The 57,671-nt window shown below is 62.0% G+C and carries 46 protein-coding genes and 1 other RNA gene (2 of these 47 only partly in view); 25 read left to right on the top strand and 22 right to left on the bottom strand.

Annotation, left to right across the window (positions count from 1 at the left end):
- A protein-coding gene (locus tag KW842_RS14985; protein WP_218304903.1) for an alpha-D-glucose phosphate-specific phosphoglucomutase crosses the window boundary here: on the top strand, positions 1 to 492 show its 3' portion. It extends 1,140 nt beyond the left edge of the window; only the last 492 of its 1,632 coding nucleotides appear in the window; its start codon lies off the left edge, out of view; the stop codon is at positions 490 to 492.
- Positions 493 to 506: 14 nt separating this feature from the next.
- Complete coding sequence (locus KW842_RS14980; protein ID WP_218304902.1) at positions 507 to 2,171, top strand: alpha-amylase family glycosyl hydrolase; 1,665 nt, start codon at positions 507 to 509, stop codon at positions 2,169 to 2,171.
- Here KW842_RS14980 and KW842_RS14975 read toward each other — a convergent pair.
- On the bottom strand, positions 2,087 to 3,910 hold the full coding sequence (locus KW842_RS14975; RefSeq protein WP_218304901.1) for an EAL domain-containing protein: 1,824 nt from the start codon (positions 3,908 to 3,910) through the stop codon (positions 2,087 to 2,089). The genes KW842_RS14980 and KW842_RS14975 overlap by 85 nt on opposite strands.
- 245 nt (positions 3,911 to 4,155) lie before the next feature.
- Between KW842_RS14975 and KW842_RS14970 the strand changes: the two genes are divergently transcribed.
- The gene (locus tag KW842_RS14970) at positions 4,156 to 6,243 is read left to right on the top strand and encodes a TonB-dependent siderophore receptor (protein WP_218304900.1); all 2,088 of its coding nucleotides are present in this window, start codon (positions 4,156 to 4,158) and stop codon (positions 6,241 to 6,243) included.
- Here the strand turns inward: KW842_RS14970 and KW842_RS14965 are convergent.
- The 3 genes from KW842_RS14965 to KW842_RS14955 form a co-directional block, all read right to left on the bottom strand.
- The gene (locus KW842_RS14965) at positions 6,227 to 8,512 is read right to left on the bottom strand and encodes a GH92 family glycosyl hydrolase (protein WP_218304899.1); all 2,286 of its coding nucleotides are present in this window, start codon (positions 8,510 to 8,512) and stop codon (positions 6,227 to 6,229) included. The two genes, KW842_RS14970 and KW842_RS14965, sit on opposite strands and share 17 nt — an antisense overlap.
- Before the next feature lie 96 nt (positions 8,513 to 8,608).
- Positions 8,609 to 11,317 carry an alpha-1,6-glucosidase domain-containing protein gene (locus KW842_RS14960; RefSeq protein ID WP_218304898.1) on the bottom strand — a complete coding sequence of 903 codons (2,709 nt, stop codon included), beginning with the start codon at positions 11,315 to 11,317 and terminating at the stop codon, positions 8,609 to 8,611.
- Positions 11,318 to 11,485: 168 nt separating this feature from the next.
- Entirely contained in the window at positions 11,486 to 13,033 is a 1,548-nt protein-coding gene (locus KW842_RS14955; protein WP_218304897.1) for an oligopeptide:H+ symporter, read from the bottom strand.
- A gap of 227 nt (positions 13,034 to 13,260) precedes the next feature.
- Between KW842_RS14955 and KW842_RS14950 the strand changes: the two genes are divergently transcribed.
- From KW842_RS14950 to KW842_RS14935, 4 genes are all read left to right on the top strand, one after another.
- A complete protein-coding gene (locus KW842_RS14950) occupies positions 13,261 to 14,898 on the top strand; it encodes an alpha-glucosidase (RefSeq protein ID WP_218304896.1) in 1,638 nt (545 codons plus the stop codon).
- 95 nt (positions 14,899 to 14,993) lie between these two features.
- Positions 14,994 to 16,868, top strand: coding sequence for a glucokinase (locus KW842_RS14945; protein WP_218305029.1), 1,875 nt, complete (start codon positions 14,994 to 14,996; stop codon positions 16,866 to 16,868).
- 131 nt (positions 16,869 to 16,999) lie between these two features.
- Positions 17,000 to 17,536 (top strand): PadR family transcriptional regulator, encoded by a 537-nt coding sequence (locus KW842_RS14940; protein WP_229223703.1) that lies wholly within the window; start codon positions 17,000 to 17,002, stop codon positions 17,534 to 17,536.
- Positions 17,533 to 18,774 (top strand): MFS transporter, encoded by a 1,242-nt coding sequence (locus KW842_RS14935; RefSeq protein WP_218304895.1) that lies wholly within the window; start codon positions 17,533 to 17,535, stop codon positions 18,772 to 18,774. The genes KW842_RS14940 and KW842_RS14935 overlap by 4 nt, the downstream gene beginning before the upstream one ends.
- Here KW842_RS14935 and KW842_RS27505 read toward each other — a convergent pair.
- Positions 18,771 to 19,349 (bottom strand): hypothetical protein, encoded by a 579-nt coding sequence (locus KW842_RS27505; RefSeq protein ID WP_229223702.1) that lies wholly within the window; start codon positions 19,347 to 19,349, stop codon positions 18,771 to 18,773. The two genes, KW842_RS14935 and KW842_RS27505, sit on opposite strands and share 4 nt — an antisense overlap.
- A gap of 215 nt (positions 19,350 to 19,564) precedes the next feature.
- Between KW842_RS27505 and KW842_RS14925 the strand changes: the two genes are divergently transcribed.
- From KW842_RS14925 to KW842_RS14910, 4 genes are read left to right on the top strand one after another with little or no spacing between them, the layout of a single operon-like run.
- Entirely contained in the window at positions 19,565 to 20,458 is an 894-nt protein-coding gene (locus KW842_RS14925) for a 2-dehydro-3-deoxygalactonokinase (RefSeq protein WP_218304894.1), read from the top strand.
- 2 nt (positions 20,459 to 20,460) lie between these two features.
- Complete coding sequence (locus KW842_RS14920) at positions 20,461 to 21,084, top strand: 2-dehydro-3-deoxy-6-phosphogalactonate aldolase (RefSeq protein WP_218304893.1); 624 nt, start codon at positions 20,461 to 20,463, stop codon at positions 21,082 to 21,084.
- 30 nt (positions 21,085 to 21,114) lie between these two features.
- Positions 21,115 to 21,996, top strand: a complete 882-nt coding sequence (locus KW842_RS14915; RefSeq protein ID WP_218304892.1) for an SMP-30/gluconolactonase/LRE family protein — start codon at positions 21,115 to 21,117, stop codon at positions 21,994 to 21,996.
- 29 nt (positions 21,997 to 22,025) lie between these two features.
- Positions 22,026 to 22,448, top strand: coding sequence for a hypothetical protein (locus tag KW842_RS14910; RefSeq protein WP_218304891.1), 423 nt, complete (start codon positions 22,026 to 22,028; stop codon positions 22,446 to 22,448).
- Here the strand turns inward: KW842_RS14910 and KW842_RS14905 are convergent.
- The 4 genes from KW842_RS14905 to groES form a co-directional block, all read right to left on the bottom strand.
- Entirely contained in the window at positions 22,445 to 23,647 is a 1,203-nt protein-coding gene (locus tag KW842_RS14905) for an MFS transporter (protein ID WP_218304890.1), read from the bottom strand. The genes KW842_RS14910 and KW842_RS14905 overlap by 4 nt on opposite strands.
- Positions 23,647 to 24,054, bottom strand: a complete 408-nt coding sequence (locus KW842_RS14900) for a cupin domain-containing protein (protein WP_218304889.1) — start codon at positions 24,052 to 24,054, stop codon at positions 23,647 to 23,649. The genes KW842_RS14905 and KW842_RS14900 overlap by 1 nt, the downstream gene beginning before the upstream one ends.
- Positions 24,055 to 24,191: 137 nt before the next feature.
- On the bottom strand, positions 24,192 to 25,841 hold the full coding sequence (groL, locus tag KW842_RS14895; RefSeq protein ID WP_218304888.1) for a chaperonin GroEL: 1,650 nt from the start codon (positions 25,839 to 25,841) through the stop codon (positions 24,192 to 24,194).
- Between the two features lie 45 nt (positions 25,842 to 25,886).
- Positions 25,887 to 26,177, bottom strand: a complete 291-nt coding sequence (gene groES, locus KW842_RS14890) for a co-chaperone GroES (RefSeq protein ID WP_026637491.1) — start codon at positions 26,175 to 26,177, stop codon at positions 25,887 to 25,889.
- A 187-nt stretch (positions 26,178 to 26,364) separates the two neighbouring features.
- Here groES and KW842_RS14885 point away from each other — a divergent pair, with 187 nt between their 5' ends.
- Together KW842_RS14885 and KW842_RS14880 are read left to right on the top strand one after the other, a co-directional pair.
- On the top strand, positions 26,365 to 27,132 hold the full coding sequence (locus tag KW842_RS14885; protein ID WP_218304887.1) for a helix-turn-helix domain-containing protein: 768 nt from the start codon (positions 26,365 to 26,367) through the stop codon (positions 27,130 to 27,132).
- A 52-nt stretch (positions 27,133 to 27,184) separates the two neighbouring features.
- On the top strand, positions 27,185 to 28,402 hold the full coding sequence (locus KW842_RS14880) for an FAD-dependent monooxygenase (protein WP_218304886.1): 1,218 nt from the start codon (positions 27,185 to 27,187) through the stop codon (positions 28,400 to 28,402).
- On the opposite strand, the gene araH is transcribed toward KW842_RS14880, so the two are convergent.
- Genes araH through dgoD form a run of 5 tightly spaced genes read right to left on the bottom strand, consistent with a single transcriptional unit; the run spans position 28,377 to position 35,623 of the window.
- Positions 28,377 to 29,357, bottom strand: a complete 981-nt coding sequence (gene araH, locus KW842_RS14875; RefSeq protein WP_218304885.1) for an L-arabinose ABC transporter permease AraH — start codon at positions 29,355 to 29,357, stop codon at positions 28,377 to 28,379. The two genes, KW842_RS14880 and araH, sit on opposite strands and share 26 nt — an antisense overlap.
- Positions 29,354 to 30,883: an L-arabinose ABC transporter ATP-binding protein AraG gene (gene araG, locus KW842_RS14870; RefSeq protein WP_218304884.1), complete on the bottom strand. Its 1,530-nt coding sequence runs from the start codon at positions 30,881 to 30,883 to the stop codon at positions 29,354 to 29,356. Before araG ends, araH begins: the two co-directional genes overlap by 4 nt.
- Positions 30,884 to 30,885: 2 nt before the next feature.
- Positions 30,886 to 31,857 carry an arabinose ABC transporter substrate-binding protein gene (locus KW842_RS14865; RefSeq protein WP_218304883.1) on the bottom strand — a complete coding sequence of 324 codons (972 nt, stop codon included), beginning with the start codon at positions 31,855 to 31,857 and terminating at the stop codon, positions 30,886 to 30,888.
- A gap of 29 nt (positions 31,858 to 31,886) precedes the next feature.
- On the bottom strand, positions 31,887 to 34,481 hold the full coding sequence (locus KW842_RS14860) for a beta-galactosidase (protein ID WP_218304882.1): 2,595 nt from the start codon (positions 34,479 to 34,481) through the stop codon (positions 31,887 to 31,889).
- On the bottom strand, positions 34,475 to 35,623 hold the full coding sequence (gene dgoD, locus KW842_RS14855) for a galactonate dehydratase (protein WP_218304881.1): 1,149 nt from the start codon (positions 35,621 to 35,623) through the stop codon (positions 34,475 to 34,477). Before dgoD ends, KW842_RS14860 begins: the two co-directional genes overlap by 7 nt.
- Positions 35,624 to 35,838: 215 nt before the next feature.
- Here dgoD and KW842_RS14850 point away from each other — a divergent pair, with 215 nt between their 5' ends.
- The 8 genes from KW842_RS14850 (at position 35,839) to KW842_RS14815 (ending at position 44,849) form a co-directional block, all read left to right on the top strand.
- Positions 35,839 to 36,759, top strand: coding sequence for an SMP-30/gluconolactonase/LRE family protein (locus KW842_RS14850; RefSeq protein ID WP_229223701.1), 921 nt, complete (start codon positions 35,839 to 35,841; stop codon positions 36,757 to 36,759).
- Positions 36,760 to 36,811: 52 nt separating this feature from the next.
- Positions 36,812 to 37,780, top strand: coding sequence for a LysR substrate-binding domain-containing protein (locus KW842_RS14845; protein WP_218304880.1), 969 nt, complete (start codon positions 36,812 to 36,814; stop codon positions 37,778 to 37,780).
- A gap of 139 nt (positions 37,781 to 37,919) precedes the next feature.
- A complete protein-coding gene (locus tag KW842_RS14840) occupies positions 37,920 to 40,544 on the top strand; it encodes a TonB-dependent receptor (protein WP_218304879.1) in 2,625 nt (874 codons plus the stop codon).
- Positions 40,545 to 40,624: 80 nt separating this feature from the next.
- Entirely contained in the window at positions 40,625 to 43,429 is a 2,805-nt protein-coding gene (gene galA / locus KW842_RS14835) for a beta-galactosidase GalA (protein WP_229223700.1), read from the top strand.
- A gap of 88 nt (positions 43,430 to 43,517) precedes the next feature.
- A complete protein-coding gene (locus KW842_RS14830; RefSeq protein ID WP_218304878.1) occupies positions 43,518 to 43,769 on the top strand; it encodes a hypothetical protein in 252 nt (83 codons plus the stop codon).
- Positions 43,766 to 44,077, top strand: a complete 312-nt coding sequence (locus tag KW842_RS14825; RefSeq protein WP_218304877.1) for a cell division protein ZapA — start codon at positions 43,766 to 43,768, stop codon at positions 44,075 to 44,077. Before KW842_RS14830 ends, KW842_RS14825 begins: the two co-directional genes overlap by 4 nt.
- A 55-nt stretch (positions 44,078 to 44,132) precedes the next feature.
- Positions 44,133 to 44,312: non-coding RNA, 6S RNA (ssrS, locus tag KW842_RS14820), on the top strand.
- A gap of 75 nt (positions 44,313 to 44,387) precedes the next feature.
- Complete coding sequence (locus KW842_RS14815; RefSeq protein WP_218304876.1) at positions 44,388 to 44,849, top strand: EVE domain-containing protein; 462 nt, start codon at positions 44,388 to 44,390, stop codon at positions 44,847 to 44,849.
- Here the strand turns inward: KW842_RS14815 and lgt are convergent.
- Both lgt and KW842_RS14805 read right to left on the bottom strand, forming a co-directional pair.
- On the bottom strand, positions 44,830 to 45,690 hold the full coding sequence (lgt, locus tag KW842_RS14810; RefSeq protein ID WP_218304875.1) for a prolipoprotein diacylglyceryl transferase: 861 nt from the start codon (positions 45,688 to 45,690) through the stop codon (positions 44,830 to 44,832). The two genes, KW842_RS14815 and lgt, sit on opposite strands and share 20 nt — an antisense overlap.
- Positions 45,684 to 46,580, bottom strand: coding sequence for a LysR family transcriptional regulator (locus KW842_RS14805; protein ID WP_218304874.1), 897 nt, complete (start codon positions 46,578 to 46,580; stop codon positions 45,684 to 45,686). Before KW842_RS14805 ends, lgt begins: the two co-directional genes overlap by 7 nt.
- Positions 46,581 to 46,727: 147 nt before the next feature.
- Here KW842_RS14805 and ilvD point away from each other — a divergent pair, with 147 nt between their 5' ends.
- Entirely contained in the window at positions 46,728 to 48,590 is a 1,863-nt protein-coding gene (gene ilvD, locus KW842_RS14800; RefSeq protein WP_218304873.1) for a dihydroxy-acid dehydratase, read from the top strand.
- Here ilvD and KW842_RS14795 read toward each other — a convergent pair whose 3' ends face one another.
- Positions 48,591 to 48,812 carry a TIGR04438 family Trp-rich protein gene (locus KW842_RS14795; RefSeq protein ID WP_218304872.1) on the bottom strand — a complete coding sequence of 74 codons (222 nt, stop codon included), beginning with the start codon at positions 48,810 to 48,812 and terminating at the stop codon, positions 48,591 to 48,593.
- A gap of 133 nt (positions 48,813 to 48,945) precedes the next feature.
- Between KW842_RS14795 and KW842_RS14790 the strand changes: the two genes are divergently transcribed.
- On the top strand, positions 48,946 to 49,266 hold the full coding sequence (locus KW842_RS14790) for a c-type cytochrome (RefSeq protein ID WP_218304871.1): 321 nt from the start codon (positions 48,946 to 48,948) through the stop codon (positions 49,264 to 49,266).
- A gap of 58 nt (positions 49,267 to 49,324) precedes the next feature.
- Here KW842_RS14790 and KW842_RS14785 read toward each other — a convergent pair whose 3' ends face one another.
- The 5 genes from KW842_RS14785 to folD all read right to left on the bottom strand — a co-directional run bounded on the left by KW842_RS14785 (position 49,325) and on the right by folD (position 54,483).
- Positions 49,325 to 50,461: a branched-chain amino acid ABC transporter substrate-binding protein gene (locus KW842_RS14785; protein WP_218304870.1), complete on the bottom strand. Its 1,137-nt coding sequence runs from the start codon at positions 50,459 to 50,461 to the stop codon at positions 49,325 to 49,327.
- 181 nt (positions 50,462 to 50,642) lie between these two features.
- A complete protein-coding gene (locus KW842_RS14780; protein WP_218304869.1) occupies positions 50,643 to 51,026 on the bottom strand; it encodes a hypothetical protein in 384 nt (127 codons plus the stop codon).
- Positions 51,023 to 51,454, bottom strand: a complete 432-nt coding sequence (locus tag KW842_RS14775; RefSeq protein WP_218304868.1) for a DNA polymerase III subunit chi — start codon at positions 51,452 to 51,454, stop codon at positions 51,023 to 51,025. Before KW842_RS14775 ends, KW842_RS14780 begins: the two co-directional genes overlap by 4 nt.
- Before the next feature lie 89 nt (positions 51,455 to 51,543).
- Positions 51,544 to 53,616 carry a M3 family metallopeptidase gene (locus tag KW842_RS14770; protein ID WP_218304867.1) on the bottom strand — a complete coding sequence of 691 codons (2,073 nt, stop codon included), beginning with the start codon at positions 53,614 to 53,616 and terminating at the stop codon, positions 51,544 to 51,546.
- Between the two features lie 18 nt (positions 53,617 to 53,634).
- Positions 53,635 to 54,483, bottom strand: a complete 849-nt coding sequence (gene folD / locus KW842_RS14765; protein ID WP_218304866.1) for a bifunctional methylenetetrahydrofolate dehydrogenase/methenyltetrahydrofolate cyclohydrolase FolD — start codon at positions 54,481 to 54,483, stop codon at positions 53,635 to 53,637.
- A gap of 266 nt (positions 54,484 to 54,749) precedes the next feature.
- On the opposite strand from folD, the gene aceE reads away from it, so the two are divergent.
- Together aceE and aceF are read left to right on the top strand one after the other, a co-directional pair.
- Positions 54,750 to 57,440 carry a pyruvate dehydrogenase (acetyl-transferring), homodimeric type gene (gene aceE, locus KW842_RS14760; RefSeq protein WP_218304865.1) on the top strand — a complete coding sequence of 897 codons (2,691 nt, stop codon included), beginning with the start codon at positions 54,750 to 54,752 and terminating at the stop codon, positions 57,438 to 57,440.
- Between the two features lie 31 nt (positions 57,441 to 57,471).
- Positions 57,472 to 57,671: the 5' end (the start) of a dihydrolipoyllysine-residue acetyltransferase gene (aceF, locus tag KW842_RS14755; protein WP_218304864.1), read on the top strand. The gene runs 1,462 nt beyond the window's last position; 200 of the gene's 1,662 nt are visible here — the first part of the coding sequence; the start codon lies at positions 57,472 to 57,474; its stop codon lies beyond the right edge, outside the window.

Raw genomic sequence — 57,671 nt, 5'->3', positions numbered from 1 at the left:
GCGGTGCTGTTCTGGCTTAACCTGCTGGCGGCCAGCGGCAAGTCGGTCGAGCAACTGGTCAGCGAGCACTGGGCGCGCTACGGCCGCAATTACTATTCGCGGCATGATTACGAAGCGGTGGAAACCCACGCCGCCAATGAGCTGATGGCGTCGCTGCGCATCAAGCTGGCCACGCTGGTGGGACAGGACCTGGGCCACTACGTGGTCGAACTGGCCGATGATTTTGAATACACCGATCCAGTCGATGGCTTGGTAGCGAAACAGCAGGGCGTGCGCATCGTGATGACCAACGGTTCGCGCGTTGTATTCCGCCTGTCCGGCACGGGCACGGAGGGGGCGACGCTGCGCGTCTACCTGGAACGCTATGAAGCCGATCCGGCTTTCCACCATCTGCCGACGCAGCAGGCGCTGTATCCGCTGACACTGATCGCCGAGCAGGTGGCAGGCATCACTGACTGGACCGGCCGCGCCCATCCAACCGTAACAACATAAATAAGGACGACAGCATGAAATTGACGACACTCGCATTCTCCCTGACCCTGGCTACAGCATCGGCAGCGGCATTAGCCGCCGAAAAGCCGAAGCCATTCCTGTGGGAGAATGCGACCGTCTATTTCCTGCTGACCGACCGCTTCAGCAACGCTTTCACCGGCAATGATCTGGCTTATGATCGCCAGAAGGACGCTGCACCGCTGCGTGGCTACATGGGCGGCGACCTGGCTGGTGTGATCAACAAGATCAACGACGGCTATTTCGACAGCCTGGGCGTGAACGCCATCTGGATCACGCCGCCGGTGGAGCAGATCCATGGCGGCACCGATGAAGGAACCGGAAAGTCCTACGGCTTCCACGGCTACTGGGCTTCCGACTTCACCGCAGTCGATGCCAATCTCGGCACCGAAAACGACTTCCGCAATCTGGTCGATGCGGCGCACGCGCGCGGCATCCGCGTGCTGCTGGACGTGGTGATGAACCACACCGGCCCGGTCACCGAGATCGATCCGGTATGGCCCAAGGACTGGGTGCGTACCGCGCCGCAGTGCACCTACAAGGATGCCAGGACTACCATCGAATGCACACTGGTGAAGAACCTGCCGGACTTCCTGACTGAGAGCGACGAGCCGGTGGAGTTGCCGGAGCGTCTGATGGCCAAGTGGCAGCAGGAGGGCCGCTTCGAGCAGGAGGTCAAGAGCCTGAACGAGTTCTTTGCCCGCACCGGCTATCCGCGCGCGCCACGCTACTACCTGATCAAGTGGCACACCGACTGGATACGCAAGTACGGCGTGGACGGCTTCCGCGCTGATACGGTCAAGCATGTGGAAGCGAAAGTGTGGAAGGAATTGCAGAAGGAAGCCGCCATCGCTTTCGAGGACTGGAAGAAAGCCAATCCGGAGAAGAAGCTGGGCGATGACAAGTTCTACACCACGGCGGAAGTTTACAATTACAAGATCAGTGATGGCCTGTATCACGACCTGGGCGGCGGCCAAAGCGTCAACTACTATCAGGCCAATTTCAACAGCATGATTAACTTCGCGCTGGTGAAGGATGCTGAGCAGGACTACGAAAAAATCTTCAGCAGCTATTCCAATGCGCTGCACGGCGGCCGACTGAATGGCTATTCGGTATTGAACTACCTGGACTCGCACGATGACGGCGCGCCGTTCGACCCGTCGCGCAAGAAGCCATTTGAGAGCGCCACCAAGCTGCTGCTGACGCCCGGCGCAGTGCAGATCTACTACGGCGATGAAACCGCGCGCAAGCTGGATATCGCGCAAGCCACCGGTGACGCCAAGCTGCGCTCATTCATGAACTGGAATGAGCTGGAGCAAAATGTCGCTCGCGATGGCTACAAGATTGCCGAGGTGCGCGCGCACTGGGCCAAGCTGGGCTTGTTCCGCAAGGCGCACGTTGCGGTGGGCGCCGGCGTGCACCAGCAATTGCAGGCCAAGCCTTACGTCTTCAAACGCACGTACGACAAGGACGGTGTGCGCGACAAGGTGGTGGTGGCGCTGGACCTGCCGACCGATAAGGCCAGCAGCATCAAGCTGCACGGGGTATTCGCCAATGGCCAGCGTGTGAAGGACTACTACTCCGGGAAGACCGCCGTGGTACGCGGCGACAGCGTCAACTTCGGCACGCGCAACGCGCTGGTGCTGATCGGGCAGGAGTAAGCGGCAAAGGCATCCGCTTCCAGCGGGGCGGCGAATAAATAGCCCTGCACCTCTTCACAGCCGGCGCGGCGCAGGAAGTCCAGCACCGCTTCGGTTTCCACGCCTTCCGCCACCACCCGGTGGCCGAGGTCCTGCGACAGTGTGATCATCGCCGTCACCAGCGCCTGCTGGCGCGTATCGTGTTCCAGGTCGCGCACGAAGGACTGGTCGATCTTGACCACGTCGGCCGGCATCTTCTGCAGGTAGGACAGGCTGCTGTAGCCGGTGCCGAAATCGTCGATCGCCAGGCCGACGCCCAATGCGGCGATTTCCGCCAGCGTGGCGTGCGCCTTGGCCGGCTGCGCCATGATGGCGCTTTCGGTGATCTCCAGTTCCAGGCAGTCCGCCGGCAGCTGATGGCGCGCCAGGCTGTCCGCCACGCTGGCGGCGAAATCGCATTCCGACAGATTGGCCGCCGAGACGTTCACCGACACCTGCAAGGCCAGACCGGCACGTAGCCATGCCTGCTGGTGGCGCAGCGCTTCTTCCAGCACCCAGGCGGTGGTGGCTTGCGCCAGTCCGGAGCGCTCGACTATCGGAATGAATTCGGCCGGGCCGATGGCGCCCAGCGACGGGTGGTTCCAGCGCAGCAGCGCTTCCGCGCCGACGCACTCGCCGCTGGCGACGTCGATGCGCGGCTGGAACACCAGCCGTAGCTGGTCCTTGCTTTCCAGCGCCATGCCGAAATCCTTGAGCAGGCTGAATCGGCGCTGGTACAGCGCATCCTCGGCCTGCGAGTAGACGGCGATGTGGTTCTGGTTACCGATGGCGTCAAACGCCGCGCTGCGGGCCTTGCGCAGCACCGACAGCGCTTCGTCATGGTTGACATCAAACGGCACCACGCCGGCCGACGGCGTGGCGACGTAGCGCGAGCGGGCGATGGCCTGCGCCTTCTGCATGCGCAATTCCACCCGTGGCAGCCAGCTGTCCAGCGTTTCGCCAGCCGGCGACAACAGCATGAACTGCGCGGTGGCGACGTGGTACATGCGTCGGCCAGGGCCGATTTCGGCGCGTAGCCAGCGCGCGCCTTCGGTCACAAGGTCATCCACATAGGACGACTTCATGGCGCGTGCGGCGTGCGTCAGCTGGTCCGGCGTGGCCAGGTTGATCAGTACCGCCAGCCGCTGCTCGCCCTGGCCGGCGTCCAGCTGCAAGTCGTGGAAGTCATCGATGAACTGCTGTCGGTTGGGCAGGCCGCTGACCGCGTCGACGCGGCCCAGTGCATGCTGCAATTCGATCTGCGCCATCGCCATGCCGGCCAGGTCGCACAGCGCCGTCAGTTCTTCCGGCGTGGTGTCGCGCGGCTCGGTGCCCAGCACGCACATGGCGCCGAGGCAGTGGCCATCGGTGGTGGTCAGCGGTGCGCCCGCGTAGTAGCGGATGCCGCTCTCCGCCAGCAAGCTGTTGCGGTAGAACTCGTCCAGATGCAAATCGGGTATCACCAGCACGTCGGCGTTGTCGGCCACCTGGCCGCACGGCGCGCGCATGCGCGGGATAGAGTCGTGCTCAACGCCGACGCGGGACTTGAACCATTGGCGATCGGCGTCCGTCAGCGACACCGCCGCGATCGGCAGCTTGAACAAGCTGGCCGCCATGCGGGTGATGCGGTCGAACGCTTCGCTGGGCGGCGTGTCGAGCAGGTTGAGTTTGTACAGCGCGTCGAGGCGGCTGGCCTCGGCTGTCTGGCAGGGTATCGTCATGTGCGTTTCCGTAAGGCGGATCAGGTGCAATGCGGGGCGACGGCACTGGCGGGTATCGGGAGCGGAGATGGGGCTCGGGATGATGGCGAAAAATACAAATTTATTTCCGTATGGTAATTTCATCATACCATGCGACGGCTTTCTTTGCTGACTTTAAAACCCCTACAGAACGTGGGATTTAACTTGCAATTGAAAATGCTTCTCATTTATATTGTGAAACTTTTTTAATTTCACACGGATTTTTCATGTCGTTTCAGATTCGAAGCCGCGCCCCGGCGCATTGGCTGGCGCTAGGCCTGGCCGCCGCCTCGCCGCTGGCCGCCGCGCAAGAGAGTGAGCAGGCCCTGCCGCAGGTGACGGTGGCGGGCGACCGCAGCACCGATTTCTACAATCCTTCGCATTCCAGCGGCGCCACCCGCACCGACACGCCGCTGCGCGAAGTGCCGCAAGCGGTGCGCGTGATGACGGCGCAACAGATCGAGGACCTGGGCGCGCTGCGCCTGGCCGACACGGTGGATTATGTTAGCGGTATCTCCCGCCTGAACGACTTTGGCGGCACCTGGGACAACTTCGGCATCCGTGGTTTCAGCAGTACCGACATGGGGTTTCTGGTTAACGGCTTTCCCGGCTCGCGCGGCTACAATCCGCCGCGCGATACCGCCACCGTGGAGCGCTTCGAATTTCTGAAAGGCCCGGCGTCGTCGGTGTACGGCAGCAGTGAACCTGGCGGCACCATCAACATCGTCACCAAGAAGCCGAAGTTCTCGACACATAACGTGGCCGAGATCAGCGTCGGCAGCCGTGGCCTGCGCCGCGCGACGCTGGACAGCACTGGCGCCTTGGGCAGCAATGTCGCGTACCGCCTCAATCTGATGGCGGAAGAGGGCATGAGCCGCTCGTCGCTGCTGGATAACCAGCGTCACCTGATCGCGCCGGCGCTGACCTGGGTGATCGACAATGCGACCACGCTGAATTACGAAGGGGAATTCATGCGCGTGAATACGCCGCTGGACCGTGGCGTGATCAATGTACGCGGCGTGCTGGGCACGCTGCCGCGCGACCGCGTGCTGAATGAACCATCGGACCGCAATATGCGCCTGAACAGCGACACCCATCAGCTGACGCTGGACCGCGTGCTGGCGGACGGCTGGCGCGCGAGGCTGGGCGCCAGCTACAAGGAGAGCACCTTTGATGGCGACTACACCGAAGCCAATGCGCTGGCCGCTGATAACCGCACGCTGAACCGCCAGGCGACCTGGCGCCAGCTGCCGTCGCGCGATGTGTCGATGCAGGCGGAGTTCGAAGGCAAGTTCAATACCGGTGGCGTCGCGCATACGGTGCTGTTCGGCGCCGAGGCGTCGAGCCTGTTCATGAATATGGAAATTCTGCGCTCTACCAATTACCCGATCGATATCTATGCACCGGTGTACGGCAAGCCTGCGCCGGCGTTGACGCTGCTGACCACCAGTTCGGACGAGCAGCAGCGCGTGAAGGCGCTGTTCGCGCAAGACCAGATCAGCCTTACGCCGCAATGGAAACTGCTGGCCGGGCTGCGCTGGGATCAGTATAAGCAGCACGTGGTCAACCGCGTGGCGAAGACCGACACGCGCCAGCAGCAAAGCGAAGTGTCGCCGCGCGCCGGCGTCACTTATCTGCCGGCCAGCTGGAGTTCGGTGTATGTCTCGGCTGGCAAGTCCTTCCGTGGCAACAGCGGCACCGACATCAGCGGCCGCGCCTTCGATCCGCAGCATTCCACCGCGTATGAAGCGGGCGTGAAATTGCAGACCGCCGACGAACGCCTGGGCGCCAGCTTCGCCGTGTTCGATATCAGCAAGACCAATGTGCTGACGGCCAGCGATGTTCCCGGCTATTCGGTGGCGGCAGGTGAGGTGAAGAGCAGCGGCTTTGAGGCGGACGCCTTCGGCCAGATCAACGACAACTGGCGCGTGACCGCCAACTTCTCGTGGATCGATGCGCGCGTGTCCAAGGATAAGACGCTGCGCAGCGGTGCGCGCCTGATGAATGTGCCGAAGACCAGCGCCGGCCTGCTGCTGATCCGCGAAGCGGCGCTGGAAGGCGGCGGACGCTGGGGCGCCGGCGGTGGCGCGAACTATGTCGGCGACCGCGCCGGCAATACCGCCGATACCTACTCGCTGCCGTCGTATGCTACGGCCAAGCTGCTGGGCTACTGGCAAATCAACAAAACCACGCGCCTGTCACTGGACGTGAACAATTTGTTGAACCGCGGGTACTACAGCAACTCGTGGGGCAATCTGTACGTGGTGCCAGGCGTCGAGCGCAGCTTGGTTACCCGCCTCAAGGTCGATCTGTAGACATCGAATAGGGGGCGTCCTCATCCTTGGTGCCGCGCTGCGTATTGGGCTGGCTGGACATGTCGAAGTCCAGCGTGGCGCCTTGCATCAGCGCGGCGTGATTCAGCCAGTTGTGCGCATGGGCTTTACCGTTCACCTTCAGCGACTTGACGTAGCGCTGGCTGTTGCTGTTGGACGGCGCGTTGATGGTGATGGTCTTGCCATTCTCCAGGTGCAGCGTAGCTTTCTTGAACAGCGGCGCACCCAGCACGTACTGCGGCGCCGCCGGTGTCACCGGATAGAAGCCCAGCGCGGAGAACACATACCAGGCCGAAGTCTGGCCGTTGTCCTCGTCACCGCAATAGCCGTCCGGCGTGGGCTTGTACATGCGGTTCATGGTTTCACGCGCCCAGTACTGGGTCTTCCATGGCGCACCGGCGTAGCCGTACAGGTAGATCATGTGCTGGATAGGCTGGTTGCCGTGCGCGTACTGGCCCATGTTCGCAATCTGCATTTCGCGGATTTCGTGGATGACCTGACCGTAGTAGCTCTCGTCGTAAATCGGCGGCAGCGTGAATACCTCATCCAGCTTGGCGACGAATTTTTCGCGGCCACCCATCAGCTGCACCAGACCGTTCACGTCCTGGAATACCGACCAGGTGTAGTGCCAGCTATTCCCCTCGGTGAAAGCGTCGCCCCACTTGAAGGGATTGAACGGCGACTGGAAGCTGCCATCCTGGTTCTTGCCGCGCATCAGGCCAGACTCCGGATCGAACAGCTTCTTGTAGTTCATCGCGCGCTGCTTGTAGATGCCGATTTCCGATTCCGGCTTGCCCAGCGCTTTGCCCAGTTGCCAGATGGTGAAATCGTCGTAGGCGTATTCCAGCGTGCGCGCGGCGTTCTCGTTGATCTTCACGTCGTAGGGCACATAGCCCAATTCGTTGTAGTACTTGACGCCCTTGCGGCCGACAGCGCTCATCGGTCCTTCGTTGTTGGCGCCGTGCTTGAGCGCCTGCCACAGCGTTTCGATGTCGTAGCCGCGCAAGCCCTTGATGTAAGCGTCCGCCACCACCGACGCAGAGTTGTTGCCGATCATGACGTCGGCCAGGCCGGGGCTGGACCACTCCGGCAGCCAGCCGCCTTCCTTGTAGTCGTTGACCAGGCCTTGCTGCATCTCCTTGTTGATCGACGGGTACATCAGATTCAGGAAAGGATAGAGCGCGCGGAAGGTGTCCCAAAAGCCGGTGCCGGCAAACATATAGCCGGGCAGGATCTCGCCGTTGTAAGGGCTCCAGTGAACGACCTGGTTGTTGGCGTCGATCTCGTACAGTTTGTTCGGGAAGAACAGCATGCGGTACAAGCTGGAATAGAAGGTGCGGGTCTGGTCGACGCTGCCGCCTTCAACGCTAATGCGGCTCAGCGTCTTGTTCCAGATATCTTTGCCTTTTTGCGCGGTGGTGTCGAAGTTGTCGCTGGCCAGCTCGCGCTTGAGGTTCAGCTCCGCCTGTTCTTCGCTGATGAAGGACGAGGCCACGCGCATGCCGACCTTCTCGCCTTTTTCAGTCTTGAAGCCGACTACTGCACCACTATGCTCGCTGGCCAGTTCGGTCACGCCTTCGACCAGCTTGTTGCCGCTCCAGATGTGGGTGGAGGTGAACGGCTTGTCGAAGTAGATGACGAAGTAGTTCTTGAAATTCTTCGGCAGCGGGCCGCGTGCGTAGCGGGTGCTGTAGCCGACGATCTTGCGCTGCTCCGGCAGCACCTTGATGTAAGAGCCTTTGTCGTAAGCGTCCACCACCACGTAAGCCTGGTCGGTCTTCGGCCAGGTGAAGCGGAATTGTGCGGCGCGTTCAGTTGGCGTGATTTCGGTGGTGACATCCGAGTCGGCCAGATAAACGCTGTAATAGTAAGGCTTGGCGACTTCCGCCTTGTGCGAGAACCAGCTGGCGCGGTCGTCCTGGTTGAAGCGCAGCTTGCCCGTCACCGGCATGATGGCGAACTGGCCGTAGTCGTTCATCCACGGCGAAGGCTGGTGCGTCTGCTTGAAGCCGCGGATCTTGTCGGCGTCGTAGGTATAGGCCCAACCGTTGCCCATCTTGCCGGTTTGCGGCGTCCAGAAATTCATCCCCCAGGGCAGGGCGATGGTGGGATAGGTATTGCCGTTGGAGAGTTCCGGCTTGCTTGCTGTGCCCATCAGGGGATTAACCCATTCGACAGGATCTTTGACAGGTTGAGCGAAGGCGGTGAGTGATACCAGCAAGGCTGGCAAGACAAGCGTATGCAGTTTCATATGCGGGATAAGAGGCAGCTGACGACGAGCCAGTGTAGCATTGTCGCGCCGCCGCTTACATGGGGAGGCCGCAGTTTAGCGGCTCCCAACTAAACATCACTGCTCGACGAAAACCACCGCACTGCGAGCCGGAATGCTGTAGGCGCCGGTGGCCTGGTTGTAGCTGGCTTCAGCGGCGATGCGCTGGTCCGCCGCGTTCTTGCTGGTGTGGACCGGGTGCAGTTTGTAGCGGCGATTCTTTTCTTCCGCCACGGTGATCGTTTGCGCGGCTTTGTCGACGTTGATCAGGTAGGTGATGGACTTGAAGCGTGCGCCCGGATAGTCCTTGCCGTCGATGTGGGCGGCGATCACGGTTGCTGTCTGCTGCGGGCCGGTGTTGAAGAAACGCAGGCGTTGCCTGATGTCTGCCGCAGCGCGCAGGCGGAACAGTGTGCTGCTGGCGCGGATGGACAGCAGGTCGCGGAAGGCATCGCGCGCGTAAGCGATGTCGGCTGGCGCTGGCTTGATCGCGGCGTTGCGCAGAATGGGCTTGATCAGCGCGTAGTCCTTGCCGTTGTCGGCGGCGGGCGGCAAGCCGGTGCCGTAGTAGTTGTCCTGGTAGCTCCAGTCGAGACGGTTGAACCAGTCGCCGGACTCGAAGCTGTTACGGTCCAGCGATTTGGAGCGCAGGATATCGAAGCCGGCGTGGAAGTAGGCTACGCCCTGGCTGAAGGCGTTGATGGCAGCGCCCAGCATCTGCACTTGTGCGCGCTCGCGCGCGGTGGTGGTTTGCGGCAGCTTGAAGGCGTTGATGTCGTACAGCGTCTGGTTATCGTGATTCTCGACGTAGTTGACGGTTTCGCCTGGCTCGCTGGCGTAGCCGGCCGGCTGGTTGCCGCCGTAGACAATGTCCTGCAGCGCCATGGTGCGGCCGTCGGCGGTTGTCAGCGGGTAGCTGCGGATGGTGCCGGCCAGGCCGGCCTTGACCATGTCCGATGCCTGCAGCAGATCTGCCAGCGGGCGCTTGGCCGCTTGTTCATTCGCGTCGTAGACGAGGCCATTGATGTAGCCTTGCTGCGTGATCAGCTGCACGCCGCTGTCGCCGGCGCCGCCGCCACGTACCGCATCGCGTGCGCGGTCGCTGAAGGTGCCGATGCCGCTGCCGTTCAGCGACAGCTGCGAGGCTTGCACGAAGCGTGCGCCGTCAGCCACTTCGCCGAAGTTCCAGCCTTCGCCGATCAGGTTGATCCGCTTGCCGACGCGGGCTTGCAGCTGCTCCATCGTGGCGCGTGGCTGGTGGCCCATCAGGTCGAAGCGGAAGGAGTCGATCTTGTAATGCTTGACCCACAGCGCCGCCGAATCGATCATCAGCTTGCCCATCATGAGGTTTTCGGTAGCGGTGTTGTCGCAGCAGGTGGAACGTTCGATATCGCCTTTGGCGTTGAGGCGGTGGTAGTAGCCGGGGACTACGCGGTCCAGCACCGACTTCTCGTTCTGCCCGGCGATGTAGGTGTGGTTGTAGACCACGTCCATGCCGACGCGCAGGCCGGCCTTGTGCAGCGCTTGCACCATCTGGCGGAATTCGAGGATGCGTTTGGCGCCGTCGGCGGGATCGGTGCTGTAGCTGCCTTCGGGCGCGTTGTAATGGTATGGGTCGTAGCCCCAGTTGTAGCAGTCCTGGAATTTGACTTTCTCCACGGCGGCTTGCTGCGCCTCGCTGTCTGGCGCGGCCGCCGCGATCTGCGGCGCGACGCAGCCTTGTTCCGGCACACTGCCGATGTCGTACACCGGCAGCAGGTGGATGTCGGTCATGCCGGCTTTGCTGAGCGCGGCCAGGTGTTTCATGCCGTTCGATGTCGTTTCGGTGAAGGCGGTGTACTTGCCGCGATTGGCGGCGCTGACGGTGTTGTCGTTGATTGAGAAGTCGCGAACGTGCAGTTCGTAGACCGTCATGTCGGTTTGCGCGGCGACCTTGTTTGGCGCGCGCGACTTGTCCCAGCCGGCAGGCTTGAGCTGTGCCGCGCCCAGGTCGGCGATGTAGCTGCGCTTTGAATCGGCCGTCAGGCTGACGGAATAGGGATCTGTGACCAGATTGCGTACCAGCCCTGCGGAGGGGGCCACCACGTCCGCCAGGTATTGGTAATACTGGCCAGCTTGACCGGCGCGCGCGGACCAGATGCCGGTGGCGTCATCGCGCGTCATCGGCGTGATGGCGTTGGCTTTGCTGCTGCCGCTGTCGTAAGTGCACAGCGCGACGTTTTGTGCGGTCGGCGCCCACAGCTTGAAGCCCGCGTCGCGTGAGCCGACGGTGACGCCGAGATCGCCGGCCTTGGCCGCGCCAGCGTAAAGATCATCGAGCGCGCCAGCGATTTGCAGCGTGGTCGCATCGCGCACCGTGCCATCGGCGGCTTCGCGCACCAGCAGCACCTGCCGCGTCAGCAAGCGCGCCGTGTCGCCTGATGTGACTGCCAGCACCGGCCCGGCGCCGACGAACTTGAAGCGCTGCGCGACGTCGGCTGGCAACGCGCCCTCAAAACGCGACAAAGCGACCGCACCATCTGCGCCGATGAGGCGCGTGCCAGCCGCCGCGCGCAACTGCGCAGTAGCGGAGTAATACAGCTTGAACACGCCATCAGCGTCAGCAGCCGGCCACTTGATCAACTGCCGGTTCAACCAATAAGCCCGCGCATCGACAGCCGGGGCGGCGTTCAGCGTCGTGGTAAACGCCCCGTCGCAATCCGCCAGCGACGGCGCAGCCGCCGCCGTCAAACAAGACAGCGCCAGCGCGCCCCCCAAACCTGCCGCTACCACGTGCTTACCCGCCATACCGTCTCCCAAAACCGTCAATATTAGGTAGTGCAGTTACAAAATCTGCAAATTACCCTTGAATTTGGCGGTTATGGTACTCCAGAATCTGTAGTTTTGATACTTCCTGGCGATCGATGGTGATGATTGCAGCGGGTCAGAGTTGCCTTGCCCGCCGCGAACGCTTTGCTAGGCCGACTTGCGATAGTTGTCCACCATCTTGTAGCGCGTGGCATACAGCGCGAAGATGGCGGTGACGACGGCGGCGAAGGCGGCGAAGAAGAACATCTGGAAGGCGATCGGACTCAGGCCGCTGTTGGCAATCCAGCCGCTGACCACATCGTTCTTTACCGCCGAGTTGACGATCAGTACCCACAGGTTGCCGACCGTGACGGCCAGATACCAGAAGCTCAAAATGATGCCTTTCATCGACGCCGGCGCCTGGCTGTAGGCGAACTCCAGGCCGGTGGCGGACACCAGCACTTCACCCAGCGTCAGCAGCGCATACGGCAGCAACTGCCACATGATGGAGACGTGGTCGCCGCCATCCATCCACAGCTGGATCATGCCGATCACCACCCATGACGACGCCGACAGCGCAATGCCCAGGCCCATGCGGCGCAGCGGCGTTGGCGTGATGCCAATCGCGCGCATCAGCGGGAACAGCAGGATGTTGTTCAGCGGGATCAGCAGCATCACCAGGATTGGATTGACCGCCTGCATCTGCGCCGGCAGCAGTTTGAATTCCCAGCCGAAGATCGACAGCAGCGGGCTGTCCATCGAGTTGGCCTGCACGATCCAGGTCGATGCTTTCTGGTCGAACAGCGACCAGAACGGCGTGATCATCGCGAACACGATCAGAATGCGCAGCACGGCGCGCACACCTTCCACTGCCGCATCGGTATGCTTGCCGCGTGCGCGCTCCAGTTGCATCGAGACGCCGATGCCGCCAAACGCCAGCACCAGCACCAGCGCCGTGCAGGCGGCAATGACGAAGCCGATGAACGGTGTCAGGCACAGCGAGATCACCGCGGCCACGGCGCCAACGCCGGCCACGAACAAGCCAGGGCGCCATTGACCAGGCGCGCGCGCCAGCAGGGCAGTGCGGGCAACGCTGCTGAACGAATCCGGATTCGGCGCCGCAGGCGGTACGTGCACGTATTTCTTGCGGCCCATCCAGAACACCACAGTGGCCAGCGCCATCAGCAGGCCGGGAATGCCAAACGCCACGCTCGGACCGTAGTCGCGCAGCAGCACCGGCATCAGCAGCGAGGCAAAGAAGGAGCCGAAATTGATGATCCAGTAGAACGCGTCGAACACCAGCTTGGCGCGGTTCTTGTTGGTCTGGTCGAACTGGTCGCCGACAAAGGCCACCACCAGCGGCTTGATGCCGCCCGAGCCGAATGCGATCAGCGCCAGGCCGAGATAGAAGCCTTCCAGATTGTGTTCAAAGATGGCCAGGCAGGCGTGGCCCGCCACGTAAATCAGGCTGAACCAGAATACCGTCTTGTACTTGCCCCAGAAGCGGTCGGCAATCCAGCCGCCCAGCAGCGGGAAGAAATACACGCCGATCACAAAGGTGTGGAAGATGTGCTTGGCTTCGCCGGTGCGGTCGCCGATCGGGATAAACAAAAGCAGCGTGCTGAGCAAGAAAGGCGTCAGGATGTTGCGCATGCCATAAAAGCTGAAACGTTCGCAGCCTTCGTTGGCAATGATGTAGGGGATTTGACGGGGCATGGGCCCGTTGCCGTTATTGCTCACTGTGCTCACTGTGTTTACTCCTGTGTTTGTGTAGTTTGACTACTATTTTTATCTTGGGAATTTCGATGAAAATTCCTAAGCATTTGTTTTATAACGATTATTCGTGGTAATCGTCTAGCCGGGTGCTGATTGAAAAATCTGTTTTCGTCATGTATATTCTCTACAAAATCAAATACATCAGACAGCCAACCCCGGATTCTCTTATGACTCAGCAACTTACTCAAGTCTCCCCGCATTCCCCAGACTGGTATCGCGACGCGATCATCTACCAGGTTTACCCGCGTAGTTATATGGATAGCAATGGCGATGGCGTGGGGGACTTGCCGGGGATTACGGCAAAGCTGGACTATATCGCATCGCTGGGCGTGGACATCGTCTGGATTTCGCCTTTCTTCAAATCGCCGATGAAAGACTTCGGCTACGACATCGCCGATTACTGCGATGTCGATCCGCTCTTTGGCACGCTGGCCGACTTCGATACGCTGATCGCCAAGGCGCACGGCCTGGGCCTGAAAATCATGATCGACCAGGTGATGGCGCACACGGCCGAAGATCACGCCTGGTTCAAGGAAAGCCGTGCCAGCCGCGATAATCCGAAGGCAGACTGGTACGTCTGGGCCGATCCGAAAGCGGACGGCAATCCGCCGAACAACTGGCTGTCGGTATTCGGCGGCTCGGCGTGGCAGTGGGATACCCGCCGCCGCCAGTACTATATGCACAATTTCCTGACCAGCCAGCCGCAGCTGAACTTCCACAACCCGGACGTGCAGCAGGCGCACCTGGACGCGCTGCGTTTCTGGCTGGAGCGCGGCGTGGACGGCATCCGCCTGGACGCGTGCAACTACCACTTCCACGACCGTCAGCTGCGCGACAATCCGCCGGCCACCAACCGCGATTCGATCACGGTCACCGACGTCAACCCGTATGGCATGCAGGCGCATGATTTCGACAAGACCCAGCCGGAGAACGTGCCATTCCTGAAAAAGCTGCGCGCGCTGCTGGATGAATACAAGGCGGTGTCGATCGGCGAAGTGGGTTCGGATGATTCGCTGGCCACCATGGCCGAGTACACCGAGGGCGGCGACAAGCTGCACATGGCGTATAGCTTCAACCTGCTGGTCAACCTGCTGTCGTCGCATTACATCCGCGAGCAGGTGGAGCAGTTCGAGCAGCGCGTGAAGGGCGGCTGGGCCTCGTGGTCGGTCGGCAATCACGACGTGCCGCGTGTGGCGTCGCGCTGGGGCGGTCCATCGGCGCCGCAGGCGTTTGCCAAGCTGGCGCTGGCGATGCAGCTGTCGCTGAAAGGCACGCCGTGCCTGTATCAAGGCGATGAGCTGGCGTTTGCCGAAGCGGACGTGCCGTTTGAGCTGCTGCAAGACCCATATGGCATCACCTTCTGGCCGGAGTTCAAGGGCCGCGACGGCTGCCGTACGCCGATCGCGTGGAGCAATGAGGTCAACGGCGGCTTCACCACTGGCACACCATGGCTGCCGGTGTCGCCGGATCACCTGGCGAAAGCGGCTTCGGTGCAGGAGGCCGATGCTGAGTCGTCGCTGGCGTTCACGCGTGCCTTCACCGCATGGCGCCGCAAGCATCCGCAGCTGCTGCGTGGCGAGATTGCCTTCTTCGATACGCAAGACCAGGTGCTGGCATTGCGCCGCGATCTGGCAGGCGAGCGCAGCATCCTCGCTGTGTTCAACCTGAGCGGCGAAGCGCAGACGGTGGACTTGCCGGCCAGCGCCGGCGCCGAAGCGCTGCAAGGCCACGGCCTGCCGGGCACGGCGGCTGACGGCAAAGTACAATTGCCGGCGTATGGCGCCTGGTTCGGCTACGCGGCGTAAAAACGCCGTAGGAAAAGGAAACGATATGCATCGTTTCCTTCTTTGCATTAAGTATTTCGGGTATGCTTCCGCCAACTGTTTTGACTGAATCTATGATGAAACAAGCTGAAGTGGATCAAAAACTGAACCGTACCGCCTTTGCCGACGGCCCGCGCCTGCTGGCGGACATCGGCGCCACCCACGCCCGCTTTGCCCTGCAGACCGCCCCCGGCGAATTCCGCGCCGTGCGCGTGCTCAAGTGCGACGACTATCCCGACATCGTCGCCATGCTGCGCTCCTATTTATCGGACCATGCCGGCGTCAACCTGAACCACGCGGCGCTGGCCGTGGCCAACCCGGTCAGCGGCGACTACATCCGCATGACCAACCGCGACTGGGAATTCTCCACCGACGAAGTACGCCGCGCGCTCGGCTTGCACACGCTGCTGGTGGTGAACGACTTCACCGCGCTGGCGATGTCGCTGCCGGGTTTGAAACCGGCCGATCTGATGCAAGTGGGCGGCGGCAAGCCCGCCTCGAACTCAGTGATCGGCGTGCTGGGCCCGGGCACCGGCCTGGGCGTATCGGGCGTGATCCCGACCGTTGACGGCTTCGTCACGCTGGGTTCGGAAGGCGGCCACACCAACTTCGCGCCAGCCGACGAGCGCGAGTATGCGATCCTGCAATATGCATGGCAGACCTGGTCGCACGTCTCGACCGAGCGCCTGATCTCCGGTCCCGGCATGGAAATCATCTACCGCGCCATCGCCAAGCGCAACGGCCGCCAGGTGCGCGACCTGACCTCGCAGGAAATCATCTCCGGCGCGCTGACCGACAAAGACCCGCTGTGCCTGGAAGTGCTGGAATGCTTCTGCGCCATGCTGGGCGGCGCCACCGCCAACCTGGCCGTGACACTGGGTGCGTTCGGCGGCATGTTCATCGGCGGCGGCATCGTGCCGCGCCTGGGTGAGTGGTTCGCCAGCTCGCCGTTCCGCGCGCGCTTTGAAGCCAAGGGGCGTTTCACCAGCTACCTGGCCGAGATTCCAACCTACGTCATCACCACGCCGAACCCGGCGTTTTATGGCGTCGCAACGATTCTGTCCGAACACCTGCGCGGACGCAGCGGCGCCAACACGCTGATGGAACGCGTCCAGCATCTGCAGCACGAGCTGACGCCGGCCGAGCAGCGCGTCGCACAGCTGGTGCTGGAGCAGCCGCGCCTGGTGCTGAACGAACCGATTGCCGATATCGCGCGGCTGGCTGAAGTCAGCCAGCCGACCGTGATCCGCTTCTGCCGCTCACTGGGTTTCCTCGGTCTGGCCGATTTCAAGCTGAAGTTCGCCAGCAGCCTGACCGGTGCGATACCGGTGCGGCACAGCCAGGTGCGCGTCAGCGACAGCACGCACGACCTGAGCGCCAAGGTGATCGACAACACCGTTTCGGCGATTCTGAAATTCCGCGACCAGCTGGACGTGCGTTCGCTGGACAAGGCGATCGCGCTGGTCGCCAAGGCCAAGCGGGTCGAGTTCTACGCCATGGGCAATTCGCGGGTGGTGGCGCTGGACGGCCAGCATAAATTCTTCCGCTTCCGGATTCCGACTTCGGCGTATGGCGACTCGCACCTGCTGACGCTGGCGGCCGAATTGCTGAAACCGGGCGACGTGGTGATTGCGATTTCGAATTCCGGCAAGCTGCCGGACCTGCTGGCGGCGGTGGACGCGGCGCGTTCGGCCGGCGCCGACGTTATCGCCATCACCGCCAGCAATTCGCCGCTGGCCAAGAAAGCCAGCGTCTGCCTGGCGGTGGACCATACGGAAGACAGCACCACCTTCCTGTCGATGATCTCGCGCATCCTGCAACTGCTGTTGATCGACATCCTGTCAGTCGGCATCTCGCTGGACGCGCAGAATGCCCGCCTGATAGTCGAACACAAGAGCAGCAATGGGGAAGCGGACAACCGCCGCCTCCTCATTTCCCACCTCGACGGCTAAGCACGCCACCGCCCAATAAAAAAGCAGGCCATGATGGCCTGCTTTTTTTTCGCCGTTACAAATCGCTACTTGAATTTCTTTCGCAATGAGTTAAGATATATCGCAATAAGTTATATCTTAAGGGGTTTGAAATGTTTCATCGTAACCATCATCACCACCATCATCACCCACAAGGCCCGCATGGCCATCACCACCACCCAGGCGGCCACGGCCCACGCGGTCGCGGCCCGAAAATGTTTGACGCCGGCGCCATGCGCTATGTCGTGCTGCAACTGATCGCTGAAAAACCGCGCCATGGCTACGAGATCATCAAGGAGCTGGAGCAGCGTTCCGGCGGCGGCTACACGCCAAGTCCGGGCGCCATTTATCCGTTGCTGTCCATGCTGCTGGATATGGGCCACGTAGTTGCTTCGCCGGATGGCAACAAGAAGCTGCACACCATTACCCCGGAAGGGGAGGCTTTCCTGGCCGAAAACCGCCAGTTCGTCGACGCCATCCTGGCCCGACTGGCTGATCCGGACGAGCACCGCGAAGGCTTGCGCAGCGCCATGCATGACCTGAAGCACGCCGCCATCGAGCAAGCCCGCGCCAGTAATCATAGCCCGGAACGCATCGAGCAGATCCGCGCCATCCTGCGCAAGGCGGTCGAGGACATCAACGCATTATGAGTTCCCCGCTTCCGCTGACGCCGGCGCGCGAGCGCATGGTGCTGTGGCTGCTGGCGTTGACGCAGTTCACCGTCATCATGGATTTCATGGTGATGATGCCGCTGGCGCCGCAGCTGATGCGCGCCTTCGCGATCGAGCCGGCAGCGGTGTCGGGCGCGGTGTCGGCCTATGCCTGGTGCGCCGGCATTTCCGGCCTGGCCGCCGCCATGTATATCGACCGCTTCGACCGCCGCAAGCTGCTGCTGACGGTGTTTGCGCTGTTCACGCTGTCCAACCTGGCCTGCGCCGCCGCGCCGAACTTCCATGTGCTGGTGCTGTCGCGCGCCTTTGCCGGACTGACCGGCGGCATTCTTGGCGCGATTGTCATGGCCATCATCGGCGACCTGATCCCCGCCAACCGGCGCGGTGCTGCCACCGGTATTGTGATGACCTCGTTCAGCATGGCTTCAGTGGCCGGCGTGCCGACCGGTGTAATGCTGGCCGCGCACTTCGGCTGGGCGTCGCCGTTCTATATTCTGGTGCTGTGCTCGCTGCCGATTCTGCTGCTGGCCGCGCGCGTGCTGCCGGCGCTGGACAGTCACCTGCCGAACCGCACGCCGCTATCGCAGGCGCTACCCGGCCTGATCGCGCTGTACAAGCAGCCGATGCACCTGAAAGCCTTCCTGCTGTCGGTGGTGAATATGATGACTGGCATGCTGGTGATACCGTTTATTTCGCCGGTGCTGGTGAGTAACGTCGGCTTGCAGCCGGCCGAGATCACCTATGTCTACCTGGCTGGCGGCGTGGCGACCTTCTTCACCGCGCGCATGATAGGCAAATGGTCGGACCGCGTCGGTGCGCAGAAGGTGTACCGCATTGTTTCGTTGCTGTTTATTCTGCCGGTGCTGTTCATCACCCATATGCCGGTGATGCCGCTGGCCGGCGTGATGCTGTTCTTCCCGTTCTTCATGGTGCTGGCGTCGGGCCGCAATATTCCGATGCAGGCGCTGATGACCACGGTGCCGGAGCCGGGCCGGCGCGGTGCTTTCCTCAGCGCCAATGCGGCCATCCAGCAGGTCGGCACCGGTGTTGGCGCGCTGCTGGGCGGGCTGACGCTGCATACGCAGGCGTCCGGCCACATCGCCGGTTACGGCTTGAACGGCTGGATCGCGGCCGGGCTGGCCGTGTTGACGGTGTTGTGGGTAGGGCAGGTGCGCGGCGCCCCGACAGCAGCGGCGCCGGCGATAAAGGCGGCTTAGTTGTCGACGGCGGTGCGCTTGCCGGGATGCTTCTCGCGGCGCCAGCGGCCGAGACTGATGGCTTCTTCGCTGGTGGCGTCTTCGACCAGGATTTCATCGTCGCTGGACGAGACCAGGAAGCTTTCCCAGCGCTGCGCCGCTTCGGCGCTGTTTTCCACAAAGCTGAACTGCCAGTAGCTCTTGCCGTTCAGCTTGCGCGGTGCTGGATCGTATTCGAGCAAGCCGCCATGCGCCTTGCCGCCCGAGTTCTTTTCAATCGCGGCCGACCAGGCTTGCAGCTCGGGCAGCGCCATCAGCGCAGCCGCGCCCTGATCCTTGGTGCGGATGGCAGGCGGCTCACCCGGCGGCACCGGGTCCTTGATTTCGGCCGGACGATGCGGTGCGGCGGCCGGGGCGGGTTTTTTGACCGACGCGGCGCTGCTGGCGCTGGCTGGCGGTGTGAGCTGCGCCTTGACCGTGACCTGTGTTTCGACGGATGGGGAGCGGCTGAACCAGGCTGCCAAACCCAGCGCGATGACTGTCGTGGCCACGCCGGCGACGACCAGTTTGCGGGAGGACTGCTTGCTTAATTCCATGAGTGGATAGCTGAGACTATTTTATTGTCGGCCATACTAAACTAAAGGCATGACAGGGGCAACTTTTGCCGCTTTTTTACGCGCTTTGCCTTGTTCTTTTGGCAGGAAAACGTGGCTATCCTATACTATTTTGGTATCTGTCACGAGAGATAATTTATTGGCTGTTGAGGGCGCTTTTTCGTACCATCGATGCAGCATGAGTAAAGGACACGCCTGTGAGCAAGCAAATTTTGGGGATAGACTGGGGCACGAGCAACCGGCGCGCCTATCTGATAGATCAATCCGGCGCCTGTCTGGCCGAACATGAAGACAGTCAGGGCATGCTGGCGGTGGGCGGGCGCGACAAGTTTGGCGCGTCGCTGGCCGGCGTGCTGGAGGCGATGCCATTGCCTGCCGACGTGCCGGTGATTATGTCCGGCATGGTCGGCAGCGCTTCCGGCTGGCAGGAAGTCAATTACCTCGACGCTTCGGTGCCGCTGGAGCAGTTGCCGCAGCATCTGGCGGCAGTGACTGATCCGGCCTGGGCTGGCCGCGCGCACATCGTGCCAGGCTATGTCTACCGCAACGGCGCTTCTGCCGACGTGATGCGCGGCGAGGAAACCCAGCTGCTGGGCGCCGTCGCGCTCGGCCATCGCGACGGCTGGATCGTGCTGCCCGGCACCCACAGCAAGTGGGTATTGCTGCGCGACGGCGTGATCCAGTCCTTTGCCACCTATATGACCGGTGAGCTGTACGCCATGCTGTCCAAGGGCGGCACGCTGGCCGCGATGATGGAAGGCGACAGTGCCGACGCCGAAGGCTTTACCCTCGGCCTCAACCAGGCGGCGCGCAATGAGCCGCTATCGAATTCGCTGTTCCGCGTGCGCGCCGGCGTGGTATCGCGCTCGGCCCCGGCCGCGCAGGCGGCAGCCACCATCAGCGGCCTGCTGATCGGCGCTGAATTTGCCGCCGCCGCACGCGCGGCCGAAGGGCAGGGCATCGCTGTCATCGGTTCGCCGGCGCTGGCTGCGCGCTATGGCGTCGCCGCCCGGCATGTCGGCTTGAAGTGCACGGTGCTCGACCCGCATCAGGTGTATTGCACCGCCGTTTCCCAATTCCTCAAGGCTTAATCATGACCACTTTATCCCATCCGACCACGCCGCTGGTCGCCATCCTGCGCGGCCTGAATCCTGACGAGGCGGTCGATGTCGCCAAGGTGCTGTACAACGCCGGCTTCCGTGCGCTGGAAGTGCCGCTGAACCGTCCAGGCGCGCTGGAAGCGATCGCCTCCATCGTTGCGCTGAACCTGCCGGAGACGCTGGTCGGCGGCGGCACCATGCTGAACGTCGGCCACGTCGACGCGGTGTTTGAAGCCGGCGGCCGACTGCTGGTGTCGCCGAACTGCGTGCCGGCCGTGATCCGCCGTGCCGCCGACCTGGGCATGTATTGCGCGCCGGGCGTGGCCACGCCCAGCGAAGCGTTTGCCGCGCTGGACGCGGGCGCGCACGCGCTGAAGATTTTCCCGGCCGAGTCGGTCGGCCACGGCGGCATCAAGGCGCTGAAGAGTGTGCTGCCGGCCGGTACGCCGGTCTGGCCAGTGGGCGGCGTCTCGCCTGAGACGATGGCGGACTGGGTCAAGGCGGGTGCGACCGGCTTCGGCATCGGCGGCGCGCTGTACACGCCGGGCGTGACGCTGGAGCAGCTGAAGGAGCGCGCTGAATCCTTCGTCAGTACCTGGCGCGCTTTGGCCGTATGATGGCGGCTGTCTAACTACGGAATCGAACTGATGAGCAAGCATGATGTGCAATGCCTGTGGCAAGCGGGCGCGCAACTGGGCGAAGGCCCGCTGTGGGTGGCCGAACAGAACCGCCTGTATTTTGTCGACCTGAAGAACAAGACGCTGCACGCGGTGCAGGCCGACAGCGGCGAGCGCCATAGCTGGGCCTTCCCCGACTTTATCTGCTGGCTGATCGCGCGCCGCGACGGCGATGGTTTCATGGCCGGCCTGCGCGACGGCATTGCCCGCGTGTGGCTGGAGCCTGAGCTGCGCATCGAATATCTGCACCGTCCGTTCGCCGAAGGCAGCGGCCTGCGCATGAATGACGCCAAGGTCGACAGCACCGGCCGCATCTGGGCCGGTTCGATGCACAACACCGATTATGCGCAGGCGGTCGGCAAGCTGTTCCGCCTGGAGCAGGATCTGATGCTGCATGTGGCCGATGCGGGCTACCACATCTGCAACGGCCCGACCTTCAGCCTGGACGGCGCCACCATGTACCACACCGACAGCTTTGAAGGCCGCACCTACGCCTATCCGCTGTCGGCCGACGGCGCGCTGGGCGAGCCGCGCGTGTGGCGCCAGTTTGGCGAAGGCGAAGGTTCGCCGGACGGCATGACGGTGGATAGCGAAGGCTGTGTCTGGATCGCGCAATGGGGCGGCAGCCGCGTCTGCCGCTATTCTCCAGCGGGCGAACTGCTGGATACGATTGCTGTCCCAGTGCGCAATCCCGCCTCCTGCACCTTCGGCGGCGCTGACCTGAAAACGCTCTACATCACCACCGCCAGCGAAGACAACACGCCGGAGCAACTGGCCGCGCATCCGCTGACCGGCGCGGTGTTCGCGGTGCGCGTCGATGTTCCCGGCGTGCCAGCGGCCCGCTTCGGCTAAAATGCGGGCTTTAGCAATCGCGTTACGCCATGCAAAGCCCAGCTCCTAAATATCTTCACCTCAGCCCGGACGCAGACCTTCCCGCACTGGAAGGCCTGCGCCAGTTCAAAACCGTTCTTGTCGCCGATGCCGAGGTGGACGAGAGCATGATGTGGGACGTCAGCCGCTGGCTGATCGCGTCCGGCTGCCTGTACGCGCTAAGCTGGGGCAAGGACAGCGAGCAGTGGCGCGAGGCGATCGAAGACGCTGCGCTGGAAGCCGTCAACTACGAAGATGTGCCCGAAGAGCGGCGCGTGCAGGTCACTGCGCACGAGGAAGACGACCTGGAAGAAGTTTTCTGGTTCGCCCGACACCGCGCTTCGCACGCCGCCGACCTCAAGGACACGCTGCTCCTCCACCTCGCCGACACCCCGCGCCGCGAAGAACTCGAAGCGCAGTTCCGCGACGCTTAAGTTCCAGGCGCAAGCGCCTTTTGCACGCGCCATGATAGCGGCAGGGTTAGCAGCAGAAGTGCTGCCAGTGCGCACAGCGCCACGGAAACGCCCATCACATCGCCGAGCCGCCCGAACAGCACCGGCGACAAGGCGCCCGCACCGATGGTGCCGGTATAGAACCAGGCAAACGCCTGCTCATGCTTGCCGGCCGGCGCGAGTTCCGGCACCACGCCATACAGTACCGATGAGGTGCCGTTCAACGCCAGTCCCAGCAGCGGCAGCATGATCATCACGCCGCTCAGCGGCAGCCACACGGCCAGCAGCACGCACAGCGAGGTCAGCGACTCGGTCGCCCACACCGTCTTCATCATGCCGATGCGCGCACCCAGGTAGCCGCAGAACAGCTTGCCAAACGCACCGCCCACAAACAGCAGCGACAAGGCCAGGCCGATGCCAGCCGTGCCGGCGCCCTTGTTCTTCAGCAGGAAGGGCAGGAAGGTCAGGAAGCCCATGCGCACCGCGCTGTCCAGCGTACCGGTCGCCAGCAGTGCGCGCAGGCCGCTGACAGAACCCTTGCCATTCGACACCCGCGCTGACTTCTCACGCCCCGCCGACGCGCGCGCTGGCAGCAGCCACCATAGCAGCAAGGCCGCCGCCAGGCCAAGCACGCCGATCAGCATCACACTGGTCTGCCAGCTGACGACCACCAGCAATAGGCCCACCGCGCCGGGAACCAGCGTCTTGCCGATGTCGCCGGCAAAGTTGTACTGCGATAGCGCTTCCTTGACACCGCCACCGGCCTCATAGGCATCGGTTACCAGCGACGACGCCAGCGGATGCTGCGTGCTGGCGCCCAGTCCGCCCAGCATCAGCGCGAACAGCAGCACCGGCAGACCGCCAGCCAGGCCGGCGATCAGATACGCCACCCCGGCCAGCGCGGTGCCGCCGATCAGCATGCGTTCGCGTCCCCAGCGCCGCGCCAGGCGGCTGGCCAGCAGCTGAAAGCTCGCCATCACGCCGGAATACGCGGCGCGCAGCAGCCCGATCATCGCGTAGCTGATGGCGAACTGGGCCTGCCAGATCGGCAGCAGGACGTAGATCAGATCGGTGAGGCCGTCATGTACCGCATGCGCGCTGCAGGCGGCGAACAGCGCGCGGCGCCGGCTGGATGGCGCCGCATCGTCAGCGGCCGGCACGGCTGACGGCGGTGGCGCCATTATTGGGGGGCGCCTGCGGGAGCGGTGGTCAGCACGTCATCGTCGCTGCTCCAGGCTGGCGAGGTGATGGCGTAGAACGTCAGCGGCACGCCTTTGCTGGCGCGGATCGAGCGCACCGTGCTGGGCTGGATGACGATGTAGGAACCAGGCTGCACCGGCTGCACCTTGCCATCGGTCCAGACTTCGCCTTCGCCGCTCAGCACGAAGAAGGATTCCTCGCCCAGCTTGTTGTGGCTCCAGGCGCTGGCCTTGCCCGGTTCGAGGCGGAACAGCGCAACGCTGACCTTGTCGCTGCGGGCGCCGGCCGGCGCGGTACGGCCGCTCAGTTCACGCAAAGTGACGCCGGGCGCGGCGGTGATCAGCGGCAGGCTGTCGGGATGGAGGACGGGAGGCAGGTCCTGTGCCATGGCAGGGACGGAAGCAAGAGCGAGAAGAAGGGCAGGTAATTTCATATCGACCAGTGTAACAGACAAGAAAAAAGCCCACGCAGGACCGAAGTCCGCGTGGGCTTTTAGAAGCAGGCTAAGTCAGCCGGCCAGCATGATTACATCATGCCGTCCATGCCACCCATGCCGCCCATGCCGCCCATACCGCCCATGCCGCCGGCTGGTTTGTCTTCGGCGACTTCCGCCACCATGCAGTCGGTGGTCAGCATCAGGCCAGCGATCGAGGCTGCGTTTTGCAGCGCCGAACGGGTGACTTTAGCTGGGTCCAGAACGCCCATTTCGACCATGTCGCCGTAGGTGCCGTTGGCCGCGTTGTAACCGTAGTTACCCGAACCAGCCAGCACCGCTGCAACCACCACCGACGATTCTTCGCCAGCGTTTTGCACGATCATGCGCAGTGGCTCTTCCATGGCGCGCAGAACGATCTTGATACCTGCGTCCTGGTCGGCGTTGTCGCCTTTCAGGCCTTGTACTTGAGCGCGAGCGCGCAGCAGAGCAACGCCGCCGCCTGGCACGATGCCTTCTTCCACAGCAGCACGGGTAGCGTGCAGTGCATCTTCAACGCGTGCTTTTTTCTCTTTCATTTCAACTTCGGTCGCCGCACCGACTTTGATCACGGCAACACCGCCAGCCAGTTTGGCCACGCGCTCTTGCAGTTTTTCACGGTCGTAATCCGAGGTCGCTTCTTCGATCTGCACGCGGATTTGCTTGACGCGGGCTTCGATGTTGGCGGCCTGGCCGGCACCGTCGATCACGATGGTGTTTTCTTTGCCGACTTCGATACGCTTGGCCTGGCCCAGCTCTTCCAGGGTGATTTTTTCCAGGGTCAGGCCGACTTCTTCCGCAACCACTTGACCGCCGGTCAGGATGGCGATGTCTTCCAGCATGGCTTTACGGCGGTCGCCGAAGCCTGGCGCCTTAACAGCAACGGTTTTCAGGATGCCGCGGATGTTGTTGACCACCAGGGTTGCCAGTGCTTCGCCTTCGATGTCTTCAGCGATGATCAGCAGTGGACGGCCCGACTTGGCGATCTGTTCCAGTACTGGCAGCAGGTCACGGATGTTGGAGATTTTCTTGTCGCACAGCAGGACGAATGGGCTGTCCAGTGCGGCAACTTGTTTTTCCTGGTTGTTGATGAAGTATGGCGACAGGTAGCCGCGGTCGAACTGCATACCTTCAACGATGTCCAGCTCGTCGTTCAGCGATTTGCCGTCTTCCACGGTGATCACGCCTTCTTTGCCGACTTTTTCCATCGCTTCAGCGATGCGCTCGCCGATCGACGAATCCGAGTTCGCCGAGATCGCGCCAACTTGGGCGATTTCTTTGGTGGTGGTGGTTGGCTTGGCGATTTTTTTCAGCTCTTCGACGGTAGCCGTCACAGCTTTGTCGATGCCGCGCTTCAGGTCCATTGGGTTCATGCCGGCGGCAACGAACTTCATGCCTTCGCGGACGATGGCTTGTGCCAGCACGGTCGCGGTGGTGGTGCCGTCGCCGGCGTTGTCGCTGGTGCGGGAAGCAACTTCCTTGACCATTTGCGCGCCCATGTTTTGCAGCTTGTCTTTCAGTTCGACTTCTTTAGCAACGGATACGCCGTCTTTGGTGACGGTAGGGGCGCCGAACGAACGCTCCAGCACAACGTTGCGGCCTTTCGGGCCCAGGGTGACTTTAACGGCGTTGGCCAGGATGTTGACGCCTTCAACCATTTTGGCGCGCGCTGCGTCGCCGAAGATAACTTCTTTAGCTGCCATGTTTATTACTCCTTGAGGTGTTAAGTGGGATCGGTGGACCAAGAATTACTTGGTGACGATCGCCATGATGTCTTCTTCGCGCATGACCATCAGTTCCTGGCCGTCGATCTTGACGGTTTGGCCGGCATACTTGCCGAACAGGACGCGGTCGCCTACTTTGACATCCAGAGGACGTACTTTGCCGTCTTCCAGGATCTTGCCATTGCCAACAGCCAGGACTTCGCCTTGATCTGGTTTTTCAGCGGCCGCATCAGGGATGATCAGGCCGGACGCAGTTTTGGTTTCCTGGTCGAGGCGTTTGACGATAACGCGATCGTTCAAAGGGCGAAGGTTCATTCAAAACTCCTTAATTTTTAACAATGGTACAGTTTGTTGCCGTTTCAATCAGATTGCTACGGCGGAAATTTAATCGGTGGACTGTTAGCACTCCACCGTATCGAGTGCTAATTATAGGGACGACCTTGGGGCATTTCAAGGCACACAAGCTTGAGTAACATCAAAAAGACGCGAAAATAGTAAGGATATGACTACAGCGCATGATCTTCACCAGGAATTTGAGGCGCCAGACGCCTTGCGCGACGCGATCCGCTGCTTCTGGCACACGCGCCGGGAATTCCATGGCCCGCGTTTTGAGATCGTTCCGGACGGTTATGCGGAGATTGTTTTCTACTTCGGCAGTTGTTGTCTGGATGGCAAGCCGCTGCCGTCGCCGTTCCTGATGGGCTTGCTGAACCAGCCGGTGGTGCTGAGTACGGACGGCCGTCTGGACGTGATCGGCGTGCGCTGCTACCCGTGGACGGTGTTTGACTTGCTGGGTCTGCCGGCCGGCAAGGATGGCTTGAGGGTATTGGAGCATCCGGTGGCGCAGTTGCAGGAGCGCCTGCAGGCCTGTGTTGAGGCTGGCCGTATCGAGGATGCGGCCGGGCTGCTGGCGCAGTATTTTGTGCGTGCGCGACCGAAGGCTTTGGATAGCACACTGACCAAGGCTGGCGTAGCGATGCTGGAAGCCAGCGGCGCGATGCCGGTCAGCGCGGTTGCCGCTGCCGCGCATGCGACCGTGCGCACGCTGGAGCGCAAGTTCAAGCAGTCGTCGGGACACACGGTGAAAGATGTCTCCGGCCTGATGCGCTTTGAGCAGGCGCGCAATCGTCTGTGGACCGAGCCGGAGGCCAGCCTGGCCGCGCTGGCGCAGGAACTGGGCTACACCGATCAGTCGCACCTGAGCCGCGAGTTCAAACGCTATAGCGGCATGACGCCGTCGGCGTTCGCCGCGCAAAAACGGCGTCGCTAGTTTGTCGCATTTATACAAGCCGGGAGCAGGGTGCCATCGCTAGACTGGCGGCATGAATACTACTTACGATGTGATTATTTCAGGCGCCGGCCCGGTCGGCTTGTTTCTCGCTTGCGAGCTGGCGCTTGCCAACTGCACGGTGCTGGTGCTGGAGAAGGCGGAGGACGCACAGTCGCCTCTGAAGCAGATGCCGTTTGGCATACGCGGCTTGTCGGCGCCGACCATCGCAGCGCTGGACCGGCGCGGCTTGCTTGATCAACTGGAGGTGCCCAAGCGCGTCAAGAATCCTTTCGGCCACGTCGCTTCCGCGCAGGCCGGGCACTTTGCCGGCATCCCGTTTTTGCATGGCGATATCGATACCTCGCAATGGCCGCAGCGCTTGCCACACAGCCTGATATCCGAGCTGGCGGAGCTGGAAGCGGTGCTGACACGCCGCGCACTGGAACTTGGTGTGGCGATACAGCGCGGCGTAGCCGTCAGCGGCGCCACGCAGGATGCGGACGGCGTGGCGGTCACTGCCGGCGGTCAGGCGTTTGCCGGCCGCTGGCTGGTGGGCTGCGATGGTGCGCGCAGTGTGGTGCGCAAAGCGGGCGGCTTTACGTTTGAAGGCACCGAGCCGGAGTTCACCGGCTACACGCTGAAGGCGGACTTCGCCGATCCGGACAAACTCCCGCCTGGCCGCAACGTGACCGCCAACGGCATGTACTTCCAGTCGCAGCCCGGCTATCTGGCGATGCAGGATTTCGATGGCGGCGCGTTTCATCAAACCGGTGAAGCGGTAACGCTGGCGCATGCGCAAGCGGTGCTGCGCCGCATTTCGCACACCGATGTGACGATCAGCGCGCTGCATGTGGCCAGCACCTGGACCGACCGTGCGCGCCAGGCCACCAGCTATCGCAATGGCCGCATGCTGCTGGCTGGCGATGCGGCGCATATCCATTCGCCGCTGGGCGGGCAGGGACTCAATCTCGGTATCGGCGACGCGGCGAACCTGGGCTGGAAGCTGGCGGCCACCATCCGTGGCGATGCGCCGGCAGGCCTGCTGGATACCTATCACGCCGAGCGGCATCCGGTAGGCGCGCGCGTGCTGGACTGGTCGCGCGCGCAGGTGGCGGTGATGCGGCCAACGCCGGAGGGGCGCGCTTTGCGCGCGATCTTCGAGGATCTGCTGAAGACACGCGACGGTGCAAGCTATATCGCCGGCCGCGTGTGGGGCATCGCCGAGCTGGCGCGTGACGGGGAGCTTAGCGGCGTTCGCCGCGCGTCTTGAGCTGGTCGAGCAGCACCGCCACCAAGAGGATCAGGCCGCGCATCAGGTATTGGTAGAAAGCGTCTACGTCGAGCAGGTTCATGACGTTTTCCACCGTGCCCATGATCAGCACGCCGATCAGCACGCCGAAGATGCGCGCCTTGCCGCCTTGCAGCGAGACGCCGCCCAGCACGCAGGCGGAGATCACGTCCAGCTCAAAGCCTTGCGCTGCATTCGGCTGGCCGCTGGTGATGCGCGACGCGAGGATCAGGCCTGCCATCGCGGTGACCACACCTTGCAGCAGGAAGATCCAGACACGCAGGCGTTCGACGCGCACGCCGGCGAGGCGGGCGGCTTCCGGATTGCCGCCAATAGCCAGCGTGTTGCGGCCGAAGACGGTCTGATTGAGCAGGATGCCGAACACGATGAAGCAGGCGCCGGCCACCAGCACCGGCAGCGGCATGCCGAAGATGCGGGTATCGCCGAAGTCGATGAAGCTGTCGTCGTTGATGCCGACTGCCTGGCCTTTCGAGACGATGAAGGCCAGCCCGCGCACCATCAGCATGGTGGCCAGCGTGGCGATCAGCGCGTTGACGCGCAGGTAGGCGATCAGCACGCCGTTGAGGGCGCCGATCAATGCACCTGCGCCAAGGCCCGCCGCAACGGCGATCATGACGCTGCCGCTTTGCTCCAGCACGATGGCGCCCAGCACGCCGGAGAAGGCGATGGTGGAGCCGACCGACAGGTCGAAATCGCGCGAGGCCAGGCAGAACATCATGGTGCAGGCGACCATGCCGATCTGCGCGACCGACAGCATCAGACCGACCACATTGGTCACGGAGAAGAAGTTTTCCACCGTGGCGGACAGGATGGCGAACAGCACCAGATACGCCAGCGGCATGCTGTAGTCGGACAGCCACTGGCGGGAGATCAGCGGCGAAGCCGCAGCGGTGGAATTCAGTTGGGTGACGCTCATGCGATGCTCCGTGTAGGTTGTGCGGCTGGCGTCGCGCCATCGGGCAGGGCGAGCCGCAGGACTTCGGTTTCGTTGGCTTGTGCGCGCGGCAGTTCGCCGCAGATGGCGCCTTCGCGCATGACGATCACGCGGTCGGAAATGCCCAGCACTTCCGGCAGCTCGCTGGACACCACGATGACGCAGCAGCCACGCTCCGCCACTTCGTGAATAATCCGGTAGATATCGTTCTTGGCGCCGACGTCAATGCCGCGCGTCGGTTCATCGAGGATCAGCACTTTCAGTCCCGGCTCGGCAAGCCAGCGCGCCAGGATCACCTTCTGCTGGTTGCCACCGGAGAGCAAACGTATCTCCTGCTGGCGATTCGGTGTCTTGATGCGCAGCCGGGCAATGAATTCATCCGCCAGCGCGGCTTCCTGCTTGTGGCGCAGGAATACGCCGCCACGCAGATCATTGCGGCGCACGCTGATATTGATGTTCTCCGCCACCGACGCTGTGGCGAGAATGCCTTGCTCCTTGCGATCCTCCGGGCACAGCACGATGCCGGCGGCGATGGCGTCGGCCGGGCCGCCGCTGGCGACAGGCACGCCATCCAGCAGCACCATGCCGCCGTTGCGCGCATCGGCGTTGTACAGCAATCGCATCAACTCGCTGCGGCCGGCGCCGACCAGGCCGAAGAAGCCCAGCACTTCGCCGCCGTGCACTGCAAAACTCTGTGGGCACTTGACGTGCTTGCCATCCAGCCCTTGTACCTGCAGACGCGCTTCGCCACGCGGGCGCTCGCGATAATCATAGATGTCGCTCAGCTCGCGGCCAACCATGTCGCTGATCAGACGGTCGCGCGGCACATCGGCCATCACGTCGTGGGTGACGATCTTGCGGCCATCTCGGAAAATGGTGCAGGCATCGCATAGCTCATACAGTTCTTCCAGCCGGTGCGAAATATAGATCAGCGTGCGGCCGTCGGCACGCAGCTCTTTGACGAGGCGGAACAGGATTTCGGTCTCACGATGCGACAGCGAGGAGGTAGGTTCATCGAAAGCGATCACCTGCGCGTCCTGCATGATGGCTTTGCAGATTTCCACCATCTGCCGCTGCGCGATCGACAGGTCGGCCAGGCGCGCGGACGGCGACAGATCAACGCCGATGGCTGCCAGCTTCTCGGCCACCATGCGGTGCGCGCGTTTTTTATCCAGCAGGCCAAAGCGCGTGGGCATGCGGCCCAGCAGCACATTCTCCGCCACCGTCAGTTCGGGAACGTATTGCAGCTCCTGGTGAATGATGGCGACACCGGCGCGGATGGCGTCCTTGGCGCTGGTGAAATGGCGCTCCACGCCATCGACAAGCAAACGCCCGCCGTCCGGCTTGTACTGCCCGCCGAGGATTTTCAACAGCGTCGACTTGCCCGCGCCATTCTCGCCCAGCAAGCCATGCACCTGGCCGGCGTGAGCCGAGAAGCTCACGCCGTTCAGCGCCTTCACGCCGGGGAAGAATTTGCAGACCTGGTCGAATTCCAGATATGCGGCCATGGTTACTGGCCCATCGCTTTGCGGACCTGCGCCTGATTGGCGCGCGTCATCAACATACCTTTCGTGAGAATTTCAGCCGGTGGCGCACCTTTGCCGCTAATCCAGTTGACCAGGTTGATCGAAGTCTGATAACCGTGTTCCCTGGCGCTGATCATGACCGAGCCAAAGAAGCCGGTCGGCTGTGGCTTGTTCAATTCGTTCTCGGCCGCCTTGGCGCCGCCGATGCCGATGCCGATCATGCTATCGGCCTTGATGCCGCGGCCTTCCGCAGCGCGTACCGCGCCCAGCACCGCTTCATCGTTCAAGCCCACGGCCACCCAGTATTTGAACTTGGCGTTCTTGGTCAGTGCGATGTTGGCGGCGTTGAAGGCGTTTTCGGTGTCGGTCTTGGCTTGTGGCGCATCGATGATGTTGGCGGCCGGGAAGCCGGCGGCTTTCAGCGCATCGACCGCGCCGGTGGTGCGCTCCTTGCCAGTCGGTAGCTGGTCGTAGGCGACGCGGATCGCGCCGACTTCCGCCATATTCCATTTGCGTGCCTTGATTTCAGCGATGAGGCCCTCGCCGACCTGTTTGCCGATCTGGTAGCCGGAGATGCCCATGTGCGGGATCGATTCAATCGGCTTGCCGCTACCGTCCACCAGGCGGTCGTCGACAGAAACAACTTTGAGGTTGTTGCGCTTGGCGGCGCGTTCAATCGCCTTGCCCAGCTTGACGTCGGGTGCGCAAATGACAAAGCCTTGCGCCTTCTGTGCCGCCAGGTTGTCGATGGCGGCCATGGTTTTTTCGCCGTTCGGGATGCCGATCTTCACCAGCGTGAAGCCTTTCTCCTTCGCGGCGACTTCAGCATAGCGCCATTCATCCTGGAACCACGGCTCCTCCGCCTGCTTGACGAGGAAGCCGATTTTTACCGGTTCAGCGGCATGTGCCCAAACTGCGGCGCAGAGCACCGCAGCTGCCAACAAAGTACGTTTCATACCGTGTCTCCATTCGATTTATATCGTTATTATGGGTTGATACGTAATTGATACACTGGAATCACCGTCACGCCGCGCACGGTTGCGATCTGCTTCGCGCCGCCGAAATCGGGGCGTGCCTCTTTGGGCAGGTAGATAGGCGCATCGGCGCGGAGCGGCAGCACGGATACGGTCAGCGGCTGGTCGAGTAGCGCGGCCTGCTGTTTCAGGCCAAACTGCCATTGATAGCCGCTGTAATACCAGTCGTCGAGCATGCGGGTGCCGGAATACAGGCGGCCGATGTCGCCGATAAAGTCGATTTGCAGCAGCGCGTCATCCAGCCCTTTCAACTGCTCGCGCGGGACATTGATCTGCCATGCGCCCGCAGCCTTGAAGTTTTCCGGCAGTGGCTGGATAGCCGATCTGGCGTTGCCGCCGATGGCGATCGGCGCAGCCTCGGTGGCGGCGCGCGTTTGCGTGAGCGTGGCTTTCACCTCGCGCGCAGGCAGCGTCGCTTCAAAGACCTGGAAGATACCATCGTTACCCGCAGCCTGCACGGCGACGGTAGCGGCTTGTGCATCGCCTGCCGCGTAGGCGCCGGCGTTGGACGGCGCGCTTGCTGCGGCGCGCGCTGCGGCTGCCGATGCCTTGGCTGCGGGAGCACTCCACGCTGCGCCGGTGCTGGTGGCTTTCGGGGCGTTGGCCAGCGCCGGATAGACGGCGAAGCGGAACTTGCTGTCGCCAACCGAACGCATTTGCAGCGCGTTGCCGTCGGCGTAAGCCTGGTCGGCGCTAAGCAGCAGGCGCTTCTGGCCAGCCAGCTGCACCACGCTCAGTTGCTGCGATTGCTCAGGCGTCAGCACCACGATGGTCAGCGGGCGCTTGCCGTCGCGCTGCACGGTTACCGCCGCACCTGCACCCGGCTGCACACCAGTCACCAGCGTATGGCCGCCAGCCGTTGCGATTTGCGCGCCAGGGGCGGAGATTTTCGCCGCGGCGTCGAACGACAGCTCGACCGGCACGCCAGCGCTGGCGGCAAACACCGCTACCACGCCTGCCTTGCCTTGATCCAGCAGCGTGACCGGCTGCGCGGTGGCGTAGTGCAGATTGGTGCCGTCCAGGTCCAGATTCAGCGGCCAGATGAAGTAGGCGCCGTCGGCGATGTCCACCGGCTTGCTCGGCAGCGTGATGCTTTGCCCCGGCAGCTTGACGGCAAACTGCGTTGCCTTCTGCGCCGCCATCGGATACTGGCGCACATGGTTGTTCACGAACAGGAAGCCGCGATCGCCTTCGCTGCGCACCGCGAAGCGCGCGGTGTGCAGGTCATCCGGCTTGGCTGGCGACACATCCGGCTTGCGCACGGTCATCGGCGCCAGCTTGGTGCCGAAGGCCTGCGTGAACAGGTGGAAGGGGCGCAGCTTCTCCAGCACCTTGCGCTGCTGGCCGTCCGGGCCGAGCGGCGCCTGGAAGTCGTAGCTGATCATGGTGGTGTCGTTGTAGCCGCCACTGAGCGTGCTTTCTTCCATGCCGGTGCCGCCGATGCTCAGCGGATTGCGGCCGCCATGGAACATGTAGTAACCCATCAGGTTGACGCCGGAGCCCAGCTGCACCGGCAGCATGGAGGCGATATCGTCGGCCGACACCACGGTGCGGCGGCGATACATGAACGGCAGACCACCGCCGTATTCGGCGCCGAGGAAGGGCGTGACTTCCTTGTCCGTCTCGGCCGTGCCAGGCGCATGGGCGGCGGTCTGCGCGCCCAGGTCGCCGCTGACGCGCGTGTCGAAGCGGAAGGCGTAAGTCTCTTTCGGCGGCAGCTCCTTGGTGCTGACGCCCCAAGGTTCGTCGGGATAGCCACCGAAGACCGGCGTCACTTCGCCGGTCGGGTAGATGGTACCGTCCCAGCCGGTGACGGTGTAGTAGGGCACATCCATGCCCGCTTTCAGCGCCAGCTTTTTCAGCGCGCTGATGTGGGCTGCACCCTTGCCGGGACCATCGATGTTGTATTCGTTTTCCAGCTGGATGCCGATCACGCGGCCGCCGTCTTTCCACAGCTGGCCTTTGAGCTGCTGACCGATCTGCTGGTACAGGCGATCGACGAAAGCCATGTATTGCGGGTCGTTGCCGCGCGATGGCATGGTGTTGACCACCCAGTCGGGAATGCCGCCGTAGCGGACTTCGGCGTGCACCCACGGGCCGACGCGCACCACCACATCCAGCCCGGCCTTGGTGGCCAGCTGAATGAAGCGGCGCAGGTCACGGTTGCCGGACCAGTCGAATTTGCCTTCGATTTCTTCGTGGTGATTCCACATCACGTAGCTGGCGACGATGTCGATGCCGGCTGCTTTCATCTTGCGCAGCTCCGCTTCCCATTGCGAGGCGGGCGTGCGGCTGTAATGGAATTCGCCCATGATCGGCAGCCATGGTGCACCGTTGCGTGTCAGGTAGCGCGCGTTGGCGCCCAGCGTGTCGCCGTTAGGGGCGGTGGCGCTGCCGAGGCGCAGTGCGGCCGCCAGCGGGGCTGGCGTGGCGGCACTGGCGTCAATGGAGAGGGTGGTGGCATGGGCGGCTTGCGCCGCCAGCACGCCGGCGATCAGCGCCGCACAGGTATGGCGGCGCGCAGACAGGAACGACCGGCTTACCATTCGGCGACGCTGCCATCTTCGTGGCGCCATACCGGATTGCGCCAGTCAGGGGCGTTCTTGCTCGCTTCGATGACGCGTGCCTCGTCCACTTCCACGCCCAGGCCTGGCTTCGGCAGCGGCTTGCAGTAGCCGTCGATGATCTTGAAGTCTTCCTTGTTGATGACGTAGTCCAGCAGCTCGCCGCCCTTGTTGTAGTGGATGCCCATGCTCTGCTCTTGCAGCACGGCGTTGTACGACACGAAGTCCACTTGCAGGCAGGCGGCCAGCGCGACCGGGCCCAGTGGGCAGTGCGGCGCCAGCGTGATGTCGTAGGCTTCGGCCATCGAGGCGATCTTCAGGCATTCAGTGATGCCGCCGGCGTGCGACAGGTCCGGCTGCACGATGGACAGCCCACCGGCTGCGAATACGTTCTTGAATTCGAAGCGCGAGTACATGCGCTCACCGGCCGCCAGCGGAATCGCGGTCATCTCGGCCAGGCGCGGGTAGTATTCGGCCTGCTCGGCCAGCACCGGCTCTTCAACGAACAGCGGGCGGAATTGTTCCAGCTCGCGCAGCAGCGTCTTGGCCATCGGCGCGGCCACGCGGCCGTGGAAGTCCAGGCCGAATTCAATGGTGGTGCCGAAGGCGGCGCGGATCTCGGCCACGCGGGCCACCGCTTCATCCACCTTGGCCGAAGTGTCCAGCATGCCCAGTTCCTCGGTGCCGTTCATCTTGAAGGTGTTGAAGCCGCCTTTTTGCAGCGTGCGGATCTGTTCGATGATGTCGGACGGACGGTCGCCGCCAACCCAGCTGTACATTTTCATGCGATCGCGCACCAGGCCGCCGAGCAGTTCGTACACCGGCTTGCCCAGCACCTTGCCCTTGATATCCCACAGCGCCTGGTCGATGCCGGCGATGGCGCTCATCAGGATGGCGCCGCCGCGATAGAAGCCGGCGCGGTACATGGTTTGCCACAGGTCGTTGATGCGCGACGGGTCCTGGCCGATCAGATACGGCTCCATCTCCTGGACCGCAGTCTCCACGGTGCGGGCGCGGCCTTCGATGACCGGTTCGCCCCAGCCGACGACGCCTTCATCGGTTTCGATTTTCAGCAGCATCCAGCGCGGTGGAACACGGTAGGTCGTCAGTTTAGTGATTTTCATAGGTCAGGGTGGAGTTCGGGGAACAGCACTCAGTCTAAAGCCGGTCGCTAGACTGGAAATATGATTAATTCGTAGTGATCCATATCAATATCGGATAGCTGGCCGATAGCTTTCAGCTATCCGATATCTGCATGCCTGAAGGCGGTTTATTCATAGCTGCGGTATGCCTGGTTCACTTAGACTTTATCCTGTCGAAAATCGTATCCAGGATACCCATGAATGTCGCTAACACCGTTGCTTCCACGCCCGGCATCATGCTGCTGCGGGTCGGGCAGGCCGGTTGTGCACTGCGCTGGGATGCTGCAAGGCAATGTTGGCGCTGGCCGGACCCGGTTGGCGGCCAGCTGTATGCATGGCCGGCGCCACCGGCCATGCCGAGCGGCATGCGGATGCTGGAAAGCGCCTGCGTCATGGCGTGTTGCAGCTCCGGCCGGCTGTTGTTGGCGTTGGGCAAGCGTCTGGGCATGGTGGAGCTGCCGCAGCCGGGGCAGCCCTTGCGGCCGCTGCAAGCCCAGGTGCTGCTGACGATCGACGCGGCCGAGCCGCGCACCAGTATCAGCGACGGCTGCGCCGACCGAGGCGGTAATTTTGTCTTCGGCACGGCCAATACCGCGCAGGACCAGCGGCCGATCGGCAGTTTCTACCAATACGCGCAGCGCCACGGCCTGCGCCGGCTGGCGCTGCCGGCGGTGGTGCGTGCGGCCAGCATCGCCTTCAGCCCGGACGGCCGGCGCATGTATTTTGCCGACGCTGCCAGCGGCGCCATCATGCAATGCGACTACGACGCCGAGCGCGCCAAGGTTGGCAAGGCGCAGCGCTTTGCCGAATTGCTGGCGGCGGGCGCCGGCGCCGCGCTGGCCGACAGCCTGGGCAATTTGTGGAGCGTGCAGGGCGGTGTGCTGGTGCAATACGATGGCGCTGGCCATCCGCTGCAGCAGATCGCCCTGGCGCGCGAGTCTGCCGCCTCGGTGGCGTTTGGCGGCCCCGGCATGGCGCAATTGCTGGTGCTGGGCGAGCAGGGCGGACTGTACGGTTTGCCGCCGGATCTCGCCAGGGGATTGGCGCCCGGTGTCAAGGAAGGCTTGTTTATTGACAGCGGTAGCGCTTCCATGGGGCTTGCCGATGCGGGGCGGTGATTGACGGTGGCCGAGCCCGCATTTATGATGGGCAATCAAACCAATCAACAATATGACTGATTCCCGCTCGGACCGCTTTGTTCGCTCCCACCTGAAAACCCGCCACCTGGTCTTGCTGGTCGAGCTGGGCCGGCACGGCTCCATCGCGCACGCGGCGCAAGCCGCCAACCTGACGCAGCCTGGCGCGTCCAAGTTATTGGGCGAGCTGGAACACGCGCTGGGCGTGCAGTTGTTCGAGCGCTTGTCGCGCGGCGTCTCGCCAACCTGGTACGGCAAGGTGCTGATACGCCGCGCCGGCGCGGCGCTGGCGGAAATGGACGCGGCGCACCAGGAAGTGATGGAGCTGCTGTCCGGCCTGCGCGGCCGCGTGGGCCTGGGCACGGTGCTGGCGCCGGCCACCGGTCTGGTGCCGAAAGCGATCAATCTGTTGAAGGCGCGCCATGCGCGCGTGCACGTCGCGGTGAATATGTCGACCAGCAAAGTGCTGGTCGAGCGGCTGCGCGGCGGCGAGCTGGATCTGGTGGTCGGCCGCATCCTCGATACCGAGGCGGCCGATGAGCTGAACTTTGAACCGCTGACCGACGAGCCGCATTTGCTGATCGCGCGTGCCAGCCATCCGCTGATGACGCGCACCGACCTGAAGCTGGAAGACCTGATGGAGCAGTGCTGGATACTGCCGCCGGCCGGCTCCATCCTGCGCGACCGCCTGACCGCGCTGTTCCTGTCGCATGGCCTGGAGCAGCCGGTGGAAACCGTTGAAACGCTGGACATGCCGGTGGTGGCCAGCCTGCTGCTGAACAATGACATGATTGTCGCTTTGCCGGTCGAAGCGGTGCAGCCTTATCTGGATGCGGGCCTGCTGAAGACGCTGCCATTTGACCTTGGTGTCAGCATGGACTCTTTCGGTATTGTGACGCGCAAGCGACACCAGCTCTCGCCGGGCGCGGACGCCATGCTGATCGCGCTGCGCGACGCCGCAGCCAGCATCTATCCTCATTATCAGCCGCCAGCGCAGCCTTGACGCCAGGGCTGATATACGAACTTGGTATGGCCCGTGCTAAATAATCTATTGGTTTGTAAATAAACGTTTCGTTAGCATCCAGTGCATCCGTCCACATCTTCATCAGAGACGGGATGAATACAAACACTGGAGATGCACAATGAAACAGAAAAAAGTGAGCTGGCTGATTGCCACGCTCTTCACTTCGCCGCTTCTGGTCCAGGAAGCTTTCGCACAAGCGGCCGCCGCGCCTGCTGCCACCGACGAAATCCAGCAAGTGAATGTGACCGGTATTCGCGCCTCGGTGCGCAACGCGCTGGCGGCGAAGGAAGCGTCGAACAGCATCGTTGAGGTCGTATCGTCGGAAGACATCGGCAAGCTGCCCGATACCACCATTGCAGAATCGCTGGCGCGTTTGCCTGGCCTGTCGTCCGGCCTGGATCGCGGCAATGCGTCGCAGATCGTCGCGCGCGGCATGGGCCCGCGCTTCATCGGCGCCACGCTGAACGGCCGCGAACTGGCCTCGTCCGAGCCTAACCGCGCCGTGCGTTTCGAGCAGTTCCCGTCAGAGTCGATCAGCGGCGCGACCGTGTATAAAACGCAGAATGCCGACCTGGTGGAAGGCGGCGTCGCCACCACCATCGATTTGCAAACGGTTTCGCCACTGAAGTACAACGGCCGCCAGCTGAATCTGAAAGCCGATGCGCTGTACTACGCGCTGGCCAAGGACGTGCCGGGCGCCGACAAGACCGCGCCGCGCGTCGGCGGCATCTATGTCGACCAGTTCGCCAACAAGACCATCGGTGCGGCAATCGCTTTCAGCTACCAGGACCAGCCTTCGGTGCAAAAGAATATCCAGCACTGGGGCTTCAACGAAAACACCGCAGAGCAAGTGACCGCCGGCGGCAAAACCGGCAAAGCCCCATGGGGCTTCCAGGATGAAGCACGCCACGGCAAAGACAAGCGTTCCAGCGTGTTGGGCAAGCTCGAGTGGAAGCCGAACAACGATGTGCTGATCACCGCCGACACCTACTACGCGCAAGCCAAGATCGATGAACGTGGCCTGCAGCACTGGGTGGATGGCGTGGGTAACTGGGGCGGCACCAACTCGGCCGCGTTCAGCAACCTGGATGTGCGCGACGGCTATGTTGTCGGCGGCACGATCAACAATGCTTCGCTGATCAACAACGATTTCAACTACATCCAGGACACCAGCATCGCCGCCTCGGGCCTGAACGGCAAGTTCACCGCCGGCGATTGGAAAGTGGAAGCCGACCTGTCGACTTCGCACGCGCGCCGTGGCAGCCAGTGGAGCGATATCCGCCAGTATGCCAACGGCGGGGTGCCGGTCAGCTGGTCGTTCACCGGCGACGAGCGCCAGGCTTACAGCTACGGCATCGACAGCGGCAACCCCGCCAACTTCGGCGCACCGACGCTCTATGTTGACAAAAATGGACAGGTCAAGGATTTGCTGAATGCGGTCAGTCTGAGCGCCTCGCGTCCGATCGATAACAGCATCATCAGCCGCCTGAAGGTCGGCATCCGTGCCAGCGACCGTGAGAAGAGCTACCACCAGACCACCTGGACGCTGACGCCGGGCGCCGGCAAGTCGATTCCAGCGTCGGCCTACGAGACCGTCAACGTCAGCGGCTTCCCGGCATTCTTTGCGCTGAAAGACTTCGGTGGCACGATTTCGTCGGTGTTCGGCCCTAATGCGCTGAACCCGGACGGCCAGACGCGCGAGAGCTGGCAAATCCAGGGCGATGCCATCGCCGGCTGGAAGGTCAAGGAGCGCAGCACTTCGGCGTACGTGCAGGGCGATCTGGATGGCGAAGCCTTCGGCAAAACCTATCGCGGCAACGTCGGCGTGCGCCTGGTGCACACCAGGCAGACCGGCTATGGCGTACAGCCGCAGGCCAACGACGTGCTGGCCAGCGTGTCGGACGGCACCTCGTACACCGAGATCCTGCCGAGCATGAACCTGATCTTCAATCTGGACGAAGCGCAGGAACGCCAGATTCGCTTCAGCGTGGCACGCGCCATGTCGCGTGCACCAATCGACGAGATGCGTGGTTCGCGCAACCTGGGCGTGAACGCCGATACTTCGCAGCCGCTGACCGGCAGCGCCGGCAATCCGCAACTGAAGCCGATGATGGCCAACCAGCTGGACCTGGCGTACCAATGGTACTTCGCCAAAGGCTCGCTGCTGTCGGCCGGCGTGTTCTACAAGCAGGTGTCGCGCTACATCGCCATCTCCACCGAGCAGGCGACCTTTAATGGCCGTAGCGCCACGGTGACCCGTTCGGTAAACGGCGAAGGCGGCAACATCCGCGGCCTGGAGCTGGCTTATCAGCAGGCTTTCACTTCGTTGCCAGCGCCGTTCGATGGTCTGGGCATCGCCAGTAACTACGCTTACACCAACAGCTCCATCCGCGAACAGGTGCCAACCACCAATCCGTTCCCGGTCGAAGGCCTGATGAAGCACAACGGCGGCATCACCCTGTGGTACGAGAAAGCCGGCTACGAAGCGCGTCTGTCGGCCAACTATCACAGCGAGTTTGTGCGCAACCCAAGCTGGGACGCCGGCAAGCTGCTGGTCAACGATGCCGAGACGTATGTGACGCTGAACCTGGCCAAGCAACTGACGCCTAACGTGCAGCTGCGCTTCGGCATCGACAACCTGACCAATCAGAAGGCTGTCTACACCAGCGGGAACATTCCTTACCAACAGGAAGTCACCGAGTTCGGTCGCCGCTACAACCTGGGCCTGTCGTTCAAGCTGTAAGCGCGCTTAAAGTTTTTATCGTGGTTTTGCGGAGCGGTGCGTGATGGCGCTGCTCCGTTTTTTTTATCAGGGAGACTGATTTGAAAATAAGATTATTCGCCACCATCCTGCTGATGCTGGCCTGCGCGGGCGCCAATGCCGCCGCGCGCGAACGTCTGTCGCTGGATCGCGGCTGGCTATTCCACCAGGGCGATATCGTCCAGCCCCCCATCGTTGGACACGAAGAATCCTATAGCAATGCCAAGGCCGGCAGCGCCGGCGGCGCGGCTGGCAATGAATACGATGATTCCGACTGGCGCCGTCTCGACCTGCCGCACGACTGGGCGGTGGAAGGCCCGTTCGATCCGAAAGCCAATGTGGCGCAGGGCTACCGCCCGCGTGGCATCGGCTGGTATCGCCGCTACCTGCAAGTCGATCCCAAGGATCGCGGCAAGCATTTTGAATTGCAGTTCGACGCCATCGCCACCCATGCTACGGTATGGGTCAATGGCAATGTGGTCAACCGCAACTGGTCAGGCTATAACGCCAGCTACATCGACATCACACCTTACCTGCGCTACGGCGATGCGCTGAACACCATCGCCATCCGCGTCGACGCGGAAGCGATGGAAGGCTGGTGGTACGAAGGCGCCGGCATTTATCGCCACAGCTGGCTGGTCAAACGCAGCCCGCTGCATGTGGCGACCGACGGTGTGCACGCGACGCCGCGCCTGCTGAAGGACAAGCAGTGGAGCATTCCGGTGGAAGTCACGCTGAACAACAGCGGCAAGGCCGCTGGCGAGGTGCTGGTGGAGGTGACGCTGTATGACCCATCCGGCAAGCAGGTGGCCAAGCGCACCGAGTCTGCACGCGTGGGCGTGCTGGCCACCAGCGCGGTTAAGCTGCCAGTGACGATCAACAATCCGGCGCTGTGGTCGATCGAGAAAACCAATCTTTATCGCGTGACCACGCGCGTGCTGCAAGCCGGCAAGGTGCTGGATGAGACGTCGCTGAACACCGGTTTCCGCACCATTCATTTCGATGCGGCCAAGGGCTTCTTCCTGAATGGCGTGCACGTCAAGCTGCAGGGCGTGTGCATTCACCAGGATCACGCCGGTGTTGGTGTGGCGGTGCCGGATTCGGTATGGGAATACCGTCTGCGCCGCCTGAAGGAATTGGGCGTCAACGCGATCCGCTTTTCGCACAATGCGCCAGCGGCCGAAGTGCTGGATATGGTAGACCGCATGGGCTTTGTGGTGATGGACGAGAACCGCAACTTCAACCCGTCGCCGGACTATATGAAGCAGCTGGAGTGGATGGTCAAGCGCGACCGTCACCACCCAGGCATCATCCTGTGGTCGGTGTTTAACGAAGAGCCGGTACAAGCCAGCGAAGTCGGTTACGAGATGGTGCGCCGCATGTCGGCCGCCGTGAAGGCGCTAGATGATACCCGTCCGGTCACCGCCGCGATGAACGGTGGCTTCCTGACCGAGCTGAATGTATCGCACGCAGTAGACGTGGTGGGTGCCAACTACCAGGTGCCGGACTACGACCGTTATCACAAGGCGTATCCGAACAAGCCGTTCACCAGCTCGGAAGACACCTCCGCCTTCATGACGCGCGGCGAATACAAAACGGTGAAAGAGAAGAACCTGATTGCCAGCTATGACGACGACGCCGCGCAGTGGGGCAATACCCACCGCGACGCGTGGCAGGCCATCGACACGCGCCCGTTCGTGGCCGGCGGCTTTGTCTGGACCGGCTTCGACTACCGTGGCGAGCCAACGCCGAACGAATGGCCTTCGGTCAGCTCGGTGTTCGGCATTATGGATCTGAACGGCTTTGCCAAGACCGCCTACTACATCCACCAGGTACAGTGGATTAAGGACAAGCCGCTGATCCACATCGCGCCGCACTGGAACTGGAAGCAGGGCGAGAATGTGCGCGTGATGGTGATGGCTAACGTCGAGCGCATCAAGCTGCTGTTGAATGGCCGTGACTTGGGCGAACAGCAGGTTGACCCCTACCGCATGAACAACTTCAACGTCGCTTTCGAGCCGGGCAAGCTGGAAGCCATCGGCTACAAGGGCGGCAAGGAAGTGGTGCGCACGGCGGTGGAAACCACCGGCGAGGCGGTTTCGCTGGAGCTGGTGCCGGACCGCGCGCAACTGACTGGCGATGGCCGCGACGCCGTGCCAATCACCGTGCGTGCGCTGGATGCACAGGGCCGCGCCGTACCGCTGGCGCAGAACGAGGTGACATTCGCCGTGACTGGCGGCGGCCGTTCCATCGGCCATGGCAACGGCGATCCCAATTCGCATGAAGACGAGAAGGGCGCGACCCGCCGCCTGTTCAACGGCCTGGCGCAACTGATCGTGCAGACCAGCTACGATGCGCAGGACGATGTCACCATCGAAGCCAGTACCGCTGGCCTGAAGGCCGCGCGCGTGACCATCCCCGTGCAGCGGGTGGCGGCCGAGCCGTATGTCGCACATGCCGATGCACCGCTGACGTTTGTGCGCAGCTGGCGTATCGCGCCGGATGGCGACCAGCGTCCGGACCCGAACCAGAAGCTGGCCAGCTTTGACATGAATACCTGGGGCTGGGGTTCGCCGCCGATGCGCGCCGCCGCCGGCAGCAAGTATCATCTGTACCGTGCCAGCTTCACGCCGCGCAAGAATCTGTCCGACGGCACGGGCCTGATCCGCTTCGCCGCCATCAAGGGCAAGGCGGAGATCTGGCTGAACGGGCAGTTGATCGGCAAGAAGGACAGCTACGCGGCCGCGCCGCTGGATGTGCGCCTGCCGACCGGCTCGGGCAAGCGCGAGATCAATGTGCTGATCGAGGCCGAAGCAGCCCAGGGCAGCGGGATTGAAGGCAATGTCACCATCGAAGCAGGCAAGTAATTGACGTTGAGTAAATAAATCGCGTGCTTGTGATGAGCAAACACGTGATTCGGTTGACGGCATCCCGCGCGCTGCCTATAGTGGCGGGATGATTTCAGATTTCCAACAACTCTCCGACAAAATCGACCAGTTGGCCGAGATGACCGCCGCGCTGCGCCGGGAAAATGCACAACTGCGCCAGGCCAATGCCGCCCTCGTGGTGGAGAACATGGGCTATCAGCGCCGCCTGAGCGAGGCATCCGTCCGGGTCGAGGCTTTGCTGGAACAAATCCCTGCCCTCGATAACGGCGGCGACGCCGCAGAGGAAGAAAAGCAGCCTGAAAACGAGGACGCACGATGATCCAGGTGGATGTGACCATCATGGGCCAGAGCTACAAGCTGGCCTGCAAGGAAGACGAAGAGCAGGCCTTGCGCAAGGCGGCCTCCTTCCTGGACAAGAAGATGACCGCGATCCGCGACGCAGGCAAGGTTAAGGGCAATGACCGCATCGCCGTGATGGCCGCGCTGGGCGTGGCGGCGGAGTTCCTGACGGTGAAAGCGCCGCAAGGTCCGTTGTCTGACATGTCGATTCTGGAAGTGCAGACCAAGATCAGCGCCATGCACAAAGTGCTGGACGCCGCGCTGACGCCACAGGAAGCGCTGTTTTAATTCGTTTTTAATCGAATCGGCCCTTCCTTTGCGGCGCACATCGGAGTAAACTAAGCTTACCCTGCAGTGTTCGAGACTTGTCATATATTCCTTGAACCATTTTTTTGCACCGGTTACGGAAATTTGTTCGATGGGCGAGAGCGTCGCTAGTCCGATGAACCCGAAATTGAACTAACTGTGACCACCTGAGCCTTTTGGTTCGGGATGCCGGCAAGACGGCACACGTGGGGCCCTATTCAACAAGAAGCGGTTGCAAGCATGAGAATGCGCAGCCGCTTTTTTTCGTCTGGACGTTTTCACTGGAGGCGTGATGCAATATTGGTTGATGAAGTCCGAGCCGGACGAGGTCAGCATTGATGATGTCATGGCGTCAAAGGATCAGACGACAGCGTGGTTTGGCGTGCGCAACTATCAGGCGCGCAATTTCATGCGTGATCAGATGCAGGTGGGCGATGGCGTGCTGTTTTACCACTCCAGCTGCCCGGAGCCGGGCATCGCGGGCCTGGCGGAGATAGTAAGTACTCCTTATCCGGACGCATCGCAGTTCGACGCCAAGGGTAAATACTATGACGCCAAGGCGACCCAGGCGCAGCCGCGCTGGATTTCAATCGATGTAAAGGGCACGCAGAAAACCCGTTTGTTGCCGCTGGCGGAAATGCGCACCATCACGGCATTGGAAGATATGGTGGTGCTGCAAAAGGGCAGCCGCCTGTCCATCACGCCGGTCACGCCGGCGCAATGGAAAGCCATCGTCAAGCTTTTGAAGCAATGAGCGGCGCGCGGCCACGCTGCTTCACTTTGTAGGCCCACACCAGCATGGCGATGGCGGCGATGACCATCGGCAGCGACAGCACCTGGCCGGAGGTGATCGGCAGACCGAGCACCGTGGTTTCCCAGTCCGGCGTGCGGAAGTATTCGGTGAAGAAGCGCGCGCAGCCGTACAGCAGCGTGTAGAAGGCGCCCACCGCCAGGCGCGGGCGCTCCTTGCGCGAGAACAGCCACAGGATCACAAACACCAGCAGGCCATCGATCAGCATCTGATAAATCGGCGACGGATGGCGCAGGCCTTCCAGGAACACCGGATTCGGATGCAGCGGGAAGTTGATGTTCGGCCACAGCATCGCCCATGGCAGCGATTGATCGCTGACCACCCGGCCCGGCAGCTCGGCGTTGATGAAGTTGCCCATGCGGCCGGCGGCGTAACCCAGCGGCACCAGCGGCGCGATAAAGTCATACACATCAAGGATGTTGCGCCCCACCTTGCGCGCCCACAGTGACATCGCTACCAGCACGCCGATAAAGCCGCCGTGGAAGGACATGCCGCCATGCCACACCTTGAAAATCTCGATCGGGTCGGAGAAGTATTTGACTGGTTCGTAGAACAGCACCTCACCCAGCCGGCCGCCGATGATCACGCCCATCATGCCGTAGAACAGCATGTCGTCCAGATCCTCTTTCCGCCAGTTCTGCGCGGCGATGTGCGGCTGTTTGATGCGCACGCGGCCCAGCGCGATGAACATGGCAAAGGCCAGCACATACATCAGGCCATACCAGTGGATAGCGACTGGGCCCAGCTGCAGGGCGATGGGATCGGGCATCGGGTGTATCAGCATATGACGTTCTTTCTCAGTAATTCCAAAAAGCCGTGCAGCACCGGCGAGGTGTTGTCGCGCCGCCAGGCCAGGCCGGTTTCGACCAGCGGCGTGGCGTGCGCCAGCGCCCGGTATTCTACCCCGGTCCGCATCAGGTTGGAGACTGACTGCGGTACCAGCGCCATGCCGATGCCGGCCGAGACCAGGCTGACGATGGTTTGCATCTGAATCGCTTCCTGGCCGATCTGCGGCGTGATGCCGGCTTCGCGGAACACGGACAGGATGGCGTCATGCAGCGCTGGCGAGATCACGCGCGGGAAGATGATCAGCGGCAGCGGTGGCAATGCCGACAGTGACAGCTTGCCTTTTTTCTTCAGCAGCGGCAGGCCGGAGGGCAGGGCCAGCACCAGCGGCTCGTTCAATACCGGCAGGTACTCCAGCGTGGCGCGCGCCTTGTCGGGCAGCGGCGGAATCAGCAGGCCGGCGTCGATGCGGTTATGCAGCAGGTCGTCCAGTTGCAGGTCGGAGGTGGCTTCCTGTAGCGTGATCTGCACTTGCGGGTACGCCGCGCGGTAGGCGCGCAGGAAGGGCGGCAGCACGCTGTAATCGGCCGAGGAGACGAAGGCCAGCGTCAGGCGGCCAGCTTCTCCGCCGGCCGCGCGCTGCACCAGCTGCGGCAGCTCCTGTGCTTGCGCCAGCAGGCGGCGGGCTTCCGGCAGCAGCGCCGCGCCGCCCGGCGTCAGCGTCACGCCACGGCGGTTGCGTTCGAACAGCGCCGCACCCAGCTCTTCCTCCAGCGCCTGTATGGTCTGCGACAGCGGTGGCTGCGTCATATGCAGACGCAGCGCTGCCTTGCCGAAGTGGAGTTCTTCGGCGACGGTGACGAAGTAGCGCAGTTGTCGCAGTTCCATATGGTTTACTATGTAATTTATGCTCTGTGATATTTTATACGACTCACAGTCGTGCAAATCATATATTTGACACGATGGCATGGGCGTCGCAAACTTCCATGCTAAGCCAGCTGCATTAAGCACGCCTTATCATTGGAGAAACACATCATGCCGCAATACCGTTCCCGCACCACCACCCATGGCCGCAATATGGCCGGCGCCCGCGCGCTCTGGCGCGCCACCGGCATGAAAGATGGCGATTTCGATAAGCCGATCGTCGCCGTGGTCAACTCCTTCACTCAGTTCGTGCCTGGCCACGTGCACCTGAAGGATCTGGGCCAGCTGGTGGCGCGCGAGATCGAAAAGGCCGGTGGTGTGGCCAAGGAATTCAACACCATCGCGGTGGACGACGGTATTGCCATGGGCCACGGCGGCATGCTGTATTCGCTGCCGTCGCGCGACCTGATCGCCGACTCGGTCGAGTACATGGTCAACGCCCACTGCGCTGATGCGATGGTGTGCATCTCCAACTGCGACAAGATCACGCCGGGCATGCTGATGGCCGCAATGCGCCTGAACATTCCGGTGATCTTCGTTTCCGGCGGCCCGATGGAAGCCGGCAAGGTGGTCAAGGTGGTCAACGGCGGCCAGAAGGTCATCAAGCTGGATCTGGTGGACGCGATGATCAAGGCTGGCGATACCACTGTCAGCGACGCCGACGTGGCGGAGATCGAGCGTTCGGCCTGTCCGACCTGCGGTTCCTGCTCGGGCATGTTCACCGCCAACTCGATGAACTGCCTGACCGAGGCGCTGGGCCTGTCGCTGCCGGGTAACGGCACCATCGTTGCCACCCACGCCGACCGCGAACAGCTGTTCCTGCGCGCCGGCCGTTTGATCGTTGAACTGGCCAAGCGCCACTACGAGCAGGACGACTATTCGATCCTGCCGCGCTCCATCGCCACCAAGTCGACCTGGGAAAACGCGATGGCGCTGGACGTGTCGATGGGCGGCTCGACCAACACCGTACTGCACTTGCTGGCGGCCGCGCACGAAGCGGGTGTGGACTTCACCATGGCCGACATCGACCGCATCTCGCGCAAAGTGCCATGCCTGTGCAAGGTCGCGCCGATGACGGACAAATTCCATATTGAAGACGTGCACCGCGCTGGCGGCATCATCTCGATTCTGGGTGAGCTGGCGCGGGCAGGTCTGCTGGACACCAGCCGTCCAACCATTCATGCGCCAACGCTGGCCGATGCGATCGAACGCAACGACATCAAACGCAGCGACGATCCGGCCGTGCACAAGCTGTTCAGCGCCGCGCCGGGCGGTGTGCCGACCCAGGTGGCGTTCTCGCAATCGGAGCGCTTTGCATCGCTGGATCTGGACCGCAGCACCGGCTGCATCCGCGACAAGGAACATGCTTACTCGCAGGACGGCGGTCTGGCGGTCCTGTACGGTAACCTGGCCGAGAAAGGCTGTATCGTCAAAACCGCTGGTGTGGATGAGAGCATTCTGAAGTTCAGCGGCAAGGCACGCGTGTTTGAATCGCAGGACGCGGCGGTGGAAGCCATTCTCGGCGATACCGTGCACGCCGGCGATGTGGTCATCATCCGTTACGAAGGCCCGAAAGGCGGCCCTGGCATGCAGGAGATGCTGTATCCGACGTCGTACATCAAGTCGAAGGGCTTGGGCAAGGCGTGCGCGCTGTTCACCGATGGCCGCTTCTCGGGTGGTTCGTCGGGCCTGGTGATAGGCCATGCTTCGCCGGAAGCGGCGGAAGGTGGCGCGATCGGTCTGGTGGAAGAGGGCGATATGATCGATATCGATATCCCTAACCGTACCATCGCCCTGCGCGTCACTGATGCTGAGCTGGCGGCGCGCCGCACAGCGATGGAAGCCAAGGGCGCCGATGCATGGCAGCCGGTCAACCGCGAGCGTTATGTCTCGCAAGCGCTGCAAGCGTATGCCGCGCTGACCACCTCCGCCGACCGCGGCGCGGTGCGCGACCTGTCGCAGCTGAAGCGCTGATCACTTCTTATCGAAGGTTTGTTTGACGCGTTCCTTGCGGCGCTTTTCGTCTTCGTTATGGGCTTTGCGTTTGTCAAAGCCCAGCATCGGCTCGATGAATTCGAACCACAGGAACGCGATCACCATCAGGGCGCCGATCGCCCACCATGACAGCTCGGCAAATCTCCATACCTCAAAATAGCGCAGCCCAACCAAAGCAACGATCAATAGGATCAGCGGCATGATGTTCTCCTTTGCTGCTATCTTACTCCACGTCGTCAACCTTTAACTTGACTTAAGCGTTAAATGAATAAGAGCAAAACGCGGTAGAATGGACTAGCACCATTGAGTAGCACTTTTACCTGGAGAACAAACAATGAAACGCAATTTGATGATGGTTGGGGTAGTTGTAGCCTCGGCATTCGCCTCGCAAGCCGCCATGGCTGACGCTGGCGGCGATCTGGCAAAGGCAAAAAATTGCATGGCTTGCCACGCTGTCGCCACCAAGCTGGTCGGTCCTGCCTACAAGGACGTGGCCGCCAAATACGCAGGCCAAAAAGACGCTGAAGCCAAACTGGTCACCAAAGTGATGAAGGGCGGTTCGGGCACCTGGGGTGCGATCCCGATGCCAGCCAACCCGCAGGTGAATGAAGCGGAAGCCAAGACCCTGGTGAAATGGGTGCTGTCGCAGAAATGAGCTGTGCCTTCGCCGTAAAAAAAGCGCCTTCAAGGCGCTTTTTTTACGTCAGCAGTAATCAATGGATCACTTCGATCTTGGTTTTCTTGCCATCCTTGTAGGTGAACAAGGTCAGCGCGCCGTCCTTGATGTCGCCCTTGTCGTCAAACGTGATCAGGCCGGTTACACCCTGGTATTTGATCTTCTGCAGCACCGGTAAATACTTGGCCGGCTGCGAGGACTTGGCTTCCTGCATGGCGGCGGCCATGGTCATCACCGCGTCGTACACATACGGCGAGTAGATCTGCACATCGGCATTGTACTTTTTCTTATAGCGTGCAACGAAGTCGTCCATGCCTTTTTGCTGCTCGGCAGTGACGCCGCCGGCTTCCGCGCAGGTGACGATGCCGTTGGCGTTGGCCGCGCCGGCCAGCTTCGGCAGCGATTCGGTGCAGATGCCGTCGCCGCCCATGTACTTGGCGTTGATGCCCAGCGCCTTCATCTGGCGCAGCAACGGACCACCCACCGAATCCATGCCGCCGAAGAAGACCAGCTCAGGATTCTTGGCCTTGATTTTGGTGAGGATGGCATTGAAGTCGGTGGCCTTGTCGTTGGTGAATTCCTTGGCGACGATCTCGACGCCCGGCAGCGCTTTCTTGGCGCCCTTGATGAACTCATCGGCGACGCCCTGGCCGTAGGCGGTGCGGTCGTCGATCACGGCGATCTTTTTCACGTTCAGCTTGGTGGTGGCGTAGCTGCCCAGCGAGCCGCCCAGCTTGGCGTCATTGGCGACCACGCGGAAGGCCGACTTGAAGCCCTGCTGGGTGTACTTGGTCTGGGTGGTGGCCGGCGAGATTTGCGGGATGCCGGCGTCGTGGTAAATCTTGGAGGCGGGGATGGAGGTGCCGGAGTTCAGGTGGCCGATTACGCCGTTGACCTTGGCGTCAACCAGCTTCTGCGCAACCGCCGTGCCTTGCTTGGGATCGCTGCCGTCGTCTTCCAGTTGCAGCACAAACTTGACCGGCTTGCCGTCGATCTTGATGCCCTTGGCGTTCAAATCTTCGACCGCCATTTTGGCGCCGTTTTCATTGTCCTTGCCAAGGTGGGCCGATGGACCGGAGACGGGGCCGACGTGGCCGATCTTGATCACTTCTTGCGCACCGGCGCTGCCGGCAAATGCCAGGGCGATGGCCAGAGGAATGAATTTGAACTGCATGTGCAATCTCCAATAGTTGTATGCAAGGCCACCAAGGTACAACAAAAAATTCGCCGCGCAAAGCGGCAAACAGGCGGTTTCGAACTTTTTTGGAGCGTTTCACTGATTTGATGCAGCGGTGCATCAGGGGAGTGCGATCCGTGCACCGCCATGCATCATGCGGCGCGCGGATCTGGCGGATTTACTTCTTTTGCGCTTGCAGATGGGTGAGCTCCTGCGTGACCGCACGCGAGACGATTTTCTCGATCGTGTCATGCAGGCCAATGCGGATTTCATTGGTCAGGTCATGCAGCGCATGGCTCAGCACTTCGGCCATGCTGTCCTTGATGCGCTGCTCCAGCACGAAGTCCACGCGCGATTGCAACTGGTGCATGATGCGCACCGACAGCCGGTGCTCCAGCACCGCCCATTCGGCGTCGCTCCAGCCGTCGATGGCGGCTGCTTCCAGCTCGGCGGCGGCCGATGGCGGCGGCGCCACAACGACAGCCGGCGCCTCGGCCGTCTGCTCCGCCTTCAATACTTCCGTCAGTACAGGGATGCTTGCGTCAAACGATGCTTGGCTCATGATTTACCTGCGACAAAGTGGGTAAGTGGATAGTCTTGCTGTTTGTATGCGACATAACGCTTGCGGCCGGCAGCCGCATCATCCTCTTCAGAGGAAATCACTTCGATCATGCGCGCGAACTGTGTCACATTACGTGGCGCCCGGCGCGACAGATTGACCAATAATTCTTTGTGCGTGTGTGGTAATTCCGCCTCATCATTGTTCGTCAGCAGGATCGGCGTGTGCGCCGCCAGCGCGTCCTCCGCCAACACGTGCGGCAAAAAGTCGGTGGCGGAAAATGTCCACATCGCCGCGTTAAGTTCCGCCAGTTGCGCGTCATCGTCGGTCATCAGCACCACCCGGTTATTACCGGCCCAGGCCTTGCGCACCAGGCGGCAGGCGTAGGCTATTTTGTCCGGGACATTGGTGTGAAAGTCGATGCGTGTCATGGCAAATCCAGTGTATGCGAAAACGCCGGAAAACGCTGGCATCGATGTTGCTACCGAGCGTATTCCGGCGAGGGAGGTAGGGCGAATTGTTACGCGGCCATGCCGCTGTGGCGCAGCAGCGCGTCGATGCTCGGCTCGCGGCCGCGGAAGGCGGTGAACGATTCCAGCGCCGGACGCGAACCGCCGACCGACAGGATTTCCGCCAGGTAGCGCTTGCCGGTTTCCGACACGGCGGCCGGGCCCAGCTTCTGCGCTTCTTCAAACGCGGCGTAGGCGTCGGCGGACAGCACCTCAGCCCATTTGTAGCTGTAGTAGCCAGCCGCATAGCCGCCGGCGAAGATGTGGCCGAAGGAGTTCTGGAAGCGGTTGAACGAGGGCGGGATTACCAGCGAGAACTGGCGGCGCACATCGTCGATCAGCTGCTGCACGGTCTGGCCGGTGCTGGCGTCGTAGTCATAGTGCAGGTGCATGTCCAGCAGCGAGAACTCGACCTGGCGCAGCGTTTGCAGGCCGGACTGGAAGTTCTTGGCGGCCAGCATCTTGTCGTACAGCGCGCGCGGCAGCGGTGCGCCGGTGACGGCGTGCGAGGTCATGTGCTCCAGCACTTCCCATTCCCAGCAGAAGTTTTCCATGAACTGCGATGGCAGCTCGACCGCATCCCATTCGACGCCGGAGATGCCGGACACGCCCAGCTCGTCCACTTGCGTCAGCATGTGGTGCAGGCCGTGGCCGAATTCATGGAACAGCGTGATCACTTCATCGTGGGTGAACAGCGATGGCTTGGCGACGCCGTCTTCCACCGCAGGTTCGGTGAAGTTGCAGGTCAGATAGGCGACCGGCGTTTGTATATTGGTGGCGTCGGCACGGCGGCCGCGCGCGTCGTCCATCCAGGCGCCGCCGGACTTGCCGGCGCGCGCGTACAGATCGAGATAGAACTGGCCGATCAGCTTGCCGTCGCGTTCGATGCGGAAGAAGCGCACGTCCTTGTGCCATACCGGCGCGTCATCCGGCTTGATCTCGACGTTGAACAGGTTCTGGATCTGGCGGAACAGGCCGTCGACCACTTTGTGCTCAGGGAAGTATTGCTTCACTTCCTGTGCGGAGAAGGCGTAGCGGGCTTCCTGCAGTTTTTCCGAGGCGTAGGGGATGTCCCAGGCTTTCAGGTCTGCTATGCCCAGCTCGTCCTTGGCGAAGCTGCGCAGCTCGGCCAGGTCTTTCTCGGCGAACGGGCGGGCACGCTTGGCCAGGTCTTCCAGGAAGGCGATCACTTCGTCAGGCGACTTGGCCATCTTCGGCACCAGCGAGACTTCGGCGAAATTGTTATAGCCGAGCAGCTTGGCTTCTTCGTCGCGCAGCTTCAGCAGGGTGACGATGTTCTGGGTGTTGTCCCACTCCTCCTTTTTGCTGAATACATCGCCTTGCTCGGAGGCTTTGGTGGCGTTGGCGCGGTAGATGGTTTCGCGCAGTTCGCGCTTGTCGGCGAATTGCAGGATCGGATAGTAGGACGGGAAGTGCAGCGAGAATTCCCAGCCTTGTTTTTCAGCTTTCTCGGCGGCTGCGCGGGCGGCGGCCTTGACATCGTCCGGCAGGCCGGCCAGGTCGGCTTCGTCGGTGACCAGCAGCTTGTAGTCGTTGGTGGCGTCCAGCACGTTTTCCGAGAAACGCGTGGAGGTCATCGCGTGTTCTTCCTGGATGGCGGCGAAGCGCGGCTTTTTATCTTCCGGCAGTTCGGCGCCGCCCATGCGGAAGTCGCGGATGGCGTTTTCAATGATGCGCTTGCGGGCCGGCGACAGGGTGTCGAACTCGGCCGAGGCGCGCAGCGCCTTGTATTTGGCGAACAGCGCTTCGTTCTGGCCCAGCTCGGTCCAGAATTCGGTCACTTTGGGTTGGTTTTCGTTGTAGACGGCGCGCAGTTCCGGCGTGTCCACCACGTTGTTCAGATGACTGACGATGCCCCAGGCGCGGCCCAGCAGCTCGGTGGCGTTCTCCAGCGGGGTGACGAAGCTGTCCCAGCTCACGTTGTCCGATGGCGCTTGCAGTTGCTCGGCCACGGCGCGGCTCTTGGCCAGCAGTTCGTCGATGGCCGGCGTCACGTGCTCCGGTTGGATGGCGTCAAAACGCGGCAGGCCGCTGAAGTCGAGCAGAGGGTTTTTGTCAGTCATCTTGTGGTCCTATATTGGTTATGCTGCGCGTTCAGCCGCTTCCACCGTGTTCATCAGCAGCATGGTGATGGTCATCGGGCCCACGCCGCCTGGCACAGGCGTGATGTGCGATGCCACTTCCTTGATGCCGTCGAAGTCCACGTCGCCGCACAGCTTGCCCTCGTCGTTACGGTTGATGCCGACGTCGATGACGATCGCGCCTGGCTTGACCATATCAGCAGTCAGGGTATTGCGGCGGCCGGTTGCGGCCACGACCACGTCCGCCTGGCGGGTGTAAACGCCGATGTCCGGGGTCGCACTATGGCAGATGGTGACGGTGGCGTTGGCTTGCAAGAGCAGCAGCGCCATCGGCTTGCCGACCGTGTTGGAACGGCCGATCACCACCGCATGCTTGCCGCGCAGGTCGACGCCAGTGCTTTCGATCAGCTTCATGCAGCCATATGGCGTGCATGGACGGAAACCGTCCAGGCCAGTCATCAGCTCGCCGGCGCTCAGCACCGCGTAGCCGTCCACGTCCTTCTTGACCGAAATCGCTTCGATCACTTTATGCGCGTTGATGTGTTTCGGCAGCGGCATCTGGACCAGAATGCCGTGGATCTTCGGATCGGCGTTCAGCGCGGCAATGCGCTCCAACAGCGCGGCTTCAGCCAGGTCGGCCGGGTATTCTTCCTTGAGCGAGTAGAAACCGGCGTCCTCGCACGCCTTGACCTTGTTGCGCACATACACATGGCTGGCCGGGTCGTCGCCGACAATGATCACTGCCAGGCCCGGCTGTTTGCCGGCGGCGGTGAGTTTTTCAGCACGTGCAGCAATTTCCGCGCGCAGTTTTTTGGAGAGGGCGATTCCGTCGATCAGTTGTGCAGACATGATTTAACCAGGGTGGTAGAGGGAGAACAGCATTATAAGGCCGCACAGCCCATCCCGCCGCGTTTTCAGCATCTGCCGCATGTTGCGCTGCACAAGGTTTTCATAGGGAAATTTCACAATGTAAAATGTCTTATCGCAATTTGAAAAAGCAAAAATAGGCTGCTAGAATCCCCACACGTCATCAAAGTAATAGTAAATAATCAGCAAACTCTTAACCCGAAAGCCGCATGGTTCGGGGCACATCTCAACTCAGGAGACTTAATACAATGTCAGCTCAACTTGACCAGGTAACGGCAAACACCGACCCGGATTCGCAAGAAACTAAAGAATGGTTGGATTCCCTGGCCTCAGTGCTGGAACAAGAGGGTCCTGAGCGTGCTCACTACCTGCTGGAGCGTCTGATTGACCTGGCCCGCCAAAGCGGCTCGGACATCCCGTTCTCGGCCAATACGGCTTACGTCAACACCATTCCACTGTCGCAGGAGCAACACTGCCCAGGCAATCTGGAATACGAAGAAAAACTGCGCTCGTGGATGCGCTGGAACGCCATGGCGATGGTGGTCAAGGCCAACCGCGTTGACGGCGATCTGGGCGGTCACCTGTCCTCGTTCGCCTCGCTGGCCAATATGCTGGGCATCGGCTTCAACCACTTCTGGAAAGCACCGAGCGAAAACCACGGCGGCGACCTGTTGTACATCCAGGGCCACTCGTCGCCTGGCGTTTACGCGCGTGCCTTCCTGGAGGGGCGCCTGAGCGAAGACCAACTGCTGCACTTCCGTCGCGAAGTCGACGGTGGCGGCCTGTCGTCGTACCCGCACCCGAAACTGATGCCGAACTTCTGGCAGTTCCCGACCGTGTCGATGGGCCTGGGCCCGCTGATGGCCATCTATCAGGCACGCTTCCTGAAGTACCTGCACGCCCGCTCGATCGCCGACACCACCGACCGCAAGGTCTGGGCATTCTGCGGCGACGGCGAGATGGACGAGCCGGAATCGCTGGGCGCGATCGGCATGGCCGCGCGCGAGAAGCTGGACAATCTGGTCATCGTGGTCAACTGCAACCTGCAACGCCTGGACGGTCCGGTGCGCGGCAACGGCAAGATCATCCAGGAACTGGAAGGCGAATTCCGTGGCGCCGGCTGGAACGTGGTCAAAGTCATCTGGGGCCCAGGCTGGGACGCGCTGCTGCAACAGGATAAAGAAGGCATCCTGCGCAAAGTGATGATGGAAACCGTCGACGGCGAATACCAGAACTACAAGGCCAAAGACGGCGCCTACGTGCGCAAGCACTTCTTCGGCAAGCATCCTAAGCTGCTGGAGATGGTTGCCAACATGACCGACGACGACATCTGGCGCCTGACCCGTGGCGGCCACGATCCGCACAAGATCTACGCTGCGTTCAAGGTCGCACAGGAACACAAAGGCCAACCGACCGTCCTGCTGGTGAAAACCATCAAGGGCTTCGGCATGGGCAAGCACGGCGAAGCACGCAACACCGCGCACAACACCAAGAAGCTGACCGACGAAGCCGTCCGCGAGATGCGCGACCGCTACTCGATCCCGATTCCGGACGACCAGCTGGCCGACATCCCGTTCTACAAGCCAGCCGATGACGCACCTGAAATCAAGTATCTGCACGAGCGCCGCGCCGCGCTGGGCGGCTACCTGCCGGCCCGTCGCCAGCAGGCCGACGAGAAACTGACCGTACCACCGCTGACCGCTTTCCAGAATGTGCTGGACGCGACTGCGGAAGGCCGCGAAGTGTCGTCGACCCAGGCATACGTGCGTATCCTGACCACGCTGCTGAAAGATTCCAGCGTTGGCCCACGCATCGTGCCGGTACTGGTCGATGAATCGCGTACCTTCGGTATGGAAGGCCTGTTCCGTCAGGTTGGTATCTTCAACCAGCAAGGCCAGTTGTACGAGCCAGTCGATAAAGACCAGGTGATGTACTACCGCGAAGACAAAGCCGGTCAGATCCTGCAGGAAGGTATTAACGAAGCTGGCGGCATGAGCTCGTGGATCGCTGCGGCGACCTCGTACTCGACCAACAACCGCGTGATGATCCCGTTCTATACCTACTACTCGATGTTCGGTATGCAGCGTATCGGCGATCTGGTGTGGGCAGCGGCCGACATGCGCGCTCGCGGCTTCCTGATGGGCGGCACTGCCGGCCGTACCACGCTGAACGGTGAAGGCCTGCAGCACGAAGATGGCCACAGCCATCTGTTCGCAGCGGCTGTGCCGAACTGCATGCCGTATGACCCGACCTTCGGTCACGAGCTGGCAGTGATTATCCAGGATGGTATGCGCCGCATGGTGGAAGAACAGGAAGACGTGTTCTACTACATCACCATCATGAACGAAAACTACCCGCACCCAGGCATCAAGCCGGGCCAGGAAGAGGGCATCCTGAAGGGTATGTACCTGCTGCAGGAAGGCGACAAGAAAGCCAAGCAGCGCGTGCAGCTGATCGGTTCCGGCACCATCCTGCGCGAGTCGCTCTTCGCTCAGGAACTGCTGTTGAACGATTGGGGCATTGCTGCCGACGTGTGGTCCGCTCCTTCGCTGACGCTGGTGGCGCGCGACGGCCAGGACGCCGAGCGCTGGAATCTGGTCAACCCGACCGCAGAGCAGCGCGTGCCTTACGTGGCGCAACTGCTGAAGGATACGCAAGGTCCGATCGTGGCGACCACCGACTACATGCGCGCGTTTGCTGAGCAGATCCGCGCCTTCATTCCGAAGGATCGCACCTACCGCGTGCTGGGCACCGATGGTTTCGGCCGTTCGGACAGCCGCGCCAAGCTGCGCGAGTTCTTTGAGGTGAACCGTTACTACATCACGGTTGCCGCACTGAAGTCGCTGTCGGAAGAAGGCAAGGTCGATGTCAAAGTGGTTGAGCAAGCGATTGCCAAGTACAACCTCGATCCGAACAAACCAAATCCGGTGACCCAATAATCCGCTTAGAAAAAAATACGGAGCAAACGCTATGAGCATTGTGGAAGTTAAAGTCCCGGATATCGGCGATTTCAAGGAAGTTGAGATCATCGAAGTGATGGTCAAGGTCGGCGACACCATCAAGGTGGATCAGTCGCTGATCACCGTTGAATCGGATAAGGCCAGCATGGAGATCCCTTCGTCCGCCGCTGGCGTGGTGAAAGAGATCAAGGTAAAAGTCGGCGAAAAGGT

Source organism: Duganella sp. sic0402, assembly GCF_019219065.1.
Lineage (GTDB): Bacteria > Pseudomonadota > Gammaproteobacteria > Burkholderiales > Burkholderiaceae_D > Rugamonas.
The sequence above is the reverse complement of the archived record's forward strand: the minus strand, read 5'-3'. Positions and strand labels throughout refer to the sequence as shown.

Coding starts and splice junctions, on each gene's coding strand:
- KW842_RS14945 (WP_218305029.1), top strand. CDS start 14,994: ATGAAACAAGCTGAAGTGGATCAAAAACTGAACCGTACCGCCTTTGCC.
- KW842_RS14935 (WP_218304895.1), top strand. CDS start 17,533: ATGAGTTCCCCGCTTCCGCTGACGCCGGCGCGCGAGCGCATGGTGCTG.
- KW842_RS14785 (WP_218304870.1), bottom strand. CDS start 50,461: ATGCAGTTCAAATTCATTCCTCTGGCCATCGCCCTGGCATTTGCCGGC.
- ilvD (WP_218304873.1), top strand. CDS start 46,728: ATGCCGCAATACCGTTCCCGCACCACCACCCATGGCCGCAATATGGCC.
- KW842_RS14825 (WP_218304877.1), top strand. CDS start 43,766: ATGATCCAGGTGGATGTGACCATCATGGGCCAGAGCTACAAGCTGGCC.
- aceE (WP_218304865.1), top strand. CDS start 54,750: ATGTCAGCTCAACTTGACCAGGTAACGGCAAACACCGACCCGGATTCG.
- KW842_RS14775 (WP_218304868.1), bottom strand. CDS start 51,454: ATGACACGCATCGACTTTCACACCAATGTCCCGGACAAAATAGCCTAC.
- KW842_RS14830 (WP_218304878.1), top strand. CDS start 43,518: ATGATTTCAGATTTCCAACAACTCTCCGACAAAATCGACCAGTTGGCC.
- KW842_RS14780 (WP_218304869.1), bottom strand. CDS start 51,026: ATGAGCCAAGCATCGTTTGACGCAAGCATCCCTGTACTGACGGAAGTA.
- KW842_RS14845 (WP_218304880.1), top strand. CDS start 36,812: ATGACTGATTCCCGCTCGGACCGCTTTGTTCGCTCCCACCTGAAAACC.
- KW842_RS14860 (WP_218304882.1), bottom strand. CDS start 34,481: ATGGTAAGCCGGTCGTTCCTGTCTGCGCGCCGCCATACCTGTGCGGCG.
- KW842_RS14920 (WP_218304893.1), top strand. CDS start 20,461: ATGACCACTTTATCCCATCCGACCACGCCGCTGGTCGCCATCCTGCGC.
- KW842_RS14965 (WP_218304899.1), bottom strand. CDS start 8,512: ATGAAACTGCATACGCTTGTCTTGCCAGCCTTGCTGGTATCACTCACC.
- KW842_RS14915 (WP_218304892.1), top strand. CDS start 21,115: ATGAGCAAGCATGATGTGCAATGCCTGTGGCAAGCGGGCGCGCAACTG.
- KW842_RS14795 (WP_218304872.1), bottom strand. CDS start 48,812: ATGCCGCTGATCCTATTGATCGTTGCTTTGGTTGGGCTGCGCTATTTT.
- groL (WP_218304888.1), bottom strand. CDS start 25,841: ATGGCAGCTAAAGAAGTTATCTTCGGCGACGCAGCGCGCGCCAAAATG.
- KW842_RS14900 (WP_218304889.1), bottom strand. CDS start 24,054: ATGGCACAGGACCTGCCTCCCGTCCTCCATCCCGACAGCCTGCCGCTG.
- KW842_RS14840 (WP_218304879.1), top strand. CDS start 37,920: ATGAAACAGAAAAAAGTGAGCTGGCTGATTGCCACGCTCTTCACTTCG.
- groES (WP_026637491.1), bottom strand. CDS start 26,177: ATGAACCTTCGCCCTTTGAACGATCGCGTTATCGTCAAACGCCTCGAC.
- KW842_RS14770 (WP_218304867.1), bottom strand. CDS start 53,616: ATGACTGACAAAAACCCTCTGCTCGACTTCAGCGGCCTGCCGCGTTTT.
- KW842_RS14960 (WP_218304898.1), bottom strand. CDS start 11,317: ATGGCGGGTAAGCACGTGGTAGCGGCAGGTTTGGGGGGCGCGCTGGCG.
- araG (WP_218304884.1), bottom strand. CDS start 30,883: ATGGCCGCATATCTGGAATTCGACCAGGTCTGCAAATTCTTCCCCGGC.
- KW842_RS14910 (WP_218304891.1), top strand. CDS start 22,026: ATGCAAAGCCCAGCTCCTAAATATCTTCACCTCAGCCCGGACGCAGAC.
- KW842_RS14940 (WP_229223703.1), top strand. CDS start 17,000: ATGTTTCATCGTAACCATCATCACCACCATCATCACCCACAAGGCCCG.
- KW842_RS14805 (WP_218304874.1), bottom strand. CDS start 46,580: ATGGAACTGCGACAACTGCGCTACTTCGTCACCGTCGCCGAAGAACTC.
- lgt (WP_218304875.1), bottom strand. CDS start 45,690: ATGCTGATACACCCGATGCCCGATCCCATCGCCCTGCAGCTGGGCCCA.
- KW842_RS14975 (WP_218304901.1), bottom strand. CDS start 3,910: ATGACGATACCCTGCCAGACAGCCGAGGCCAGCCGCCTCGACGCGCTG.
- KW842_RS14865 (WP_218304883.1), bottom strand. CDS start 31,857: ATGAAACGTACTTTGTTGGCAGCTGCGGTGCTCTGCGCCGCAGTTTGG.
- folD (WP_218304866.1), bottom strand. CDS start 54,483: ATGTCTGCACAACTGATCGACGGAATCGCCCTCTCCAAAAAACTGCGC.
- KW842_RS14850 (WP_229223701.1), top strand. CDS start 35,839: ATGAATGTCGCTAACACCGTTGCTTCCACGCCCGGCATCATGCTGCTG.
- KW842_RS14970 (WP_218304900.1), top strand. CDS start 4,156: ATGTCGTTTCAGATTCGAAGCCGCGCCCCGGCGCATTGGCTGGCGCTA.
- KW842_RS14955 (WP_218304897.1), bottom strand. CDS start 13,033: ATGCCCCGTCAAATCCCCTACATCATTGCCAACGAAGGCTGCGAACGT.
- KW842_RS27505 (WP_229223702.1), bottom strand. CDS start 19,349: ATGGAATTAAGCAAGCAGTCCTCCCGCAAACTGGTCGTCGCCGGCGTG.
- KW842_RS14815 (WP_218304876.1), top strand. CDS start 44,388: ATGCAATATTGGTTGATGAAGTCCGAGCCGGACGAGGTCAGCATTGAT.
- KW842_RS14980 (WP_218304902.1), top strand. CDS start 507: ATGAAATTGACGACACTCGCATTCTCCCTGACCCTGGCTACAGCATCG.
- KW842_RS14950 (WP_218304896.1), top strand. CDS start 13,261: ATGACTCAGCAACTTACTCAAGTCTCCCCGCATTCCCCAGACTGGTAT.
- KW842_RS14880 (WP_218304886.1), top strand. CDS start 27,185: ATGAATACTACTTACGATGTGATTATTTCAGGCGCCGGCCCGGTCGGC.
- KW842_RS14905 (WP_218304890.1), bottom strand. CDS start 23,647: ATGGCGCCACCGCCGTCAGCCGTGCCGGCCGCTGACGATGCGGCGCCA.
- KW842_RS14885 (WP_218304887.1), top strand. CDS start 26,365: ATGACTACAGCGCATGATCTTCACCAGGAATTTGAGGCGCCAGACGCC.
- KW842_RS14790 (WP_218304871.1), top strand. CDS start 48,946: ATGAAACGCAATTTGATGATGGTTGGGGTAGTTGTAGCCTCGGCATTC.
- dgoD (WP_218304881.1), bottom strand. CDS start 35,623: ATGAAAATCACTAAACTGACGACCTACCGTGTTCCACCGCGCTGGATG.
- araH (WP_218304885.1), bottom strand. CDS start 29,357: ATGAGCGTCACCCAACTGAATTCCACCGCTGCGGCTTCGCCGCTGATC.